At 48.0% G+C, this 57,671-nt stretch carries 39 protein-coding genes and 3 pseudogenes; 34 read left to right on the forward strand and 8 right to left on the reverse strand.

Translation table 11 applies throughout. The features are described from left to right. The 14 genes from RCO25_RS24905 to RCO25_RS24970 form a co-directional block, all read left to right on the forward strand. The coding region (locus RCO25_RS24905; protein ID WP_308998810.1) for a dynamin family protein at positions 1-1,967 on the forward strand (1,967 nt) is incomplete at its 5' end. A gap of 295 nt (positions 1,968-2,262) precedes the next feature. Beyond that, positions 2,263-4,050: an ABC transporter ATP-binding protein gene (locus tag RCO25_RS24910; protein ID WP_308998811.1), complete on the forward strand. Its 1,788-nt coding sequence runs from the start codon at positions 2,263-2,265 to the stop codon at positions 4,048-4,050. Then, a complete protein-coding gene (locus tag RCO25_RS24915) occupies positions 4,050-5,873 on the forward strand; it encodes an ABC transporter ATP-binding protein (RefSeq protein WP_308998812.1) in 1,824 nt (607 codons plus the stop codon). Before RCO25_RS24910 ends, RCO25_RS24915 begins: the two co-directional genes overlap by 1 nt. 123 nt (positions 5,874-5,996) lie before the next feature. Next, entirely contained in the window at positions 5,997-7,181 is a 1,185-nt protein-coding gene (gene purT / locus RCO25_RS24920; protein ID WP_308998813.1) for a phosphoribosylglycinamide formyltransferase 2, read from the forward strand. Between the two features lie 163 nt (positions 7,182-7,344). Next, positions 7,345-9,462, forward strand: a complete 2,118-nt coding sequence (locus RCO25_RS24925) for a methyl-accepting chemotaxis protein (RefSeq protein WP_308998814.1) — start codon at positions 7,345-7,347, stop codon at positions 9,460-9,462. Between the two features lie 97 nt (positions 9,463-9,559). Further along, complete coding sequence (locus RCO25_RS24930) at positions 9,560-9,835, forward strand: YqkE family protein (protein WP_308998815.1); 276 nt, start codon at positions 9,560-9,562, stop codon at positions 9,833-9,835. 379 nt (positions 9,836-10,214) lie between these two features. Beyond that, a complete protein-coding gene (locus RCO25_RS24935; protein WP_308998816.1) occupies positions 10,215-11,666 on the forward strand; it encodes an ABC transporter substrate-binding protein in 1,452 nt (483 codons plus the stop codon). Positions 11,667-11,744: 78 nt separating this feature from the next. Beyond that, on the forward strand, positions 11,745-12,698 hold the full coding sequence (locus RCO25_RS24940; protein WP_308998817.1) for a carbohydrate ABC transporter permease: 954 nt from the start codon (positions 11,745-11,747) through the stop codon (positions 12,696-12,698). Continuing rightward, positions 12,695-13,528, forward strand: a complete 834-nt coding sequence (locus RCO25_RS24945) for a carbohydrate ABC transporter permease (RefSeq protein ID WP_308998818.1) — start codon at positions 12,695-12,697, stop codon at positions 13,526-13,528. Before RCO25_RS24940 ends, RCO25_RS24945 begins: the two co-directional genes overlap by 4 nt. 133 nt (positions 13,529-13,661) lie before the next feature. Next, on the forward strand, positions 13,662-18,857 hold the full coding sequence (locus tag RCO25_RS24950) for an Ig-like domain-containing protein (RefSeq protein ID WP_308998819.1): 5,196 nt from the start codon (positions 13,662-13,664) through the stop codon (positions 18,855-18,857). An 81-nt stretch (positions 18,858-18,938) separates the two neighbouring features. Beyond that, a complete protein-coding gene (locus RCO25_RS24955) occupies positions 18,939-19,979 on the forward strand; it encodes an S-layer homology domain-containing protein (protein WP_308998820.1) in 1,041 nt (346 codons plus the stop codon). Between the two features lie 57 nt (positions 19,980-20,036). Continuing rightward, positions 20,037-25,289, forward strand: a complete 5,253-nt coding sequence (locus tag RCO25_RS24960; protein ID WP_308998821.1) for a LamG-like jellyroll fold domain-containing protein — start codon at positions 20,037-20,039, stop codon at positions 25,287-25,289. Between the two features lie 262 nt (positions 25,290-25,551). Continuing rightward, a complete protein-coding gene (locus tag RCO25_RS24965; RefSeq protein WP_308998822.1) occupies positions 25,552-27,150 on the forward strand; it encodes a response regulator transcription factor in 1,599 nt (532 codons plus the stop codon). A gap of 71 nt (positions 27,151-27,221) precedes the next feature. After that, entirely contained in the window at positions 27,222-29,024 is a 1,803-nt protein-coding gene (locus RCO25_RS24970) for a sensor histidine kinase (protein WP_308998823.1), read from the forward strand. Here RCO25_RS24970 and RCO25_RS24975 read toward each other — a convergent pair. Beyond that, positions 29,002-29,454, reverse strand: coding sequence for a hypothetical protein (locus tag RCO25_RS24975; protein ID WP_308998824.1), 453 nt, complete (start codon positions 29,452-29,454; stop codon positions 29,002-29,004). The genes RCO25_RS24970 and RCO25_RS24975 overlap by 23 nt on opposite strands. A 45-nt stretch (positions 29,455-29,499) precedes the next feature. Next, positions 29,500-30,411: a peptidylprolyl isomerase gene (locus RCO25_RS24980; RefSeq protein ID WP_308998825.1), complete on the reverse strand. Its 912-nt coding sequence runs from the start codon at positions 30,409-30,411 to the stop codon at positions 29,500-29,502. Between the two features lie 304 nt (positions 30,412-30,715). Here RCO25_RS24980 and RCO25_RS24985 point away from each other — a divergent pair, with 304 nt between their 5' ends. The 7 genes from RCO25_RS24985 to gyrA all read left to right on the forward strand — a co-directional run bounded on the left by RCO25_RS24985 (position 30,716) and on the right by gyrA (position 44,791). Then, positions 30,716-31,126 carry a LamG-like jellyroll fold domain-containing protein gene (locus tag RCO25_RS24985; RefSeq protein WP_308998826.1) on the forward strand — a complete coding sequence of 137 codons (411 nt, stop codon included), beginning with the start codon at positions 30,716-30,718 and terminating at the stop codon, positions 31,124-31,126. An 8-nt stretch (positions 31,127-31,134) separates the two neighbouring features. Beyond that, positions 31,135-34,551, forward strand: a complete 3,417-nt coding sequence (locus tag RCO25_RS24990; RefSeq protein ID WP_308998858.1) for a beta-L-arabinofuranosidase domain-containing protein — start codon at positions 31,135-31,137, stop codon at positions 34,549-34,551. A gap of 16 nt (positions 34,552-34,567) precedes the next feature. Continuing rightward, on the forward strand, positions 34,568-35,773 hold the full coding sequence (locus tag RCO25_RS24995) for a cohesin domain-containing protein (RefSeq protein WP_308998827.1): 1,206 nt from the start codon (positions 34,568-34,570) through the stop codon (positions 35,771-35,773). Between the two features lie 159 nt (positions 35,774-35,932). After that, positions 35,933-37,126, forward strand: coding sequence for a response regulator transcription factor (locus RCO25_RS25000; RefSeq protein ID WP_308998828.1), 1,194 nt, complete (start codon positions 35,933-35,935; stop codon positions 37,124-37,126). 82 nt (positions 37,127-37,208) lie between these two features. Beyond that, positions 37,209-39,119 carry a glycoside hydrolase family 127 protein gene (locus RCO25_RS25005; protein ID WP_308998829.1) on the forward strand — a complete coding sequence of 637 codons (1,911 nt, stop codon included), beginning with the start codon at positions 37,209-37,211 and terminating at the stop codon, positions 39,117-39,119. A gap of 1,226 nt (positions 39,120-40,345) precedes the next feature. After that, positions 40,346-42,316, forward strand: a complete 1,971-nt coding sequence (gene parE, locus RCO25_RS25010) for a DNA topoisomerase IV subunit B (RefSeq protein ID WP_308998830.1) — start codon at positions 40,346-40,348, stop codon at positions 42,314-42,316. A 12-nt stretch (positions 42,317-42,328) separates the two neighbouring features. Then, on the forward strand, positions 42,329-44,791 hold the full coding sequence (gene gyrA / locus RCO25_RS25015) for a DNA gyrase subunit A (protein WP_308998831.1): 2,463 nt from the start codon (positions 42,329-42,331) through the stop codon (positions 44,789-44,791). Here the strand turns inward: gyrA and RCO25_RS25020 are convergent. Continuing rightward, the gene (locus RCO25_RS25020; RefSeq protein WP_308998832.1) at positions 44,772-44,939 is read right to left on the reverse strand and encodes a hypothetical protein; all 168 of its coding nucleotides are present in this window, start codon (positions 44,937-44,939) and stop codon (positions 44,772-44,774) included. The genes gyrA and RCO25_RS25020 overlap by 20 nt on opposite strands. A 204-nt stretch (positions 44,940-45,143) precedes the next feature. On the opposite strand from RCO25_RS25020, the gene RCO25_RS25025 reads away from it, so the two are divergent. Further along, the gene (locus tag RCO25_RS25025) at positions 45,144-45,548 is read left to right on the forward strand and encodes a MarR family winged helix-turn-helix transcriptional regulator (protein ID WP_308998833.1); all 405 of its coding nucleotides are present in this window, start codon (positions 45,144-45,146) and stop codon (positions 45,546-45,548) included. Between the two features lie 21 nt (positions 45,549-45,569). Here RCO25_RS25025 and RCO25_RS25030 read toward each other — a convergent pair whose 3' ends face one another. Genes RCO25_RS25030 through RCO25_RS25040 form a run of 3 tightly spaced genes read right to left on the reverse strand, consistent with a single transcriptional unit; the run spans position 45,570 to position 48,426 of the window. Beyond that, positions 45,570-46,826, reverse strand: a complete 1,257-nt coding sequence (locus RCO25_RS25030; protein WP_308998834.1) for a CapA family protein — start codon at positions 46,824-46,826, stop codon at positions 45,570-45,572. Positions 46,827-46,846: 20 nt separating this feature from the next. Further along, entirely contained in the window at positions 46,847-47,560 is a 714-nt protein-coding gene (locus RCO25_RS25035; RefSeq protein ID WP_308998835.1) for an RluA family pseudouridine synthase, read from the reverse strand. Then, complete coding sequence (locus tag RCO25_RS25040) at positions 47,560-48,426, reverse strand: class I SAM-dependent methyltransferase (protein ID WP_308998836.1); 867 nt, start codon at positions 48,424-48,426, stop codon at positions 47,560-47,562. Before RCO25_RS25040 ends, RCO25_RS25035 begins: the two co-directional genes overlap by 1 nt. Before the next feature lie 154 nt (positions 48,427-48,580). Here RCO25_RS25040 and RCO25_RS25045 point away from each other — a divergent pair, with 154 nt between their 5' ends. From RCO25_RS25045 to araA, 3 genes are all read left to right on the forward strand, one after another. Beyond that, a complete protein-coding gene (locus RCO25_RS25045; RefSeq protein ID WP_308998837.1) occupies positions 48,581-49,183 on the forward strand; it encodes a phosphatase PAP2 family protein in 603 nt (200 codons plus the stop codon). Further along, on the forward strand, positions 49,180-49,365 hold the full coding sequence (locus RCO25_RS25050; protein WP_308998838.1) for a hypothetical protein: 186 nt from the start codon (positions 49,180-49,182) through the stop codon (positions 49,363-49,365). The genes RCO25_RS25045 and RCO25_RS25050 overlap by 4 nt, the downstream gene beginning before the upstream one ends. A gap of 314 nt (positions 49,366-49,679) precedes the next feature. Further along, on the forward strand, positions 49,680-51,170 hold the full coding sequence (gene araA, locus RCO25_RS25055; protein WP_308998839.1) for an L-arabinose isomerase: 1,491 nt from the start codon (positions 49,680-49,682) through the stop codon (positions 51,168-51,170). An 83-nt stretch (positions 51,171-51,253) separates the two neighbouring features. Here araA and RCO25_RS25060 read toward each other — a convergent pair whose 3' ends face one another. Continuing rightward, positions 51,254-52,045, reverse strand: coding sequence for a hypothetical protein (locus tag RCO25_RS25060; protein ID WP_308998840.1), 792 nt, complete (start codon positions 52,043-52,045; stop codon positions 51,254-51,256). Positions 52,046-52,133: 88 nt separating this feature from the next. Between RCO25_RS25060 and RCO25_RS25065 the strand changes: the two genes are divergently transcribed. Together RCO25_RS25065 and RCO25_RS25070 are read left to right on the forward strand one after the other, a co-directional pair. Further along, positions 52,134-52,646: a DUF6886 family protein gene (locus tag RCO25_RS25065; RefSeq protein ID WP_308998841.1), complete on the forward strand. Its 513-nt coding sequence runs from the start codon at positions 52,134-52,136 to the stop codon at positions 52,644-52,646. 129 nt (positions 52,647-52,775) lie between these two features. Beyond that, positions 52,776-53,267, forward strand: coding sequence for a hypothetical protein (locus RCO25_RS25070; protein ID WP_308998842.1), 492 nt, complete (start codon positions 52,776-52,778; stop codon positions 53,265-53,267). Between the two features lie 183 nt (positions 53,268-53,450). On the opposite strand, the gene RCO25_RS25075 is transcribed toward RCO25_RS25070, so the two are convergent. Continuing rightward, positions 53,451-53,807, reverse strand: coding sequence for a hypothetical protein (locus tag RCO25_RS25075; protein ID WP_308998843.1), 357 nt, complete (start codon positions 53,805-53,807; stop codon positions 53,451-53,453). Between the two features lie 154 nt (positions 53,808-53,961). Here RCO25_RS25075 and RCO25_RS25080 point away from each other — a divergent pair. The 7 genes and pseudogenes from RCO25_RS25080 to RCO25_RS25110 all read left to right on the forward strand — a co-directional run. After that, a pseudogene (locus tag RCO25_RS25080) lies at positions 53,962-54,114 on the forward strand (SPFH domain-containing protein); the annotation flags it as partial. A 12-nt stretch (positions 54,115-54,126) separates the two neighbouring features. Next, a complete protein-coding gene (locus RCO25_RS25085; protein ID WP_308998844.1) occupies positions 54,127-54,261 on the forward strand; it encodes a hypothetical protein in 135 nt (44 codons plus the stop codon). Then, a pseudogene (locus RCO25_RS25090) lies at positions 54,237-54,335 on the forward strand (sugar kinase); the annotation flags it as partial. The gene RCO25_RS25085 and the pseudogene RCO25_RS25090, both read left to right, overlap by 25 nt. Positions 54,336-54,507: 172 nt before the next feature. Then, a pseudogene (locus tag RCO25_RS25095) lies at positions 54,508-55,026 on the forward strand (TerD family protein); the annotation flags it as partial. A 63-nt stretch (positions 55,027-55,089) separates the two neighbouring features. Then, on the forward strand, positions 55,090-55,764 hold the full coding sequence (locus RCO25_RS25100; protein WP_308998859.1) for a vWA domain-containing protein: 675 nt from the start codon (positions 55,090-55,092) through the stop codon (positions 55,762-55,764). A gap of 197 nt (positions 55,765-55,961) precedes the next feature. Then, positions 55,962-56,711, forward strand: a complete 750-nt coding sequence (locus RCO25_RS25105) for a phytanoyl-CoA dioxygenase family protein (protein WP_308998845.1) — start codon at positions 55,962-55,964, stop codon at positions 56,709-56,711. A gap of 107 nt (positions 56,712-56,818) precedes the next feature. Then, complete coding sequence (locus RCO25_RS25110) at positions 56,819-57,634, forward strand: helix-turn-helix transcriptional regulator (RefSeq protein ID WP_308998846.1); 816 nt, start codon at positions 56,819-56,821, stop codon at positions 57,632-57,634. Positions 57,635-57,671: the final 37 nt, after the last annotated feature.

Consider the following 57,671-nt stretch of genomic DNA (forward strand, 5'->3'; position numbering starts at 1 on the left):
CCGACGGCGGACGCGGCGGCGCAGGAGCGCCGCGTGGCGCCGCGGCTGAGCGCAGCGCCTTAGCGGGCGGCGCAGCCCTAGCGCAGCAGCACAGCGCTGCTGCGCGCTTAGCGGGCGCCGCGGAGCTGCTTGCGCCGCATGCTGCGCTGGCGGCGGCCGCGCAAGCGATGCGCGAGAAGGCGAAGCGGCTGCAGGACAGCCGATTCACCATCGCGTTGTTCGGCGCCTTCAGCGCCGGCAAATCATCGCTCGCGAACGCGCTGATCGGCGAACCGGTGCTCCCGGTCTCGCCAAATCCGACGACTGCGGCGATCAACCGTCTCGTGCCCCCTACGGCGGAGCACGGACACGGCATGGCGCGCATCGTCATGAAATCGCGCGCCGCTATCGAAGACGACGTGCGCTACTCCTTGGCGCTGCTCGGTGAGAAAGCCGGCATCGACCAGCTGCCTGATGCCGCAGCGCTTATGCGGGCGATTGACCGTCTTACCCCCGATTCGATCGGGGCCGGCGGCCGCCCGCACTACAGCTTCCTGTGCGCAGCCCGCGCAGGCTGGGAAGAGCATGAGCAGCTGCTTGGGCAGCAGCTTTCCGTTGACCAGGCTGCTTACGAGCGCTACGTCGCTGAAGAATCGCGTTCTTGCTTCGTCAGCGAAATCGAGCTGCATTATGACTGCGAGCTCACCGCGCAGGGCATCGTGATGGTGGATACGCCAGGCGCGGACTCCGTTAACGCGAGACATACGGGTGTGGCCTTCAACTATATTAAAAACGCCGATGCTGTGCTGTTTGTGACCTATTATAACCATGCGTTCTCACAGGCCGACCGTCAGTTTCTCATGCAGCTCGGCCGGGTTAAAGATCAGTTTGAGCTCGACAAAATGTTTTTCCTCGTTAACGCAGCGGATTTGGCCGCAGACGAGGAGGAGCTGGCCGGCGTATTAAAGCATGTAGAGACGAACCTGCTTCAGCATGCGATTCGATCGCCTCGACTATTCCCTGTTTCCAGCCTGCAGGCGCTTGACGGCAAGCTTGACGGAAATGCGGAGCTGCTGAAGCGCTCGGGCATCGAAGCTTTTGAGCACTCATTTCTATCCTTTATTCAGAACGATCTTGGTCGCCTGGCGATCGAAGCGGCGGAGGAGGATCTCAAGCGCGCGGCAGCAACGGTTGCTGGCTGGCTGCAGAGCGCGGAGGGAGATGCCTCTGCGCGTGAGACGGAGCTCAAGGAGCTCCTGCTTGCCGTTAGCGACGCTAAGCGCGAGATCTCTGCACTGCTGCAAGGTGCTTCTATGCCGGAGCAGTTAAAACAAGAGCTGAGCGAGCTGCTGTACTATGTGGTACAGCGCATTCAATACCGTTTTGGCGAATTTTATAATTTGGCCTTTAATCCTGCCTCTTTGCAGGATGACGGACGTGACCTGCGTAAAGCGATATGGACCTCTTGGCTTGAGCTGCAGCGGCTTGTCCAGCTTGAGCTGTCACAGGAGATGCTGGCCACTTCTTTGCGGATGGAACGCGGCGTTCATACCCAGCTGCAAAAGCAATATGCCAGCGCAGCGCAGCGCCTGGAATCGTCTATCGCTTCTTACAGCGCAATCCCTTATTCGCCGGCATCACTGCCAACGCCGGATGAGCCTGCGGTCTGGGAAGCGGACTCCATTGACGCAAAGCTTCTTTGGAGCCGATTCAAATCACCGCGCCAATTTTTCGAGGGAGAGGGCAAAGGCTTGCTCCGCAAAGAGCTTGAAACCTTGCTTGCCCCATCGTTAAATGGTTGGATGGCAGAGCAAACCTCTCTGTGGACATCGCTTTATGAGCAGATTTGGCTCAATGCGGCCGAACATGCCGGAAGCCGGCTTGAGGAGGATATGCTTGCCTATGAAAGCGGCAAGCGGGTTTCATTAACTGGAAGCGCGGATATTGCGGAGCTGAAAAATCTTTACAAGCAATTAATTCATCTCTAATTGTCAATGGAACTTCATTGTTCTATCGCATTAACAGCTGAATGCTTTTGCGGACTTGCTTTAAGTCTGCAAAAGCTTTTTTTGTTTTTGTGTGTTTCTGTGCAAAAAGTGAGCAATTGGCACATATTTGTCATGATTTAGGACCATTTGGGAGCATTAACCGTTTCTAATTTACATATCGCGACTATAAGCGGACTCAATCTCCTATATGAATATTTATACTGTTTGCTCGCTTTTCACGATGCTGATAATATTCACTCATGCTTACAAAATAGATACGGGGAGATGGATTTACTTGGACGTTTTAAGGCAGTTGAAAGCATTCTATTGGGCGGAACGAAAGTTTTTGTTCTCTTCCATTTTATGCTTAATGTGCGCTACGGCGCTCGGACTTGTCTATCCGAATTTGCTGCGTTACCTTATTGATGATGTGATCACACCACAGAAATTCGAATTGGTACCTGCGCTTGCGTTTACGGTGGTTGGAGTCGTTTCATTTAAAGGTTGTATGCAGTTCTTACATGGATTTTTTGGCGGACGACTCGGAAACCAAGTGGCATTCCGCTTGCGGAACGCTTTGTATGACAAGCTGCAAACGCTGTCGTTTCAATATTATGACAAGGCGAAGACGGGTGACCTCATGTCACGTCTGACAGCGGATCTTGAAGCAATCCGGAACTTTATCGGCTTCGGCTTTGCTCAAATTTTGAACATGGTACTGATGATTGTTTTCGGCGGCGCCATGATGCTTTCGATCCATTGGCAGCTAACGCTGATTACGCTGGTAACCATCCCGCTGCTCGGATTCGCGGCCATTCGTTTCGAGCGCAATATTCATCCCGCATTCCGTGAAATGCGTCAGGCGATGAGTAATCTTACCACAGCGGTTCAAGAGAACATAACCGGCGTACGCACGGTCAAATCCTTTGCTAGAGAATCGCATGAGGTATCCAAATTTTCGGTGCGAAGCGAAGCGTATCAAACGAACCAAGTCGGCGCAGCAAAGATCTGGGCCAAATTTTTCCCGGTCATGGAGCTTGTCGCTAACTTAAGCGCTGTCATCCTGCTCGTTACCGGCGGTATTCTCGTTATTAACGGTTCGCTTAAGCTTGGCGAATTCGTCGCATTCTTCAGCTTGATTTGGTACATTATCGGGCCGATGTGGGGACTTGGGTTTCATATCAACAACTATACGCAGTTTAAAGCTTCAGGCGAGCGCGTGCTTGGACTGTTGAATGAACATGTCCACGTCAAAAACACGGATGATGCGATTGAAGTCAGCAATGATTCCGTGAAAGGGCATGTACGCTTTGATCATGTTACGTTCAGCTATCCGGATAAATCGCCGGCCGTGACGGATTTGGTCATCGATGCGCCAGCAGGCTCCGTTATCGGATTTCTGGGAGCGACCGGCTCTGGTAAATCGACGATCATTCAACTGCTGATGAGAGCCTACAATGTAAAAAACGGAACGATCACACTGGATGGCATTGACATCCGCAACCTGGATGTTGCCAGCCTTCGCCGTTTGATTGCACCGGTATTCCAAGAAACGTTCTTGTTCTCGGCATCGATTAAAGACAATATCGCATATGGCGTGCGCGACGTAACACCAGAACAAATCGAATACGCTGCAAAGCTCGCCAAGGCGCATGAATTTATCATGGAGCTGCCGCTTGGATACGATACGATCGTCGGCGAAAGAGGCATGGGCTTATCCGGCGGACAGAAGCAGCGGATCGCAATCGCGAGAGCACTCATTAAAAATCCGCGCATTCTCATCTTGGATGACGCGACCAGCGCCGTTGACATGGAAACCGAGCATGAAATTCAAGCGGGCTTTAAGGAACTGATGGCTGGGCGAACAACCTTTATTATTGCTCACCGGATTTCTTCGCTCCGACATGCCGATGAAATTATCGTCCTGGATAAAGGCCATATCGTGCAGCGGGGCACCCATGCGCAATTAATATCTCAGCAAGGCCCTTATCGGGATACTTACAACATTCAATATGCTGATTATCCGCTTGATGATACAACATTGACTGCGGGGGCGCATGATCGGAAAGGGAGTACCTTATAATGAGCACGAGTGCCAAAGCAAAGGTTAGCAACAAAAACGAACGCTTCATTTATCAAGACGATGAATTGATCGAAAAGCCCTTTAACTGGGGACAGCTGCGCAGATTGTTCATGTACATGAAGCCTTATACGAAGCAATTAATGCCGGTTATTTTTATGATGATCCTGGGTACCATGACGCGACTCGGCGTACCGGCGCTTGTCATTCTGGCGATCGATGAAGCGATTGCTCCGGCGAATGGAGCAACGAGCGTATCTAAGCTGCTTATCATCGCGGGCGTCATGCTTTTATTGTATATTATCCAATGGGCATCCAATACGTACCGAATCAAATATACGAATATTATCGGACAAAAGGTTATCTATGATTTAAGGAATCATTTATTCCAGCATATTCAAAAGCTCAGCTTCCGCTTCTACGATAAGCGGCCGGCGGGTTCCGTGCTTGTCCGCGTAACAAACGATGTTAACGCGCTGCAGGATTTATTTACGAATGGGGTCGTCAACCTTTTGATGGACTGCGTTCAGCTGTTCGGTATCGTAATCATCCTGCTCGTTTGGAACTTCAAACTCGGCATTGCCGTGATGATAACCGTTCCGCTTATGTTCCTCGTCTCAACGACCTTGCGCAAAAGAATTCGTTTCGCTTGGCAGGACGTCCGGATTAAGCAGTCGCGAATCAATTCCCATTTGAATGAAAGTATTCAAGGGATGAAGGTTACGCAGGCTTATGTGCAAGAAAAAGATAACATGAGTTTCTTTGACCATATGAATACGACCAACGTAAAATCATGGAACAAAGCGTCGGCGATGAACCAAGCGTTTGGACCCGTCATTGAGATTACCTCCGCAATCGGAACCTTTATTCTGTTCTGGTACGGCGCTCATCTCATTCAAGTCGGCGCGATTACTGTAGGTTTGCTGGTCGGATACGCCAACTATATCGGCAACTTTTGGGACCCGATCAACCGTCTCGGACAAATGTATTCCCAGCTCCTTATCGCAATGGCATCATCGGAACGAATCTTTGAATTTATTGACGAAGAGCCGACGGTTGCCGAATTAACACAGGCGAAGCCGCTGCCTAAAATTAAAGGAGCAGTTAAGTTTGACCACATTGTGTTCGAGTATGAGAAGGGAAGGCCGGCGCTTAAGAACGTGACGATTGATGTGAAAGAGGGTCAGTCTATCGCGCTCGTTGGCCACACCGGATCAGGAAAAAGTACGATCATCAACCTGCTCTGCCGCTTTTATGATCCCGTTGAAGGCCGCGTGCTGATCGATGGTATCGATATTCGCGACGTAACGATCGAGAGCCTTCGTTCGCAGGTAGGGATCGTTCTGCAGGATACGTTTATTTTTGCAGGCACGATTCGTGACAATATCCGCTATGGCCGTTTGAACGCAACGGACGATGAAGTGGTGAAAGCAGCTCAAGCCGTAAATGCGCATGATTTCATTATGGGGCTGCCTGACGGGTACGATACCCAGGTTGAAGAGCGCGGTAACGTACTTTCAATGGGACAGCGTCAGCTGCTCTCGTTTGCAAGGGCTTTGCTGGCTGACCCGCAAATCTTGATTTTGGATGAAGCGACGGCAAGCATCGATACAGAGACGGAGCTGAAAATCCAAGAGGCGCTTAAAGCGCTGCTTGCAGGACGCACGTCGTTTATGATTGCCCACCGCTTGTCGACGATCCGTCATGCGGATGAAATTATCGTGCTTGATCATGGTCGAATCGTTGAGCAAGGCAATCATGAAACGCTTATAAACAAACGCGGCGTTTATAATGGATTAATCGAGGCGCAGTATCGTTTTCTGTAAAAATGGTTGATTTTTCATCAAGGAACCTCCACAATGGAAGAAAAAACGAACCGAGGCGTTTGCCTAAGCCGATCATGGCTTGGGTAAACGATTCGATTTGCTTCCAGGAGGTTCTTTTTCTTTATGTATGGATCACCGTTAACAACGAATGCCCGTAAATTGCTGCTGCTAGGCTCAGGCGAGCTTGGGAAAGAGGTTGTAATAGAGGCACAGCGTCTAGGCATCGAGACGATTGCCGTTGACCGCTATGAGCATGCGCCTGCCATGCAGGCCGCGCATCGCAGCTATACAACCGATATGCTGAACGGCGCTGAGCTGCGCCGCATTATCGAGTTGGAGAAACCGGATTATATCGTTCCGGAGATCGAAGCGATTGCAACGGAAACGCTGCTGGAGCTTGAGAAGGAAGGACATCGCGTCATCCCGACGGCGAGAGCAGCTTGGCTCACGATGGACCGTGAAGGCATACGCCGTTTGGCTGCGGAAACGTTAGAGCTCCCGACGGCGCCTTATCGTTTTGCCGATACGCTTGACGAATTGCGGCTTGCCGCGGAAGCGCTTGGATTTCCATGCGTCATCAAGCCGATTATGAGTTCATCGGGCAAAGGGCAAAGCGTATGCCGTTCCGAAGCAGAGCTTGAAGCATGCTGGAGCTATGCAATGGAAGGTGGACGTGCGAAGAAGCAGCGAATTATCGTAGAAGGCTTCGTTACGTTCGAATCCGAAATTACATTGCTGACCGTTCGTTCGGTCTCAGGGACAAGCTATTGCCCGCCAATCGGCCATGTTCAGAAGGATGGCGATTATATTGAATCCTGGCAGCCTCATGAAATGACGGAGGAGCAAATCGCGCAAGCGGAGGCCATTGCACTGCGTATTACAGACGAGCTCGGAGGTTATGGCCTATACGGGGTTGAGCTGTTCATAACAAAGGATGGCGTGTTGTTCAGCGAAGTGTCGCCTCGTCCGCATGATACGGGAATGGTCACGATGGCGACACAGGATCTATCTGAATTTGCACTTCATGTGAGAGCAATACTAGGTTTTCCAATTCCAACGATTCGCTTGCTGACACCAGGTGCTTCACACACCTTAAAAGCAGACAGAGAGTCCACCGATTTCCGCATCGGCGGAATTGAAGAAGCGCTGTCTGTACCGAATACACAGGTTCGATTATTCGGAAAGCCAGAGACAAAGGTAGGAAGACGCATGGCCGTTGCGCTTAGCTCTGCATCTGACGTTGAGCAGGCTCGTGATCTGGCTCGTACGGCTGCCGAGGCGCTTTATATCGAATACGGCAAACAATAATTCGCAAAGATAAGATCGTTTTCAAGGGAATATTGCCTTGGAAACGATTTTTTTTATGTTTTTTTCGTATTATGTCATATAACCTGACATGAACATAAAAAGTCTCGTATCTCCGACCGATATAAGAAGTAGACCAGAGAATAAGGATAAGGTGGGGGAAATTATGTTTGTACACGTATTACGTCCGTTTTCAGCTTTTATGTCGAGGCTTCGTTATGGACAAAAGTTTGCTTTCGTTAGTTTGTTGATGGCTATTCCGATTGCAATGCTGCTTGTCATATGGCTGAGCGAGCAGCAGCAAGAGCTAGCCTTTATTGAAAAAGAGCGGATAGGCGCTTCGCAAATCAATGAAGTTATGCCGTTCATGCTGCTGGTTCAGCAGCACCGGGGATTGGCAAATGGTTATTTAAACGGTAATACGCAGTCCATTTCAGAATTAGATAAGAAAGAGCAAGAGATATCCGAGGTTATAGCTTTGATGGAGAAGTCGGAGCGCTTGCAAGCATTCCCGGATTCCTATCAAAAATGGACATCACTCAAATCGGATTGGAATCAGCTTGCGGGAAACTTCCGTACGTTGACTCCCAAGGAAAGCTTTGACATGCATTCTTCATTAATCGATCAAGTAGAAGAGCTGATCGTAAGCTATTCCGACGAATCAGGCTTGTCCCTCGATACAGAAATGGATTCTTTTTATTTAATGACTATGCTCGTTCAGCAGCTCCCCGTGTTAATGGAGAATACAGCGGTTATTCGCGGACAAGGCAACGGCGTACTCGTATCCAAGCAGCTGTCAGAGGAAATGAAAATTAATTTGCTGCTTGAAATGGCCAAAATGGATGCTGCCTTCAAAGATCTCAATAAATCACTTGCTATTGTCACAGCATTGGACACGGAACTTAACAAGGAAATACGGCTAACCGGAGAGCAATCGATAGAAGCAACCAACAAGTTTCAAACACTCGTAAACAAGGAAATTATTGAGGCTTCCGAGATTAAAAAGAGTGGTGAAGATTTTTTTGCTGAGGGGACGGCGACTATAGGCGTACTCAATCAAATGTTTACCCGCGTCAATGGTGAGCTGGAACGAATATTATCGGCACGCAGCGGGGAACTGAATCAAAGCCGAAATTTCATTCTTGCCGTGACGCTGTTGTCCTTGCTGCTTGCGGCCTTGTTTTATGCAGGTTTTTATCGAAATGTAATAGATACGGTCAATGCGCTAAAAAAACGCGCGCAGGAAATGTCGATGGGAGATTTATCGTATGAGCTTCAATTAAATACGAGAGATGAACTGCAGCAGGCGGGTCATGCTTTCAATGAAATGCTGCATTCGCTGAATGAGCTGCTGCGGCGCAATCAACGCATTTCAGAGAAAACGGCGGCATCCTCCGGTCAACTAATGGACATATCTCATGAGTCAACTTCTGCAATGAAGCTTATCGCAACCGCGATTCAAAGCGTCTCCAGCGGGACGGAGCTGCAAAGCCTTTCGACTAGCGAAACGGCAACCGCAATGAATGAGATGGCAATCGGGATTACGCGAATCGCAGAGGCAGCCTCTGAGGCAGCTGATGCCGCGGCAAAGGCAAACGAGAAACTGCGGCTTGGAGATGAGCAGTTGGAAGAGACTGCTCTGCAAATGAACAGCATTAAGAGCACGCAGGTGGAATCCGCGCAAATCGTCGCGAAGCTTAACGAGCATTCCGTCCAAATTGGTCAAATTGTTGCGACGGTTATGTCGATCGCTAAACAAACGCAGCTGCTTGCGCTTAATGCGAATATTGAAGCAGCAAGAGCCGGAGAGCATGGGCGCGGATTCAGCGTTGTAGCCTCTGAGGTAGGCAAGCTTGCGGAGCAAACGGCTCATTCGGTAGACTCTATATCCCATTTGCTGTCGTCTGTCCGGATGCAGGTTGATGAAACCGTGCTTGCGATGGATGCCATGCGCGAGGAAACGGACACGGGACTTCAAGTGATTGGGCGTACGCAGCAAACAATGAGCAGCATTTTGACAGACATTAGACAAATGAGTGATCAGGTTCAGGAGGTTTCGGCTGCCTCTGAACAGATCTCGGCTGGAATGGAGCAGGTTACGGCAGCTATCGGCGAGGTTGCAAGCGTGTCGCATAAAACATCAGATGATGCGGAAACCATGGCAGCGGCAACAGAACAGCAGCTGGCCTCTATGGAGGAAATTCAAACCTCCGCGGAAGCGCTGAGTATGATGTCCCGACAATTGCAGGAGGATTTAAGCCGTTTTGTACTTGCAAGTGAATGAAAAGCAAGCTATTATAATTAACGATCATTTTAATTGCTGGAAAGCATAATCATACGGTTGGAGTGCTCTCTGATCATTAAAGGCAGGTGTTTACTCGGTGGGTAAGAAACAAAAGAAAGTCTCTTCACCGATGCCGAAATCAGCTCCGAAAGCGGATTCGGATAACGGTTTGACGCTCAAGGATTTATTGAGCAGCGAAATGCTTAACAAGCTGAAAGCGCAAGCGGATGAGATGAAGCAGACAGAAGCCGCGCGGAAGGAAGATCTGCGCAAGCAGGAGGAAGAAAAGAAAAAGCAGGAACAAAAGCGCTTAGAAAATGATTTCTCGTATTTGCTTGAGAATAGTGATCCGAATTGGTCTAAGCATAAATAGCAAATACATGGGAGTTTTTTGATCCATGCATGCCAAAAAGCTCATGAAAAGCACCTTCGGGTGCTTTTTTATATATATAAGAATTTATATGTTTTCACATATAAATGTGCTTATATATCTCCGCGAAACGACTGCTTTTGCCACAGAGTACGGCGACAGCCGTTTACGCTTGTTTTTAGGTGTAAAAGCTCCTTTACGGGAGAAGATCTAATCCTCATAATAAGGCTTTAAATGGCATGTCCAGCAGCAGGATGAAGAAGGTTGTTTAGATAGTCCACTATTATAAAAAATTTCGAATATTAAACTGTAACCGTATTCATTAGTATTGAAATCAGGAACAAAACATTAAAGACGCTCGACATTACAAGGGAGGTATACCATGAAACAAAATCGTAATACGTTATCCGTCCTCATTCTGGCCATTTTTATGCTGGCAACTCTGCTTGCTGGCTGCTCGGGCGGCTCTAACAAGGAAAACGTGGCAGAGCCTTCACAAACCGAAAAAACGACAAGCCCGGAGAACAACAAGAATGAACCGGCAAATGCACAAGCGGATGATACGAAAGAACCGGTTAAACTGAAATTCACATTCTGGGGAAGCCCGCAAGAGAAAACGGCAATTGAACAGGCAACGAAAAAGTTTACAGAAAAATATCCTTGGATTACGGTTGACGCGATTCATATCCCGGAGGCAGATTACGATGCGAAAATAACCGCAATGGTAGCGGGGAATGATTCCCCGGACCTTGGCTATATGCATGGGGAGCTGGCGGATCCGTGGCAAAAGGAAGGCAAATTCGTTAATATGTTCGAGCTGCTGGACAAAGACGACGAATTAAAGCGAGAAGATTTCTTGGATTATATTTGGTTCAAGTCTTCCGAGGACTTCGCTTACGGGATCAGCACAGCCGGGGAGACTTTCGGACTGTTCTATAACAAAGACCTCTTCGAAACGGCAAAGCAAGCCTATCCGCCGTCCAAACCGGAGGAAGCTTGGGACTGGGATCAATTCGTCGAAGTGGCTAAAAAGCTGACGCTGGACAAAAACGGCAAGAACGCTTCAGAAGAGGGCTTTGATCCGAATAATATCAAGCAGTACGGCGTGTCGTTCGAAACATGGCATGGACCGATCCACGCAACCGTCATTAACAATGAGGGTGAATGGATAACGAAGGACGGCAAGTTTGGGTTCAGCGAGCCGCAAGCAACGGAAGCGATTCAAAGACTTGCTGATCTGATCAATGTTCATCATGTTGCGCCTTCGCCGGTGCAAATGAAATCGATTCCGTCGCAAGCGGTCGCGCTGCAATCCAAGCTAGTTGCCATGTCAATGCACGGACAATGGATCAACCTTGATCTTGGAGCAGCCAAAGTTAACTACGATATTGGCGTTCTTCCGAAAATGAGCCGTTCCGTGCCAATGGGCATCAGCGGAGCCTCCGTTATTTACAAATCGAGCAAGCATCTGGATGAAGCCTGGCTGTTAACGAAGTTTTTGGAAAACCCGGAAGGCTCGCTTGACCTTTACAGCGGCGGATTATGGATGCCGACCATGACGAAATGGTATACCGAGCCGGAGCTTATTGCCAAATGGGCAGAGAATAACCCGGCGCATCCAGCCGGCTTCAAGGATGCGATGATGAACAATTTGCTGAACAACGGCGTGCCTAACGGATCCTACTATATTAAAAACTTCTCCAAGGTGAACGCCATTACGTTCTCCGGTATGGATGAAGTATGGCTTGGCAGGAAAACGGCCGCAGAAGCCATGAAAGAAATCGAAGCGAAGGTGCAGCCCGAAATTCAAGGCAGATACGATGTAAGCCCATAAGTTAGAGGAGGAGAATTCTATCCGGGCGACCGGCAATGCCGGTTGCCCTAACCTAACAATAGTTTGGAGAGAGCAACTATGAAATCAATAGCGGGCTTCCGGGAACGCTCGATCGTGCAGGAGCGTGCCGGCAGAAAAAAGCGTTCATCCAAGGAGTTCGGCTACGGCATACTTTTCGCGTCACCTGTATTGCTGGGCTATCTTATTTTCGTCATCGTACCGATTGTGGCAACGCTGTATCTTAGCTTCACTTCGTACAGCGTTGGAACGACGCCGATATGGCTGGGGTTCGATAATTACGTCCATTTATTCGAGGGAGCCGATCCTTTTTTCTATCCGGCAGTAAAGGCAACCCTTTACTATGTGGGGCTGAGCGTACCCCTTGGCATTATTCTTTCTTTCTTTGTAGCGATCTTGCTTAACCAGAAAATCGTGGCTAGAGGATTTTTCCGCAGCGTATTTTATTTGCCGGTCATCATTCCGCTCGCTGCCTCGTCGATGGTTTGGATGTGGCTGCTCCAGCCGGATTTCGGTATCGTCAATTATGCGCTGGAATCGGTTCATTTGCCATCCTCGAAATGGCTGGGCGATACGACATCCGTAGTGCCGACGCTTATTTTGTTCAGCTTCTGGACACTGGGGAATACGATTGTTATTTTTTTGGCAGGCTTACAAGGCATTCCCTCTCATCTCTATGAAGCCATCGACATTGATGGCGGAAACGCATTTCATAAGCTCATATACATCACGATCCCGATGAGTTCTCCCATTATTTTCTTCAATACGGTCATTGCCTTTATTAACGGCTTTCAGACCTTTGTCCAGCCAGCTGTCATGACGCAGGGGGGACCGAATAATTCAAGCTTGTTTTATGTGCTTTACTTGTTTAATGAAGGCTTCAAATCTTCCCGAATGGGGAGCGCAAGCGCAATTTCGGTTCTGCTGTTTATCGTTATCGTATTATTTACCGCGATCATTTTCTTCTTCTCCAAATCATTTGTCTATTACGAAGGAAAGGGGGGGAAGAGATGAGTAAGCTTCCTGTTCTGCAGCGCTGCGTCATTTACGCATTGCTGCTCGCGGGTACCGTGTTTTGTTTATTTCCGATATTTTGGATGCTTCGTACTTCGTTGATCGGAATGGGTGATCTTTATCAGATGCCGCCGACTATTTTTCCAGAATCACTCAGCTGGGGAAATTACAAAACGGCTCTCGAAGCTTATCCATTCGAGCGGTTTTTCGTAAACAGCACGATTGTAACCGGATCCGCTGTCGTAGGCGTGCTGCTTTCAAGCTCGATTTGCGCATACAGCTTCTCTCGGATCGATTGGAAGGGCAGAGATAAGGTGTTCGGTTTTATTCTGTCTGGTTTAATGATTCCGTTCTTCGTGGTCATGATTCCGCAGTTTGTTTTCTGGAATGCGCTGCATTTGACGGACACGTTCGTTCCGCTGATTGCACCATCATGGTTCGGAGGCGGCGTGTTTAATATCTTTTTGCTTCGTCAGTTTTTTCTCAGCATTCCGAGAGACTTGGATGAAGCGGCTAAGGTTGACGGTGCCGGACATTTCCGTATTTATTGGCAGATCATTTTGCCGGTAGCGAAGCAAGCCATGATTGTCGTAGGTTTGTTGACGTTTCTAGCCAATTGGAATGACTATCTCGGGCCGTTAGCTTTTATCACCTCGGAGAAAAATTATACGCTCATGCAAGGACTTACACTGTTCCAAGGCTCTTATTCGGCACAGTGGCATCTCATGATGGCAGCCACCGCCGTCATTGTCATCCCATCGCTAATCATCTTCTTCATCGCGCAGCGGCATTTCATTGAAGGAATTGCGATGACCGGCATTAAAGGATAATGACAGCAAAAAACACATAACGCTCACGCTTGTCATGCTGCTTGCTGCAAGCAGATAGAAATCGAAGTGTAAAGTAAGCGCTTTCATTTATGTGCTTTTGGAAATTATTAAAACTATTGGAGGAGATTCTATCATGTCACGATCGAAAAAAAGGATAAAGCGAACCGTTTCCCTCGCCTTGGGACTTGCGCTTGTCTTCGGTAGCATTCCGCCGCTCGCATCGGCGGCCAATAATCCCGGAATGCCCGTCTTTAAAAGCTCGGGCACCGTTATTCCGCAGGAGCCGGCATCCTATTTACCTGAACAAAGCATGATGCAAGCCATCTACGACAAGGAGAAAAACGGTACTGATTTCTGGATGGATCGGTTGTTGGCGCGTCCCGGCAACGATCCTGCCAGAGAGGCCCGCGGGGTAGATTTAATGACCCGGGGCAGAGCTTTGTATATGAAGGAGCACACGCCGGGCACGATCGGCTTTGCGGGAAGGACAGCTTACCAGGATGTGCTAGGCGGCAATGCCTATACGGTTACGTTCAGTGGCTTGCCTTTAACGGAGGATGTCAGCAAACGGCTGCAAATGCCGAGCCATTGGAGAAGCGAGCATAATGCGCAAGGATTAAACGTCGTGCAGCGCAAATTTATAACGGATAATAACGCTGCGATAACGCTGCTTGACCTCAAAAATACAAGTGCGGAAGCCAAATCGGTAACGATGACAGTTAATCCTTCGTTCGTATCCAAGGCAGAAGGCGATGAGCTAACGGGTGTGGTCAATTCCGCCCGAAATCTAACGAAAATTATGACGCGTTTATCCGGCAGCGGGATGTCTGCTGCGGATAACAAGCTTACTCGGACGATTAGCATTCCGGCCGGAGCAACGCTGCAGGCTAATGTGGTTATGGGCTTCACCACGACTGAAATTCCGGAATCGCTGACGGAGTATAACGTCTACAAAGGTCTAAATAACGATGATGCGCTTGCGAAGCAGACGCAGGATTATAACAAATGGTGGGCGGATAATGTACCGTATATCGATGTCCCTGATGAAAATATTAAGAAAATCGCGTATTACCGGTGGTGGCTGAACCGTTTCAACTATCTTGATGCCAATATCCCCGGAAATGACTTTCAATTTCCTACCTCAATAGAAGGCGTACTGGGCTACAATAATGCGATCGTATTGACGCAGCCCATGCACATTCAGGATCTTCAATATTTGCGTAATCCCATGTATTCGTATGGGAACTGGGTATCGGTGGGCGAAACCTCCAACGGCGGCGCTTTTACCGATAACCCGGGCATGCCGGACAATTGGAACAATTACTACACCCAATACTTATCGGAAGCGGCATGGAACAGCTACAAAATTCATGGCGGGCAGCCCGAGATAATCGGAAACTTAGCTCATTATGCGGAGAAAGACGTTGCTGGTCAGCTTTATCGCTTCGATAATAACAACAACGGCGTCATCGCATACGACTGGGGTGCATTAACAGGCAATGATGCGGATGCCGTCTCTTTTCACTGGAAATCGGGCAACCAAGAGCGGGCAGAGGGCGCTTACGTTTATGGAGGTGCGAAAGCGGCAGCCGAAATGTATGGGTTCCTAGGCAATGAGGAGAAGGAAGCCGAGCTTGGCGCACTTGCTGCAGATATTCAAGAAGGCATTATGGAAGAGCTTTGGGATGAAGAAGATCAAGTATTCAAGCACCGCCATATCAGCTCGGACGAACTTAATCCGTGGAAAGAAATTAACAATTATTATCCGTTTACCGAAGGCGTACCGCCAAACGAGGATACGTACAAAGAAGCTTTCCGCTTATGGCAGGATGCAGCCGAATATCCGATCTTCCCGTTTTTCACGGCGAATCAGAAGGATAAAGCAGCAGCAGCAGCCCAAGGGGAAGCGGGCTCCAACAATTTTTCGACCATCAACTCCACGGTAACGTTCCGTTTGTTCGCGAAAGCGCTGCGGGATTATCCATCGGAATACATTACGGCAGATATGTATAAGCAGCTGCTTTATTGGGTGGCTTGGGCGCAATATTACGATGGGGATACGCGCTACCCGGATGCCAATGAATTCTGGGCGAACTGGAATCCTGCTACTCAAAAAATCGATTACCGCTCTTGGATCCATCACAATATTCTTGGGAATTACAATTATACCTTAATCGAGGACGTGGCAGGCTTGCGTCCAAGGCTGGACAAAAAAATCGAGCTTTGGCCGCTAGATATCGGCTGGGATCATTTTACGGTTAACAATCTGAACTACCATGATCAGGATTTGACGATTGTATGGGATAAGCCAGGGGACGGCACGACGCATTACGGTACTGCTCCTGAGGGTTATTCCGTATTTATCGACGGCGAGCGTGCTTTCACGGCGGATAAACTCGTTCAACTGGTCTGGGACCCGGATACAGGCAAGGTTGAATTCCCGGACGAGGACGGTACGGTAATTTTTGAAAGTACAATGGACCAAATGAAGGAAGCAAAGGATGTTGCGCTTAAAGACGACAGAATGGTAGACATGTTCCAGAAGGCGGGCATCGACCTAGACCCAGAAACGGCTGGCTTCCCGAATCTAGTCGCAGCAGAAGGAGTAAAGCAATCCGCTTCGTTTGTGGCAGCGGGTACGAAAGTTAGCGACGCGGTGGACGGATTCACGATATCCGGAACATCCAAGCCGCGTGAAGCTGCCTTCACACCGCCGATCTGGGGGAGCAAGGGCTCGCCAAATGCGACGGATTGGTATGAAATTGATTTCGGGCAGCAGACGGCATTTGATAATGTGAAGCTTTACTTTTACAACGATCGTTTGGCTTCCGGCGGTTACAGTGAGCCATCCATGTACAAGATCGAATATTTCGACGGTGCGCAGTGGCTGCCTGCCCAGAAGCCGTATAAGCTTCCGAAGATCCCTCAGGCGAATTTGAACGAAGTACAGTTCCCGGCTGTTAATGCCAGCAAAATGCGGGTAACGATGACGCACAAGGGAGCGAACAAAACGGCGCTAAAAGAAATTCAAGTGTATCATACTGGCATTATTCCTCCTGTTCCGGTTAATGAGAAGCCGGAGGTCGCGGCTGCGCAAGATAGCGGACCGAAGCTGCCGCTGCAAGCAAAGCTAATCGGAAGCGCAGTGGATGACGGATTGCCAGACGGCAGCGTCTCGGTGAACTGGAGTAAGCTAAGTGGTCCGGGGAACGTCGTTTTCGCCAATCCGAAGGAAGGAAGCACAACCGCAACCTTTACGGTCGCTGGAACCTACACGTTAAAATTTGAAGCAACCGACGGCGAGCTCTCGTCAGATACTGAGCTGACGGTCGTTGTTGATCCTTTGCCATCGGAAATTAACGTGGCGACCTTCGCGACGCCGACAACCTCCTTCGTATCAAGCTGGGAGTCATTGGCTGCGGTCAATGACGGCTTGGATTGGCCAAATTCGAATCCACCTAACGGCGTTTCAGCAGGTGGAATTCCGAGATATGGAAACTGGAGCCAGCAAGGGACGCAATGGGTGGAATATACATGGAGCAACCCGGTGAAAATCGGAAAAGCTTCTGTCTCGTGGATGGATGACGGCGGGGGCGTGAAGCTGCCAGCCTCTTGGAAGCTGCAATATTGGGACGGCACTAAACTTGTGGATGTGGCTGAGCCTACGGCATACGGCATAACCAAAAACGGTTACAACAACGTCCAGTTCAAACCCGTGATGACGACTAAGCTGCGTATCGTCATGGTCAGCAATAATGCATCGACAGGAATTTTGGAATGGAAAGTGTTAGCTGAACCGCCTGTAAGCGTGAAAGCTGTCAAAGTACCGACGCTGGTTGGCGAGCAGCCTCTATTGCCTGCCAAAATCGAGCAAACGTACGCTGATGGTTCAATACAAGAGGGTAAGGTGACTTGGTTCCCTATAGATCCGGAGCTTTTGCAAAATCCAGGCTCTTCGTTCAAGGTGACGGGAATCATCGAAGGGTCGACGCTGCAAGCGGAAGCTACCGTATATGTCAGGGTCACAAACGCTGTGCAGGTAACCAATATTAGCGATATTAACGCGGTTACTTCCGTTGGTAAGGCTCCGGTACTGCCTTCGGCAGCCGATGTTTTATACAACGACGGTTCATGGGATAACGTAAGCAGCATCATTACCTGGGATGCCATTGCACCAGAGTCGTATGCTCAGATCGGCCAGTTTATCGTAGAGGGCTCTATCTCAGCCTCGACGACGAAGGTGAAGGCATACGTTTCGGTCACCGGAGGCACGGTGACAGCAATCGGGGCCGTACAGGTTACGACTTCAGCCGGAGTGGCACCGACGCTGCCAGCCAAAGTAGGCGTGACCTATGAAGGCGGAGCAAGCGCAGAGTTGTCTGTCACATGGGACGCGATCGCTCCAGCAGCTTACGCGCAGCCGGGCTCTTTTAAAGTAAATGGAACCGTTACAGGAACAACTAAGAAGGCGGAGGCAACAGTCACCGTTACGGAAGCACAGAACGCGGCAGCCGCGACTCTCAGCGGACCGGAGAAAATAGAAGGCGGAGAAGCCTTTGATGTCGTTCTCGGTATTAGCGGTGCGGATCAATCGGTTTTCGCCGAAGATATTGTAATCGCGTTTGATGCCGATAAGCTTGAATGGATTGGCGCAGAGGATGAGCTGTTGAACGAACATTTCGCTCTCGTCGGTGAAAGTCAGAAGGATGGAGAAATTCGTCTCATCACCGCAAAAATCAACGCCGCAGGCTCAGAGGTAAACGGCCCGCTCGTTAAGCTTTTGTTCAAAGCTAAGGATACGGATAGCGGAGCAATGGCAAATATCACGATAATGAAAGCGACTGCCGCTGATGCAGCGGGGCTGGAGACGGAGCTTGCTGGAGCCGGGTATAGCATTCAAATTAACGGTGTGAATAAAGCAGTGCTCCGCTCCCTTATCGCGGAAGCGCAGCAGGCGCATGATGCAGCAGTCGAAGGTACGAAGGTTGGCCAGTATCCTGTCGGTTCCAAAGCTGCGCTTCAAGCGGCTATTCAAGCAGCGCAAGCCATTGTTGCTAAGAGCGGCGTAACTTCTGCTCAAATCGAGCAGGCCGTCCAGCAATTGAACGACGCGCTGCAATTGTTCAAAGCTTCGATCATCAAAGCGCTGCCAGGCGATGTGAGCGGCGATGACAAGGTGAGCGTTGGCGATCTTGCAATCGTAGCGGTATCCTATGGCAAAACATCAGCACATCCGCAATGGGAGCAAATCAAAAAAGCGGATATGAATAAGGATGGAAAAATCGATATCGAGGATCTTGCGGCACTTGCCAGACTTATTCTAGGTTAGTCGTTGATACGAAAGCATAAGCAACCAAGGGGAAGGCGAATCTGCCTTCCCCACCTACTTACGGAGAGGAAGAAACGTCCTATGAAATTGAGATGGCTGTCCGCAATGCTAACGCTGCTGCTTTGCTTCTCCCTATTCCCGGCTGCTGCCGGTGCTGCGAGCTCTCCAGAATTTACGATGAGCTTAGCAAAAGAGAAGCAGCCGGTCGGACAAATGATCACGGTGACTGTCGATGGGGCTGGCTTGACGGATATGTACGCATACGAATTGACGTTTAACTACGATTCGAAACGATTGAAGCTGCTCGGAGCGAAGTCCGATATTAAAGGCTTCTCGATCAAGCCGATTATCGAAAACAATAAAATCGTATTTGCTCACACGAAAACCGGCGCAATCGCTGGCGAGAATGGGAAATTGACTTTATGTACGCTTACCTTTGAAGCTTTGGCCGAAGGTAAGGCCAGCATAGAGCTGACTGCTGCCAAGCTTGTGGACAGCAAGCTTAAGGCGACCCAGCCTGCGGCTGCGTTCCAATTAATAAGCAGCATCAGCGGTAAAGCGGAAAGTGCTCATTTTGACGACATGGAGAATCACTGGGCAAGGACGAATGTGGAAAGAGCAGTCGGCTTAGGCATCGTGAACGGCTACGGCGACGGAACGTTCAAGCCCGGCCGCAGCATTACGCGCGCGGAGTTTACAGCGATGCTGGTCAGAGCATTAGAAATTCAAACAGCAGATACGGTTGCGACAGCTTTTTCGGATACCGCGAATATACCATCATGGGCAAGGCCGTATGCCCTAGCAGCAGCTGACAAAGGTTTTATTAAAGGTTACGAAGACGGCTCGTTCAGAGCAAATCTTCCGATCACGCGCGCCGAAATGACTGTGATCCTAACGAGAGTATTAGGCTTGACGATCGATATAGACAAACGCACCGCATTCGCGGATCGTGATCAAATTCCTGCATGGGCTGAGCCATCTATTGCAGCCGGGGTAGAGATTTCGCTCGTTCAAGGCCGTGGAGGCAATCGATTCGCGCCGAACGCATCCGCAACGCGGGCAGAGGCGATCACCTTAATGCTGAACATGTTGGATAAGCGGGTTGTTGAGGCAGAGGAGTAGTCTTCTGATAGGAGTGGATGGTCAAGTCATGGATGATAAGAGAAGGAAGGTAATCTCATGAAACGACGATTCGGAAAAATGGTTTCCAGTGCGCTAATCGTATTGCTTGCCGGAACATTAGGTTTCTCACCGATAGCGGCGTGGGCCTCCGAAGGTACTCTAAGCGATCTCGTTCCGAGTGTGCAGGAGGAACCAGAAACAAAGCTGTCGGAAACGGGAACCTATGATTATCAGCTGAACATAAATGGAGCCCAGGAAGGTGCAGCCATTAGCCCGACATTAAACGGCATTTTTCTGGAGGACATCAATTACGCGGGGGACGGCGGGCTTTATGCGGAGCTTATCCAAAATCGATCCTTCGAATTTGAAGATTCGCTCAGAGCGTGGTCGAAAGTAACGGAAGGCGGAGGAACTGCGAATTTGACCGTCGAATCATCGCAGCCGTTAAACGCCAAAAACCTGCACTATGCTAGACTGACGGTACAATCGCCGGGCGCAGACGCCGGGCTTGCAAATGCAGGCTTTGGCGGCATGGCTGTCGAGCGGGGACTCCGCTATGACTTCTCCGTCTATGCGCGCAGCATTGGTGCTTTCCAGTCGCCGCTGCGTATCTGTCTGCAAAACGCAAGCAGCGAAACCATAGGTGAAGCGACGATAGAGGGGATAACGAATGAATGGCAGAAGCTGACGGCGACGCTTACGGCATCCGAGACAGCGACCGCTGCCAAGCTAAGCGTGACCACGACCGGCGCAGGCTCTGTCGATTTAGACATGGTTTCGCTCTTCCCTCAAAATACGTGGAAGAATCGTCCGGGCGGTCTTCGCGCCGATCTTGTTCAGGCGATGGCGGATATGAAGCCTAAATTTATTCGTTTTCCCGGCGGATCCATTGTGGGAGGACGCAGCGTTGATAATTTTTACCGCTGGAAAAACACGATTGGCGACGTTGCGGAGCGCCCGATAAACAAAAATTTCTGGTCCGACCCTGCCCGCGGCAATGATCCTTATTACTATCAAACGGGCGGACTTGGATTTTATGAGTATTTCCTGCTTTCGGAGGATTTGGGAGCGGAGCCGCTCCCGGTTATCAACGTTGGCATGGCAGAGCAGTTTCTCGCGCCAGGTGTCGTCGTTCCGCTCGCCGAGCTGCAGCCGTATATTCAGGACGCGCTTGATTTAATTGAATATGCGAACGGGCCGGTAACGAGCGAATGGGGTGCAAAACGGGCAGCAGCAGGCCATCCCGAGCCTTTCAATTTAAAATACTTAAGCTTAGGCAACGAGCATTGGACATCTGCTTACTTTGATCGATATCAACGTTTCTATGATGCGATTAAAGCGGTATACCCGTCGATTAATTTAATGCTTTCTTCCGGTGCGTATGCTTCCGGAGCAGAATTCAGCACGGCTTGGAGCTGGGCTCGCCAGACGGGTAAAGCGCAAGTAGTCGATGAGCATATGTATCAGCCGTCAGCTTGGTTCCTAAGCAATACGAAGCGGTACGACAGCTATAACCGCAACGATCCGCCCGTATTCGTTGGCGAATATGCCGCGCATATCGGATCGGGGGATAAGGGCCGGCTTAGCAATTTGCAGGGCGCGATCTCGGAAGCGGCCTTCATGACGGGACTTGAACGCAACGGCGATGTGGTTCGGTTTGCTTCTTACGCGCCGACGTTTGCAAAAGACAAGTTCGTGCAGTGGACGCCGGACTTGATCTGGTTCAATAATACTGACGTATTTTGCGCACCAAGCTACTATGTGCAGCAGATGTTCAGCGCGAACGTAGGCGATCATGTGGTGGACAGCGAGCTGCTGCAAAACGAAGAACAGGAGCAGAAGCCGGTTACGGGCAAAGTCATGCTCGCCTCCTGGAGCACCGCGGTGGATTACGATGACTTATTGGTTACCGCAGCTAACGGCGAAACGCTGCTCAGCGATGATTTCAGCGGCACGAACAGCAATTGGAACCCGAGCGGCGGGACATGGCAGGTGACAGACGGGGTCATGCGGCAGTCAAGCACAGCGACACCCGCACGCAACTCGGCAGGCGACGTCAGCTGGAACAACTATACGATTACCTTGAAAGCAACGAAAAAGTCGGGGAATGAAGGCATGCTGATCGGCTTCGGCGTAAAGGACACGGATAATTATTATTGGTGGAATATTGGCGGCTGGGGCAACACCCGGACTCTGGTGGAGAAGGCGGTAGGCGGCAGCAAAACCGAAGCCAGCTTAGTGAATACGACGTTCCGTGTGGAGACGAACAAAACCTATCAGCTGAAAATTGAACTTTCAGGCTCAAAGGTTCGATGCTTCATTGACGGTGAGCTAATCCATGAATTTACCGATTCAAACGGAGCGACGTCTCCTTTATATTCCGTCGTGAGCAAGGACAATGAAAGCGGCGACATGATAGTGAAGCTTGTTAATAACTCTCCTGACACGCAGACGGTTAATGTAAACCTTGAGGATGTTCCAGGAATTGAAACGCGCGGAACGGCGATCGTGCTGGCTTCCGATAACATCAGCTCGCAAAATACTTTTGCTGACCCTTACAAAGTAGCGCCTGTTACCAACGTGCTTCCTGACGTTTCAGACTCCTTCTTGTATGACAGCGCGCCGAATTCCGTTTCTATTCTACGGCTTAAGACGAGAACAGGAATCGTAGCGGCAGCCACTGCGGCGGTGTCAACGGAAGCGGGTCAGGCGCCGCAGCTTCCTGAGACCATCGAGGTTACGGGCAGCGACGGAACGATCTCGCAAGCGAACGTGGAATGGCATCCCGTACGAGCGTTTAAATACGAGCAGCCCGGATCCTTTACGGTTCAAGGCACTATTGCGGATGCAGCTTTTAACGTATACGGACACGTCACCGTGAAGCAAGGGGAGGAGCCGCCGCAAGCAGCTATACCTGCCCTTATCGTAAAGTACGGCTTCGATGAAGCGTCAGGTACTACGGTGTCCGACTCCACTTATCAGGGACATAACGGTACGCTGGAAGGAACGGTGAAGAGAGAGCCGGACGGCAAGAAAGGTGCGGCGTTGACCTTCGCCGGCTCGGGCGGGAATTATATCAATGCCGGAACAAGCGAAGCCTTGCAGCCTGACAGCTTGACGTTATCCTATTGGATTAAACGAACGAGTGACATGAACAGCGCGGAAAATGTCTTGCTCTGGTTCAAGCCGACGAACGGCTACAACCAAAATGGATTGTTCATTACGTATAACGGTACGAATGCGGCAGATCCAATCTCGAGCTTCGTCGTTGTTGACGGCTTCAACGGATTTTATGTGAAGCAGCCGCCAAACGATTTTCTGCCTCTGAACGAATGGAAGAATGTTGTCATCACATTCGACTCAGATACGAATGATTCAGCGATTTACAAAAACGGCATCAAGCAAGAGATTGCCGTTACGGGTACTCCGGACTCAATCACAGCTACAGCTGATGTCAAAAAAATCGGCGTATCCGGCTACAATAACGGCGCTCAGCTTCAAGCAACTTTGGATGATTTCCGTATTTACGGCGGTGCAATGAGCGATAGTCAAGTAAAGGCGCTTTATGACGGCAAGCTTATTGAAGCCGTTCAACCGGCTGCTGCAACAACGATTGCAGGATCTGCGCCTAAGCTTCCTAAGGCTGTTACCGTGACGTATGAGAATGGCAGTACTGCTGCGGCATCCGTTGCGTGGGACGCGGTAGCTCCTTCGGAATATGCCGAGCCTGGCAGTTTTTCCGTTAACGGAACGGTGGAAGGTACGGCCCTGAAAGCAGTTGTTATCGTAACCGTAACCGCTCCTCCCGCCCCAATCCCGCATCTGGTAGCGCACTATACTTTCGACGAGCAAACAGGAACAGAGGTAGGGGATACATCAGGGAAAGGGCATCATGGCTTGGCGGAAGGCGATGACAGCGAGTGGATTAATGACGGTCATGAGGGCGGTGCAATGAAATTCAACGGGACTAACCAATATGTAGATTTGGGCGACAGCGGGCAGTTGCAGCCAAAGGATATTACAGTTTCATACTGGATTAAACGTACCGTGACGATGAATGGGCGCAACAATAATATTTTGTGGTTCAAGGATGGCTGGAACGGCAATGGTTTTTACATTACCTATGACGGCTCGAATCTGGATGATGTCAGCTCCAGCTATTTGATCGTGGACGGTTTTAACGGTTTTTATGTTAATGAAAGTCCGGATGAATTTCTCCCGCTCGGCGAATGGACTCATATCGCAGTTACATTTGATTCGACGACGAAGCAGGGGGCAATCTACAAAAACGGCATAAGCCAGACTCTTACGGTGAATGGAACGCCTGCCTCAATCACGCCATCATCTACCAAGAGTAAAATGATTGGCATGTCGGAATATGCGAACTCCCATCTTAACGCGGCATTAGATGATTTGCGGATCTATGATGTTGCGATGACTGAAGCTGACATAAAGGCTCTATACGAGGGGGAGCCGGATTCACAAGGGTCGGCACTGATATCGGGACCTAGCGCCATTGCTTCTTCAGCGGAGTTCGACGTCACGGTTTCTTTGCAAGGGGTGGAGCAGTCCGTGCTTGCCCAAGATATGGTCATTACCTACGATGCAGATAAGCTGGAATGGATCGGTGTCAAGGAGCTTCTTCTCAACAGTAATTTTGTTAAAGTAGGCGAGGATCTTCAGCCGGGAACGGCGCGCATCATGCTCGTCAATATCGGGGAAACGGATGCGAGCGTGAATGGAGAACTTCTAATGCTGAGATTGAGAGCAAAGAGCATGGACGGTCAGGCAGCTGCAAGCATCAACGTAGCAAAGCTGGAGGTCGCGAACGGCGAAGGCGTCGAATCCGTCCTAACGGGAGCTTCAATGAGCATTATGATTAATGCAATCGATAAAGAAGCTTTAATCGCAATGATCAACGAGGCTCAGGACATACACAATGCAGCCGTGGAAGGTACGAAAGCCGGACAATATCCGGCGGGGGCAAAAGCTCTATTGCAGGCAGCTATCGGTCTTGCAAACACCGTCGCAGAAAACAGCGATTCTACTGCGCAGTTAATCGAGCAGGCGACAGCGGAGCTGCAGTCGGCGCTCAGCACCTTTAAGGCAACCGTCATCAAAGGGCTTCCTGGAGATGTGAACGGGGATGAGCGCATCAGCATCGGCGATTTGGGCATTGTATCGGCGAGCTATGGCAAAACCTCCAATGATCCGCAGTGGAGCATCATACAGAAAGGCGATCTCAACAAGGACGGCAAGATCGACATCGAGGATCTCGCTGCATTGGCAAGGCAAATGATTAACGGATAACGAGACTCAGCGATGGGAGCAGGGAAAGGGATGCCGAAGAGGCATCCCTTTTACTAGAAATATAAGAAAGTATAAAATTCAACCTTATACGTTGCTTATATTTCACCGCGAAACGAGCTTTTGCCGCCAAGGACGGCGTCAGCCGTTTACGCTAGATGGCAGTGAATCGGCAGAATTCCCCATTATTCAACAAAACCTCCGATTGCAAACCGATTTTACGTAGAATAGGATGAAGATACGACAAGGGAAAGGGGCGATCTACATGTACAATATTTTACTTGTGGACGATGAACCTGGGCATTTGGCAGGCTTGTCCAAAATATTGCGCCGGCTCCGTCCGGAATACGCCGTACATACGGCAAAAAATGGGGAAGAGGCTTTAAACATTTGCGATTCGGAAAATTTCGAAATCATTATAACGGACATTCAAATGCCCATTATGGACGGGCTTGATTTTTACGAAAGGCTGCCAAGCAGCCGGAAGCCGCAAAAGGTAATTTTTTTAAGCGGCTATGATTATTTCGAGTACGCCCAAAAGGCGATCGGGCTAGGCTCCTTTGAGTATGTATTGAAACCCGTCGATATCGACAAATTCACCCATGTTCTTGAAAAGGCTGAACGAAGCTTAGAAGAAGAGCTTACCAGTCTCCATGAGCAGGAGCGCTTGTCGGCAAAGCTGCAAACCATTATCCCCTTGTATCATAACCGTATTTTGAGCGATTGGATTTATGGACTGCCTCTATCAAGCGATGAGGAAAGGGAGCTCAGTGACTCCTTGCTGTTCCATGGCGGGGGCAGCATCCTTGTAACCATGATTCAGGGTAAGGACATGTCTGATGAGAAGGCTCTGGATTTATGCAGAGAACAGATCAAAGCAAGGATGCAATCGCTGTTAAGCGAAAACGGCGCTTCGATTAGTTTTTTCTCGGAGCAGGATGGGGGCCTGCTTATCTCAGCAACGAATTCACGTTTGGAGGAACCGCTGCTTGCACGGGTTGAAGAGCAAATTAGGCTCGCCGAATTTGAAAGCGTTCGCATTTCCGTCGGAATAAGCCGCAGTACAGATGCCATTTCCATAGCTGCGCCCCAATTGTTCAAAGAGGCTTCCATTGCCGCAATGGAAGGATTTTATTTGGAAGAGAGAATGATATTTGATTGTGCAGGATCGAATATTGATTCTCGCTTATTTCTCAAACCGAACGCGAGGCTTGAGGCCATGTTGAGCGAGGCCATACATGCATCGCATACTGAAAAAGCGATTCATGAGGCGTCTAGGGCAATCATTGCTAAACTCGTAGAGGGTGAACGTCTGCCTGCGCCTGCCGAGCTGATCGGTTACTGCAAGAAACTGCTTATGAAGCTTACGGAAGCAACGGAATACCTAAAGCCCGAAATTCGAGAACACTTAGCTGTTAGCATCGCGGAATCTCTTGCTGCAGTCCATGCGCTGGGGCAGCTTCAAACGATCATCGCGGGCCGGCTTTCCGATATTTCTGCTGCGATCACGGAAGCGAGGCGGGACAGTAAAGAAATGGTCATTTTTAAATGCTTGGCATATATGGAAGAGCATTACATGGAGGACCTCTCGCTCGAGTCGGTGTCAGCTGTCTTTCATTTCAACAGCAGCTACTTCTGCCATTATTTCAAGAGCAAGCTGAACATCAATTTCAGTCAATATTTGACCCAAATTAGGCTGACGAAGGCCAAGGAGCTGCTCGAGCAGAGCAACGATAAGGTCTATCAGGTTGCGAGCCAGCTAGGGTATCAGGATGTTAAATATTTCAACCGCGTATTCAAAAAGGAGTTCGGGTTGACGCCTGAAGAATACAGGTCGATTGCCCGCAGCATGAAACGGGGATAATCCGATAACAGCAGACATCCATACGGGAGGGAACCGTTACGATTCCACTAGTGAAGGACCGATTATTAAACATGAAATTCAGGACGAAGCTGATCCTGTTTTTTGTGCTGCTCATTTCTCTTCCTTCGGTTATTAACGGTTATATCAATTATAATGCGAGCTCGGATATCATCGTCCGAAATGCGAGGGACAGCATTCAGGAAATTGTCAAAAAAAATAACGAGATCGGCGATATCGTCTACAAAAATATCGAAGAAAGAACGGTTGCGCTCATCTCCGATCCGGATTTATTTCGCCTATTTGACAGGCCGCAGCCTGCAAACGACTATGAGCTTGTGAAGATGGATCGGCAGGCGACTGCCATTTTGTATAAGTATTTTGGGCATAGTCAAGATTTCTACACCGTGCAGCTCATGACCAGCTACTACAGCTTTGGATCCGGAACGCATACGTATACGACGAATTCTCCGTTCGTATCCGTTTCGCCGGAGGGCTTTCAAAAATCTTATATTTACGAACAAGTCAAGGAACGCCAAGGGAGCATAGTATGGGTGCCTACTTACGATTTGACGAGAGTGTATAATCAGGAGCAGCTTTTTGGGATGGATCAGAAGTTTAAAATGGTGTTCTCCAGCGCTCGCATGATCAATAGCTCGCCAATTATTGACGGTGTCAGCCATTCTTGGCCGGAATCGGTGGAGCGTCCTGTGCTGCTCATAAATTTTAATGAAGAATTTTACCGCAATACGGTTGAGCAGAGATTGCCTGTGCCAGATTCCTATTTCTATATCGTGTCTCGAGACGGCCAAATCGTTACGCATCCGGATATCTCGAAGCTTGGCACAATTGATGAGAATGAGTGGTATCTTCATGAGTTTAAGGCTTCCTCAGGTACTTCGCTTGTCAAGGAGGACGGCGAGGATGTGCTTATTGCTTATGACACTTCGAAAGTAACGGATTGGATAACCGTATCCGTCATTCCTTACAACCAATTGCTTCGGAATTTGCCTACCGTAAGGTATATGGATCTCTTGATCGCGCTTGCCCTTATCGTCATGGCGATCGTTATTGCTTCCTTTATCGCGGGACGGCTGACTAATCCGATCAAGAAAATGCTGGTTGCGATCCAGTTAACCGGTTCCGGTGATTTCTCTACCAAAATTCCGGATCAATCTCAGCTTGAGTTTCGCATCCTTATCAAGAAGTTCAATCATATGAACGAGAAAATCCAAGAGCTGATTAAGGAAAACTATGAGAGCACGCTGCGCGAGAAGGAAGCGGAAATCATGGCGCTCAACCTGCAGCTGAATCCTCATTTTTTGTACAATACGCTGAATATTATCAATTGGATGGCGATCGACCGTGACGACAGAGCAATCAGCAAAATGATCGTAAGTCTTTCCACGATGCTGCAATATACGGTAAACAACAAGCAGGAGATCGTGAAGCTAAAGGATGATCTCGAGTGGCTGAGAAGCTATACGCATATTATGGAGAACCGATTTGAAGGCGTCTTTAAGGTTGAATATGAGCTGGATCAATTGCCGGGCGATTGTAAGGTTCCGAAGCTGTTCTTGCAGCCAATTGTGGAAAATGCGATTATCCATGGTTTTGAAGCATTGGAGAAGGGAGGCGTGATCCGGATTAGCGGACAAGTGCGCGGCGAGATGCTGTTTTTCGAAGTAAGTGACAACGGAAAGGGGATGTCGGCGCAGCATGTCCAGACTTTGCTGAATCCGGAGGCGAAGGGGATCGGGGTGAAAAATATTGCTCAGCGTATCTCACTCATTTACGGAGAGCGTTCTCAGCTGCACATTCATTCGGAAATAGGAAAGGGGACCGTTGTTGCGGTTACGATCCCGCTTCAGAAATAAGCTTGCTCCGTTTGGGGGGAGAAAGGGCGGTCGCCGGATCGATTCTAAGGACGGCTCCTGCGATTATTCTTGGAACGCTTAGCTTGTTTCCAAACGTATTTTCTCCCGTAAAAGCATCTTTGACTTTCCCGGTTACGTAGACATAATCCCCGTTTTGCACGTCAAGCCCAGGCTCCTCGAAAGCGACAATAACGCTTTGCTCACGGTTGATCGGATCAGCGTATAGTTGAATATAGACCATTTTTTCAAGTCTTTGGGGCGTCGCGAATACCTCGCCGTAGATTTCGACGCTCCTCCCTTTAAACGCATTTGCATTTTCGTACATGGCCCGAAATTGTTCTTTCGTCAACGGCTCTGATGTTACTTTCACGCAGCCCATGATTGAAGCAGCTAAGATAAAAGTTAACAGCAGCATGATACCTCGTTTCATAACGTGCCTCCTTTCCTCGGATAATGCGTATTCCAGCCTATAGAACTATTGAAGCTGCAGCAGTTCAATGGATGCCCCAGCCCGCAATTCCTCCAGCCAAGGACCAATCAAATCATAGATTTCAGAATCGATCAGCTCATTTCGTATTTGCTCTTCGCGTTCGCGTAAAGTTGCTGCGGCGCTTTCTTGTCGTTTCGTTACGACTAGAATGTGAAATCCTTGGCTTGATTCGGTGATTTCCGCTGGCTCGCCAGGCTGCAGAGCAAAGGCGTCATCCTCGAAGCTTTGCTCCAAATAACCTCGTTCAATTAAGCCCAAATCCCCGCCGTTGCTTTTTGCTCCCGGATCAAGCGAGAACTGGCCGGCGAGCTTGGCGAAATCTTCGCCGGATTTTAACTTTACCGCAATCACGTCCGCCTGCTCCTTCGATTGAACCAGAATATGAGAGACCCGAACCGCATCCTGCTTGGCCCAACGCGCTTTATTTTGGTCATAGTAATTTTGTATGTCTGCATCGGTAACGCGGGTTTTGTCCAAAAGCAGCTGCATGCTTATCTGCGCACGCATGGAACGATCCATGAAGCCGTCCTCGGCCAGCTTGCTGCGGTATTCCTCAGGAGAATCGTATTCCCTCTTTAAGATATCAAGCTCAAGGTCGATGTCTTCATCCGTGACAGCTATGTTTTTCTTGCTTGCTTCTTGATTAATTAGCTCCTCCACGATTTGCTTTTCCAATGCTTTCTTGCCGCCTGTATCAATAAGCATTTCGTAGAGACGGCTTTTTACGATCTCTTTGCCATTCACCATCGCTATTGTTTCTTGAACAGGCGCTTTAATATTTGCACGTCCGTTCACGAAACCGGTCAATAAAAGCAGCAGCAGTAAAAAGAATAAGATAAAGCAGCTAAACATCCATAAGCGTAAGCTTCGATCTATTCGGTGACCAGTTCGTTTCATTGTTTATTACCCCTTCCCTGTTCGTATGGCATTCGAGAGATAGTTGCCGCAAGGTCACTATAGCAAATGGAAATAAGCAAAGAAAGGTGAAATATATTCGGTCGGTTACACAAAAGAAAGGAAGAAAACACCCTTCGAAAATATTGAACTTTTTTCGAAAGAATTCGCATTGTCTTCGTTCCCGCGTCCTTCTATAGTCAGGATGTGCCTAGCAGACTGAAGATGTAGAGGAGGAGGAGGAATTGAATTCGTGTTAGCGCTTAATAGGGATTTGAAAATGAAGTGTAATGAGGAGGTTTAAGAGATGCGGATAAAAAAGTGGATGTCGCTCTTTCTGATCACAGCTATGCTTGGAGGAATCATTCAGTCCGTTAATGTATTCGCGGATGCATCTACAGCAAATCTAATTGCTTGGTATCGTTTCGATCAAGCGGAAGCAAGCAAAATAAAGGATCAATCGGGAAAAGGAAATGATGCAACGCTCGTGGGAAGCACCGCAATAACCGATGGCAAAAACGGCAAGGCCATTCAATTAACAGGCGGGTATGTTCAACTGCCCAATAACATTTTAAACGGAGTGACCGATATTACCGTTTCTACTTGGGTGTATATGGACAGTTCGCAGGACTATGCCAGATTATTTGATTTTGGAAGCGGGACGACACGATACATGTTCGTAACGGCAACAGGGAGAAACGAGGGGGCGAAGGCTTAGCTGCTGCGATTACAACCAATGGCTGGGGAAGTGAGCAGCATGTGACAAAGGGAGCGGATTTAAGCACAGGCGTATGGAAGCATGTCACTTTAGTCATCGAAGGGAAAAAGGGGATTTTGTACGAAGACGGCGTTAAAGTGGCGGAAAATAACGATTTAACTTTGAATCCAGCCAGCCTAGGAAGCACGACTTCAAATTTTATAGGGAAATCGCAATTTAACGGCGATCCTGCATTTCGGGGGAAATTCGAGGATTTCCGCATTTACAACAAAGCGCTTAGCGCAGCCGAAATATCATCGCTCCTTGATTTGTCTGACGAATTTATCGTGCAGTCGGATCGGGATGCGATTAATTTAGGAAATTTATTTACGGTGGAGGCGGATATTGCGCTGCCGTCTCTCGGTCAAATGGGCTCGATGATTACATGGACTTCAAGCAATGAGAAAGTCATAGCAGCTGATGGGAAAGTAATTCGGCCTGAACCTGGTAAGGGAAACGAGAATGTGCTCCTTACGGCGACAATTGCTAAGGGCGGCGTTAGTGTAATAAGGGAATTTCAAGCCACAGTGTTGGCTAAACTCTCCGATCAAGAAATCGTAGCTTTGGACAAGGAACAGCTGCAGCTAGGAGATATAGACGCGATTATTACCGATATGGAACTGCCGGAGACTGGGCAAAACGGTTCGACCATTGTATGGCAATCAAGCAACAGCGATGTCATTGGTACGGACGGAAAGGTGAATAGGCCCGAGCCGCGCACGGGCGATGCGATGGTAACGTTAACGGCGAGGATTACAAAAGGAGCGGCAAGCCTTACGAAGGTTTTCGAAATTCGAGTAATAGAGCAGCCCTTCCAGCTGTCCATACAGCGATTCAGGCAAACCTATGCAGAGACTGCAATCGGAACAAAGCCTGCTCTTCCGAACATCGTGATTGCCGATTATAACGACGGTGAAACAAGCAGGCAAATGGAAGTTTCATGGGCAGAGATTGACCCGTCGAGCTATGAGGAACCAGGTACAATCCAAGTAGAGGGCGAGGTGCCGGGCACGTCGATCAAGGCGATAGCAGAGGTGAAGGTCAAGGAAATGCTGTTTCAAACGAGCTTTAGCCTTGATCGGCTTCTGCCTGGCGAGAATCTCCTAACGACCGTAACAGCTATCAATAAAAGCGACATTGCAATTCCTGTGCTCGTAACGGCTGCCAGATTCGATGAAACGGGACGGATGAAAGACGCCGTACATGCCAATAAGCAGGTAGCACCCGGAATGACAGAGGAGCTAGCCGCATCAATGCTTCTTCCAAATGACATTGCTGGACATTCGGTGAAGGTATTCGTATGGGAAGGCGATGAGATCAAATCATCGAAGCAAAAGCCTCTCTCAACCGTTACTCAGCTCGCGGATGTATCAAGCGCCCCTTTGACTCCGTCCAGCCTGTCTGCAAAGGCAGAGGAAGGGAAAAGTCAAATAAACGTGACGTGGGATTCTGCTCCAGGGGCTGTCAGCTACGATCTTGAGGTAGACGGGATAGTCATGACCGATGTCAGCAGTCCGTACGAGCATAAGGGCCTGATCTACAATTCCACGCATACCTATGCTGTTCGTGCCAAAAGCGCGGAGCATACGACAGCTTGGAGTTTAAGTGAAAACGCCACCGTGCAAGGCGTTCCGGGCAATGCAAGCTGGTCGGTCCAGCCGTTTCAACTCAGTCAAGTATCGCTGGAAGCCAGCCCGTTTACCGAAAATCGGGACAGTACTTACTCGTACCTGCTCTTCGTAGATAATGATCGGATGCTGTATACGTTCCGCGATGCCGCAGGTCTGGATACCAAGGGTGCACAACCGCTCGGTGGCTGGGATGCGCCAAATTCTAATCTTCGCGGCCACTCGACCGGACATTATTTGTCAGCACTCGCGATGGCCTACGCCAGCAGCAGCGACGATCGCTTCAAGCAGAAGCTGGATGAAATGATCACCGAGCTGGGCAAGGTCCAAGATGCCATGCCTGCCAAAGGGTACAGCGATGGATTTCTGAGTGGGTATTCGGAGGATCAGTTCATCAAACTGGAGCAATTTACGACCTATCCGACAATTTGGGCTCCTTATTACACGCTGCATAAAATTATGGCCGGTCTTGTTGATGCTTACAAGTATGCGGGAAATGATCAGGCTCTCGAAATTGTAGAGGCGATGGGAGAATGGACGCATGGACGGTTAAGTATGCTGCCGAAGGAGCAGTTGAAGCGAATGTGGTCCATCTATATTGCTGGGGAATACGGCGGAATGAACGAAGTGCTCGCGGAAATGTTCGCAATTACCGGCAACGATACGTTTCTGGAAACCGCGAAGTTGTTCGATAACGAAACCTTATTTAAACCGACGGCTGACAATACGGATACATTGACCGGCAAGCATGCGAATCAGCATATCCCGCAAATAACAGGAGCTTTGCGTATTTTTGATCAAACAAATGATTCTTATTATTACAAAGTCGCAGATAACTTCTGGCATATGGTCGTCGATAAACGAACCTTTAATATCGGGGGGACCGGCCAGGGCGAGATGTTTAAGGGAGCGGACGTCATTGCCTCTATTCTTGACGACAAAACGGCAGAAACCTGTGCCACGTACAACATGCTGAAGCTGACCCGCAATCTGTTCTTCCATAATCCTGATCCTGCCTATATGGATTATTACGAAAAAGCGCTCTACAACCACATACTCGCATCACAACAGCACGGGGATCATGGACATACGACTTACTTTGTTCCGCTAGGACCGGGCAATCAAAAATCGTATACGAATGACTATAACTCCTTTACCTGCTGCATGGGAACGGGACTAGAAAATCATGTGAAATATCAAGAATCTATTTATTTCCATTCCGCGGACTTATCGACGCTCTATGTCAATCTCTATATCCCGTCCACTTTGAATTGGCAGGCAAAAGGATTTACGATCACACAAACGACAAGCTATCCGGAGGAAGGAGCGACCTCCATTACAGTGGACGGAAACGGACCGCTCGCCATTAAGCTCCGCGTGCCTTCTTGGGTAGAGAATGGCTTTAACGTATCCATTAACGGTGTTGAACAGAACATCGAGGCTGCATCAGGATCTTACGTTACGCTGAGCAGGACTTGGACGGCGGGCGATAAAATCGATATTAATATGCCGTTCAGCCTGCGGCTTGAGAAAACGCCTGATGACGCAAAAACAGGCAGCATTTATTACGGTCCCCTTGTCATGGTCGGCAAAAGCAACAGCACGACATGGTTGAATTTATTGTTGAATGAAAATCAATTGTCCCAGTCGATTACTTCTACTGGGCCTCTAAGCTTTATGACGAACGGCGTGCCGCTCGTACCGATGTATGAAGCCCATAATTTCAGGTATCACGCTTATTTCAAAATCAACTCGTAAAAGGAGGAACGAGGATATGACAAGATGGTTGCCAGCACACTTATTGAGCTTTAAGCTTATGCTCGCCGTTGCAATAAGCTTGTTTATGACCGCTAACATCGTTAGCGCATCAGAACAGCAGGAAGAAGTGATCGTACAAACCGTGAACGCGGATGAAGCCTCCGGCTTCGTAACTGTTCAAGGGAAAATCGCATCGGGCAGCGGGAAGCAAGTAACGCTGACCTTTACCGACCCGAGCGGCAAGTTGGATTATTTGAATCAAACGACAAGCGGAGCGGATGGCTTCTTCGCTTTCACCTATTTGCCTTCCGCAGTTAGTTCCGGTGACTATCTTTTGCGAGCCGGCGGGGAAGAAGTAAATACGCCTTATCAACGAACCATTCAATTAAACGGTACCCTTGCCGGTGCAGTGCTTAAAGGACCTGATACTGTTCAGGCTGGGCAAAATGTTGAACTCGTGTTTGGCTTAAAGGGAGTCGAAGAAGATGTTATGGCTCAAGATATGACGCTAGTTTTTGATGAAACCAAGCTTGAGTTCATATCCGTACAGTCCATGGACGAAGTGAATTTCATAATTGCAGATTATAAACAGACAGAAGGGAAAATCCGTTTTTTAAGCGTCCATCTCAATGAAGCGCCTGCAAGCCGAAATATCGATCACATGAAATTGACGTTTAAGGCTAAGGAGAACGCAGCGGACGGCATCGCGAATGTTGCGATTACCGAATTGATCACGGCAGACAGCAGTGGTGTTGAAACGATGCTGCAAGGCGCATCTCACGGCATTCAGATCGGACACGTTGACAAAGCCGCATTGAATGCTTTATTGGCTGATGCACAGCAAACCCATCATGCAGCGATTGAAGGCAACCGAATCGGCCAATATCCTGCCGGTTCGAAGGATGCACTGCAGAAAGCGATTGATAAAGCTGTGCTCATCGCCAGCGACGCGAGCGCAACGCAAATTGCGGTGACGAAGGCAGCCGAAGATTTGAATGCTGCGCTCGAAGCCTTCAAAGCGGCTGTCATAACAAAGGTTATCGGTGACAATAACAACGATGACCGCGTAAGCATTGGCGATTTGGCGGTTATGGCAAAAGCATACGGCATGACATCGCAAAAACCAGGCTGGGATGCCGTGAAGGGAAGCGATCTTAATCATGACGGAAAAATCGACATCGAGGATCTCGCTGCTTTGGCAAGATTGATTTTTAACTGGTAGCTGGAAATCGTGGTGAAAATATTCGGGCGTCGGACCTGTTTAGGGTCTGACGCCCGATTTTTTATTCTCATTTCTTTGTAATCGTAGAAATAATTTGGTAATGTTCCCGTTTGTATAGTGGCATCCGGCAATAGTTGCTAAGATGTAGGAGAAATGAAAATGCTTACATTCAGCAAAGATGCGGAGGTGAACGGAAGATACTCCTACTTCATCATAAAGGAGGCGACCTCGGTGAAAAGAGTGTTTTTGGTCGATGATGAACCGGATATAAGGGAAGCGATCCGCGACCGAATCGATTGGGAGTCCATTGGCTGCATATTTTGCGGCGAGGCGTCAGACGGCGAGCTGGCGCTTCCATTAATTAATCAGCTAAATCCGGATATCATCGTCACCGATATTAAAATGCCTTTTATGGACGGATTGGAACTCAGCCGATATGTTAAGCGCAATATGCCTTCCGTGAAAATTATTTTGCTTAGCGGATATGAAGAGTTCAATTATGTTCTTGAGGCATTACGTATAGGGGTAAGTGAGTACTGCGTGAAACCGATCAGTTCGTTAGAGCTCAGCGAAGTCGTTCGTTTGGCCGCCAAGCAGATCGATGTCCAAAAAAAGCAGGACTTAATACAAAAGGAGCAAGAATGCGTCAATGGCAAACGAGAAACGTTTTCCATGCAGAAGCTGATTGCTATCGACCGGGCGGAAATAAGCGACTTCATGAAGTTTGGCCAAGCCGAGGACGCATTGGACTTTACGGCTAAATATATGAGCTGTCTTGAAGGAATAGATTGGAAGAACTCCTTTATCGGCAGCTATGTTTGTATGGAGCTCGCATTAATTGCACTTCAATTTTGCAAGGAAGCTGTTAGCAGCGCGGGGCTCTCCGATGATGAGATCACCGTTATCGAGCAAAACATAAAAAACGTAAGCAGTTATGAGGAAGCCGTCGATTTTATAGCCGTTCTGCTGGCGACGGTTACGAGATTCCGTGAGCAGTCTAACAATAAATATGCGGGAAAAATCATTAAAGCAAAGGACTTTATCCGCGCGCAATCAATGAGGTACGAATTATCGCTTCATACCGTTGCACAGCATGTCGGCATGAGCCCCAGTTATTTCAGCACGATCTTCAGTCAGGAAACCGGTCAAACTTTTGTCGAGTTCCTTACCTGCGTGCGAATGAGCCATGCGATTGATTTAATGCAGACGACGGATTTCAAAACCTATGAGATCGCCTATAAAGTGGGCTATAACGACGCCCATTATTTTAGTTTCTTATTCAAAAAATTCACAGGAACGACAACAAGGGAATTTCGGAAGAAGGACAAAGCGGCTTCTGTCCTTAGAGGATGAATGATCGCGAACAATGGGAGGGTTTTAGTTGATGAATCATTTAGCCAAGTAGCAACAAATCACAACGCCGGCACTTAAGGACATGCGGATAGATAGCCCGTTTTGGTCGAGATATATTCGGTTGGTGAAAAACACGGTCATCCCATATCAGTATGAAGCTATCCATGATCGGATTCCTGAGGCGGAAAAGAGCTTTGCCATTCAAAACTTCCGAATTGCAGCAGGACATGAATCAGGGGAGTTCCAAGGCATGGTGTTTCAAGACAGCGATGTTGCAAAATGGTTGGAAGCAGTCGGATATAGCCTGCAGGTTATGCCTGATCCAGATTTAGAGAGGCTGGCAGACGAGGTCATTGATTTGGTTGCTGCGGCGCAGCAGCCTGACGGTTACTTGAACACGTATTTCACGATTAAAGAGCCGGATAAGCGATGGACCAACTTGGCTGAGTGCCATGAGCTATATTGCGCAGGCCATATGATGGAGGCGGCTGTCGCTTATTTTGATGCTACAGGCAAGCGCAGGCTGCTCGATGTCATGTGCAAATTTGCTGATTATATTGATTCGGTTTTTGGCAAAGGAGAGGGGCAGCTTCAAGGCTACGACGGACATCAAGAAATTGAGCTGGCGTTAATCAAGCTGTACCGGACTACTGTAAATGATCGTTACCTGAAGTTAAGCAAATACTTCATCGATGTGAGAGGACAATCGCCTAACTATTTAACAGAGGAGTGGGAGCGAAGGGGACGAAAAACCTTTTTCCCTGAGATGAAGGATTTCGGCGGGGATTACGCACAGGCGCATGAGCCGGTGAGGCAGCAGCAGCAAGCGACTGGTCATGCCGTAAGAGCAGTCTATATGTACACCGCCATGGCGGATATCGCTGCGGAAACCGGAGATGTTAGTCTCTATGAAGCATGCAAGCGCTTGTGGGATAATCTAACAGGCAAAAGAATGTATATTACGGGGGCAATCGGTTCACAAGCCTTCGGCGAACGTTTCTCCTACGATTATGATTTACCGAACGATCTCGCATATGCGGAGACCTGTGCTTCGATCGGACTTATTTTCTTCGCGGAACGGATGCTTCGGCTGGAGCCGAACAGCCAATATGCGGATGTGCTCGAGAGAGCTCTTTACAATACCGTGCTCGCCGGCATGTCGTTGGACGGTAAAAAATTCTTTTATGTTAATCCGCTTGAGGTTGTGCCAGAGGCATGCCATCACCATAATAAACAGCATGTGAAGGCTGAGCGGCAGGGCTGGTTCGGTTGTGCCTGTTGTCCGCCGAATGTGGCACGGCTTTTGTCATCCCTTGGTAATTATGTCTATTCCACGAGCGAGAAAACCGCATTTGTCCATCTTTATGTAGGCGGCGAGGCAAAATTGAAGCTTGGTACATATAACGTTCGGCTCGTTCAAGAGACCGATTTTCCGAACGATAACAAAGTCGCCGTTAAGGTGTTTCCTGGCGGGGAGGCCGTCTTTTCTCTAGCATTTCGGCAGCCGAACTGGTGTCCGACAATGCGAATATCGGTCAACGGCGAGCCGCTTTTGACTGACGGCCGCCTGATGAACGGCTATATCATGGTTGATCGGCTATGGAAGGATGGAGATGTGGTCGAATTAGAGCTGGAGATGCCGATCATCCGCATGAATGCGAATCCGCTCGTTCGCGAAACGATTGGTAAGGTTGCCCTGCAGAGAGGGCCTTTTGTCTACTGCTTGGAAGAAGCCGATAACGGGAATTTGCTGCATGAGCTATTGCTTCCGAAAGAAGCGGAATTACAAGCTATCTATCAAAGCGATCTTCTTGGAGGCGTTACGATTATTCGCGGACTAGCGGAACGAACCTCGGCCTCCGAATGGAACGGCGAACTCTACAAGCCGGCCTCGTCAGAAACCAGCGTCGAGGCAGCGCTAACGTTCATTCCTTATTACGCCTGGGCTAATCGAGCATGCGGCGAAATGACAGTTTGGATGAGAGAGGAATAGGGCCGAACTCAAGTTCGATCTCCGAAAACAAATAATGTTAAAAGAATAGATGTATAGGCACATTTGCGGAAGGGGCTGTCCCGGAAGGTCTTAATTGACCTACAAGGACAGCCCCTTCTGTTTGCTGGCGGTTATCATTCCTAAACGTTTTTCAGCTAAGCTTTAGCCTTTTGTTTAGCCTCGAATTGCAGGCAAGGCTTCCCGGAGGAAGACAAGACCGTGAGACTTGGCATCGTCTTTGTTTTAAATCCAAAGGCTTTGCATCCTCTAGGACCAACTGGATCCCATGTAATATAAAAATATTTGCATTTCATACAGTCAATGCGTGGATTCTCCGTCATTTTTGACCTCGCAAAAAAGATATTGTTGATTAAGTATAACTTATATCAGGGGGAGTTACAGTCTCTATTCCGTACCCACTTCGAATCATTGGGCCATAATATTTATTCAAACCATACATAAATCCCAATAATTTGTAAAACATGCTAACATCAGTTATTTTAACAGCTGCCAGATCTGCTCTATATCAGATTGTCATACCCATAGTGAATTATGGAGGGAATACAGTTGATTATTATGTGTAGACTTATCCAAACCAAGAGGCTGAAAATAGGAAAGAAAAAAAGTTTTTTCGCATTCAATTTAATTTTGCTTGCGCTTATTCCGATTTTTACTTACGCTGAGCTGAAGGTTTCGTATAAACAAACGGATCGGAAATGGTATCAAGTGATCGAACGACGGGCACGATTTATATTCAAGCGACACTCTGGATTGTTTGAGAAGCGGAAGATGATGTTTAATAAGCGAAATATGTTATCCTTATACGTACCCCTAACGGATGTCTTAACATTTTTATTACGTCATATGATTTTTGGCCATTTTTTGTGGAGAAGCGGGCTGGACAATTCTTATGGTTACAGGGATCCAAATGCGGGGGATGTCTTATTGATTCGTCTCATTCGCATCACATGTCCCAATGATTCTATATATTGTTGCAAGCGGGTCAGCTTGTTGACTATCCCGTTCGGATCCTTTTTAATACTGTATTGTCTATGGGATGATTCATCGCTGCCGAATTGAGGAATGACTTCCATTTTCCCTTATCGTGCTTGCGATTTGGCGGATTATGGCACAGATCCACTGCTTTGGTGTCTTTACGAAACAGGACAACTTGAATTAAAATAGCTTGAAGATACGGAAACGTGACTACAGATTGGGGGACGCTCATGTCAGAGCAAACAGATCTCTTTGCAAATACAGCGGCCGCAGACCGAAATTACGAGGCCGATGATATACAGGTGCTTGAAGGTTTAACTGCTGTCCGAAAAAGACCGGGTATGTACATAGGTAGTACAAGCAGCTCGGGTTTACATCACTTGGTTTGGGAAATTGTCGACAATGCGGTCGACGAACACTTAGCCAAGTTTTGTTCGGCTATCGAAGTTACCCTGCATAAGAACGGAGCAGTAACCGTTCATGATAACGGACGAGGTATACCTACCGGCATGCATAAGACCGGCATACCCACGCCTCAGGTTGTTTTTACGATTTTGCATGCAGGCGGAAAGTTTGGCGGCGGGGGATACAAGAAGTCCGGCGGCCTGCACGGCGTTGGTGCTTCGGTTACGAATGCCCTATCGGAGTGGTTAGAGGTCGACATCTTTCGTGATGGCAAAATTCATCGTCAAAGGTTCGAATATTGGATCGACGAAACGGGCCGGGAGCATGTAGGTGAGCCTGTTCGAGGCTTAGAGATTATCGGGACAACAAACCGGACAGGCACTAAAGTTACATTCAAGCCGGACGGCCGCGTATTTCAGAACGGGACGACGCTAAGCTATGATACGCTTGCTGAAAGGCTTCAAGAAATCGCTTTTCTTAACTCGGGCCTTAAGGTGTCAATTAAAGATGACCGAAGCGGCAAGCAGGATGTATTTCATTACGAGGGCGGGGCGCGTCAATTCGTTCAGTTTTTGAATGAAAACAAAACGGTGCTGCATGACGTCATTCACTTTGCAAGCGAGCGGGATGAAATTGAAGTTGAGGTTGCTCTCCAGTATAACGATGGCTATACCGAAACCATCGCTTCTTTCGTTAACTCCATTCCGACTCGCGGCGGCGGCACGCATGAAACCGGTTTTAAAACGGCGTATACGCGAGTAATGAATGATTATGCGCGTAAAGCGGCAATGCTGAAGGATAAAGATAAAAATCTTGAAGGCAATGACCTGCGCGAAGGCATGATGGTCGTCATTAATATCAAGATGTCCGAAGTGGAATTTGTCGGCCAAACCAAAGATCAGCTCGGCAGCTCCTCCGCCCGAAGCGCGGTCGATGCGATCGTATCTGAGAAGATGCAGGTTTTTCTGGAGGAAAATCCTCAGATCGCGCAAATGCTGTTGAAAAAATCACTACAAGCCTCGAAAGCGCGCGAAGCCGCACGCAAGGCGCGCGAAGAAATCCGCAGCGGCAAGAAGCGTAGCGAGAGCTCCAACCTTAACGGCAAGCTAACCCCTGCGCAATCTAAAGATTATACTCGTACGGAGCTATTTATCGTAGAAGGGGATTCCGCCGGCGGCTCGGCCAAGCAAGGCCGCGATTCGAAATACCAAGCGCTATTGCCGCTCAAAGGCAAACCAATGAACCCTGAGAAAGCGAAGCTTATCGATATCTTGAAAAACGATGAGTACAAAGCGATCATATCGGCCATCGGCGCGGGCGTAGGTTCTGAATTTGTAGCGGAAGAATGCAACTATAACAAAATAATTATTATGACGGATGCGGATACGGACGGCGCTCATATTCAAGTATTGCTTCTTACTTTTTTCTATCGTTATATGAAGCCGCTTATCGATTTGGGCCGTGTGTATATCGCGCAGCCGCCTTTGTACAAAATTACCCGTAAATCAGGAAAGCTGGAAACGATTCGATATGCATGGACGGATGAACAGCTGCAAAATTATTTAAAGGAATACGGCAAAAATTACGAGCTTCAGCGCTATAAAGGACTTGGAGAGATGAATCCTGATCAGCTCTGGGAAACAACGATGGATCCAGAGAAACGGACGCTGCTCCAAGTGCAGATCGAGGATGCTGCCAAAGCAGAGCGCAGAGTTTCGACGCTGATGGGCGATAAGGTAGATCCGCGGAAGCGATGGATCGTAGAAAATGTCGACTTTATGGAATATGAGGAGTAGGGGGATTTCTGCATGAGTATGCTGGAACAATTTTTACCGGCGTTTTTGGAAGAGGTTGTGGGTGACCGCTTTGGACGCTATTCAAAGTATATTATTCAGGACCGCGCCATTCCTGACGTTCGCGACGGCTTGAAGCCGGTGCAGCGTCGTATTCTATATGCGATGTATGATTCGGGCAATACGCCGGACAAGCAATACCGCAAATCGGCTAAAACAGTCGGCGACGTAATGGGTAACTATCATCCGCATGGTGATTCGTCCATTTATGAAGGTATGGTAAGGATGGCACAGCCATGGAAGATGGGGCATCCGCTCGTTGACGGACACGGAAACTGGGGCTCGCAGGATGATGATCCCGCGGCAGCTATGCGTTATACAGAAGCGCGTTTGTCCGCTATTGCGATGGAGCTGCTTCGTGATATAGAGAAAAGAACGGTTCAGTTTAAAGATAATTTCGATAATACAACGAAGGAGCCGGTAGTGCTGCCGTCGCGGTACCCTAATTTGCTCGTAAACGGGACCAGCGGCATCTCTGCCGGCTTTGCCACGGAGATTCCGCCTCATAACCTGCGCGAGATCATCGATGCTTGTATCGCGCTTATGGGCAGTCCTGAGCTTTCACTGGAAGAGCTCATGACTTATGTCAAAGGCCCGGATTTTCCGACCGGAGGCATCATTATGGGCGAAGAAGGTATTCGCGATGCTTACGCAACTGGCAAGGGACGTATTTACATACGCGCCAAAACAGCGATCGAAGACATGCGCGGCGGCAAGCAGCAGCTAGTCATTACTGAAATCCCTTACCAAGTCGTTAAATCCCGCCTGGTTACCGCAATGGAAAACATCCGGATCGAGAAAAAGGTCGAGGGCATTGCAGAGGTGCGCGACGAGAGCGGACGGAACGGTCTCCGAATTGTCGTCGAGTTTAAGAAAGACGCCGATGCACAGGGGATACTAGCCTATTTGTTTAAGAAAACCGATCTTCAAGTGGCATACAGCTTCAATATGGTCGCAATCGTCAATAAAACGCCGATGCAGCTTGGTTTAAAGCAAATCTTGTCGGCCTACATTGAGCATCAGAAGGAAGTCGTCACCTACCGGACGAAATACGATCTCGAAAAGGCTGAGGATCGGGCACATGTGGTTGAAGGTCTCGTAAAGGCGCTCAATATTTTGGATGAAGTTATCGCAACGATCAAAGCCTCCAAAAACCGTGCGGACGCGCAAGATAATCTGATCGCGAAGTTCGGTTTCACCGCTCGTCAAGCAGATGCTATTCTCACCTTGCAGCTATACCGCTTAACCAACCTCGAGATTACGACGCTTGAGAAAGAGCTAAAAGAAGCAATGAAGAAGATTGCTTACTTAAAATCAATCTTGGCTAGTGAGAAAAAGCTTATCGGCGTCATCAAGGATGAGCTTCTTGAGATTCAGACGAAATACGGGATTGATCGCCGTTCAGATTTGCGCGGCGAAATTGAGGAGCTGAAGGTAAACCTTGAAGTTCTGGTAACGCCTGAGGATGTTCTTGTAACGCTCAGCCAAGACGGTTACGTGAAACGGACAAGCATGCTTTCATTTACGAGGTCAGGCGGCGAGCTGCAAAATGCCGGCGTCAAGGAAGGCGACTTTGTAAAAGAGCTGCTTGAGGTAAATACGATAGATAATTTGCTGCTATTCACACGCAAAGGTCAATATTATTTATTGCCGGTCCATCAGATTCCGGAATTCAAATGGAAGGAAACGGGGACTGCTATCGTTAACGTTGTGCCGATGCCAAAGGATGACTCGATCGTTAGCGTGATCCCGATTAAAGACATTCAATCTTCCACCGCATCGCTTGTTTTCGTAACTAAGAAAGGTCAGGTCAAGCGGACGGAGCTTAAGGAATACGCCACAACGAGATCAACCGCGGTAGCCGCATGCAAGGTATCGGACGGGGACGAAGTCATAAGAGTTATCCTCAGCGACAGCTCGAAGCAAATTATGCTCGTAACGAAGCAGGGAATGAGCATACGTTTTGCTGAGACTGAGGTTAATCCGATGGGCAGAGTGGCAACTGGCGTTAGAGGAATCCAGTTGAAGGATGGAGACGAGCTTATCGCTGCGGAATGGGTTGCTGAAGATGAAGGCGAAGTACTCGTCATTTCCGATATCGGATACGCTAAGCGAACGCTGCTTCTGGATTATCCAATACAGGGCAGAGGAGGCAAAGGCGTACAAACCTTCGAATTTAAAGAAGGCAAGCGAGTACGTCCGAACGGAGCCTCACTCGTCGGAGCCTATTATTGCAAAGCAGCGAAAGAAATTGTTGCGTTTACCTCATCGGGTGCAAAGTTAATTGCTACTTCGGAGAAGGCTCCGATTGAAGAGCGTAAAGCGATTGGTAAGCTGGTGTTCCCGGTTGAGAAAACGGATGTAATAACGAATACGCTCGCACGCTCTAGCTCAGATTCTAATCAAAAGGCCGATTAGGCGGATCAAACCGTTCAATCACTTCTAATATGGCTTCAAGCATGACCCACAATGGTACCAGCTCATCCGGGCGGTCCAGCCATTGTGGGTCTTTTATGATGCCGTAACTTTTGATTTTTTCCATGATCATCGCTTTTCTTTCTTCCACTCGGTACACGCTCCTTACTTTATAAGCATAAATAGACATGGCGCTGGGCCTTCGCCACATTGTATGTCTAACGCTGTCATAATGTTCGACTTCGTATCGATTAATAGCGCAAATTATTAATTGGGTTAATCTTTAATTCGACATTAAAGACTGCTATAATTAAAAACAAATAGTTGGAAATTGACAGAGAGTTGGTGTGAGAGTATGGTGTCTGGAGAATTTACTCGATTATGGACGAGGCTATCACGGGATTGGAAAACTAACTTGGAACAATCGCTAGCTCCATTAACGGAAGGCCAGCTTAACGTGCTAGAGCTGCTGCTTCAGCATCAGCCGATGAAACCTTCGGATCTACTGCAATACTTGGCTACTACGCCTGCTGCGATTACGACGCTGCTTGACAGGATGGAACGAAATGAGTTGATTGAACGAACGCGTGATGATAATGACCGAAGAATCGTGTGGGTTTCTGTATCGGAGAAGGGAAAAGCTGAAGCGGATCGCGGTACAACGATTCGGACCGAATTGATCGAACAATCGTTGGACCGCATTTCCTCTCATAATCAACAGCTGTTGGTTTACCTGCTGGGCAAAGTTGCTAATTTGTAAGCAAACTAGCGGTGGAAGAGCTTATTTCATAGAATCGAGCCGATTGCGCAGCATATCGTAATTTTTTTTTAGCACAATGTAGTCGGCTTCTGTTAGCAAGGTATCGGTAGTCGCAGTAATCGTTTCTTCAATCGGCAATACGCGGTAGCGGTAAGAATGATCGGGTTTATAACGATGGACCCATGTCGGAATCGATTCGATATCCGTAAAGTCCACGGTGCCGTCCGTCATATTTTTACGAACATTTACTTTGAAAATAACCCCGTAATCCTTCGAGTCGCCCCGCTGGTTAGAAATGAAATTACCCATAGAATAAATAATAAGACCTTTTTTTACATGGCCGTTCTCACCGGTCGTTTCAACGACTTCATATGGCTGCACGACATGTGGATGCGAACCGGCGATAATATCCGCTCCCGCAGCGACTAAGCTTCTAGCTAGACGTTTTTGTTCATCATTTGGCGTAATTTGATACTCTGTCCCGAAGTGCAGGGAGACAGTAATGAAATCTGCGCCGGCATCTCGGAGCTTTTTAATATCTGCTTTTATTTTTTCTTCGTCTATCAGGGAGACAAGGTATGGCTTACCTTCCGGAATCGGAATTCCGTTCGTTCCATATGTGTAAGCCAGCACTCCCATTACAATGCCGTTTTTCTCGGATAACACGGCGCTGTCGGCTTCCTCTTGTGACGCAGCGGTTCCTTTAAACGGAATATCAAGTGCTTTGAGGTTCTCAATTGTACGCAGTATGCCGGCTTCCCCTTGATCCAGAGAGTGATTGTTGGCATTCGTAATGAAGTTAAAGCCAGCAGCATTGAGCGCTTCGCCAAGCTCCACGGGCGCATTGAATTGCGGATAACCGGAATAACCGAACTCTGCGCCGCCCATCGGGGTCTCAAGATTTGCAATGACCCAGTCGCCCTGCTCCAAGATAGGCTTAACCTCCGCAAAAAAAGGATTGAAATTATATCGGTTTGCCTTTTTGTCAAAAGCGCCTGGAAGCTGCGGGGTATGCATCATCACATCGCCTACAGCCATCCATACTGCGTCTGCATATACAGGCTCAGGTGTTGGCGTTGGCTCAATCACAACGGGGGATGGCGAAGGCGTAACGGTTGCTTGCTCATCAGGTTCAGGCACTGCAGCTGCTGACGGATTTGGGTCAGACGGTTCAGGTGCGCGATCCGTAAGGAAGGGCACTAAAAAAATGATCAGTAATCCAATGAAACAAAGTACTAATAAAAGGGCTTGAAATTTTCGGTGCCGTTTGCGGCGCATTTAATATTCGTCCTTCCTTGTTACGCGTTGCTTAACATGCCGGAGGCCTCTTCAAGCTGCGCATCCATCCACCATGTCCAGGCATCTGAGCCGCTTGGGACGGAGCGGAAGCTCATCCGTTCCTTTGAAACGGGATGAGGGACGGAGACCGAGGTCGACCATAATGCGATTTCAGCGATACCGGCGGTTGGTTTGGCGCCATATTTAAGATCGCCGACCAGCGGACAGCCTATGTGTGCAAACTGCGCGCGAATTTGATGAGGTCGACCCGTATGCAATTTAACGGCGATAAGCGAATAACGGCCGGAAACGGCTGCCACCTCGTAATCTAATATGGCTTCTTTTGCATCGCTGGTCGGTTTATTATAGACCGTGACTTGATTTTGCTTGTTATCCTTGCGGATAAAATTCGTTAGGCGGGCCTGGGGCTTGTTCGGTACTCCTTGTACGACGCAGACATAAGTTTTTCCAAAATCGCGGCTGCGAACCGATTCGGATAATCTGGAGGCGGCTTTCGATGTTTTGGCAAAAATCATGACTCCGCCAACCATACGGTCAAGCCGGTGAACGAGGCCGAGAAATACATTTCCCGGCTTGTTATATCTTTCCTTTATGTCCTGCTTAAGCAGTGTCAGCATGTCGGGATCGCCCGTGTCGTCCTCTTGGGAGAGAACGCCGGGCGGTTTCACAACAGCAATAATATGATTGTCCTCAAATAATACCTTGATCGACATTACTTAGACTCCCAGCGTCCCAAAATACCGCATGGCAAATTAAGGCCGGATTTCGTAATCGGCAATCCGATTTCCCCGCAGTTGATCTCGCCGCCGTATTTTGCATTCATCGTCATATGCAGCAGGTTGTGAAGCACAGAAGGAGAGAGCCCTGTCGTATAAGAGTTGATAAGCAAAAACAAAGGATTATCGGACAGAATAGATGTGCAGGACTGCAAAAACGGAAATAGATTTTCTTCGAGCTTCCAAGTTTCTCCATTCGGTCCCCGTCCATAAGATGGCGGATCCATAATGATTGCATCATATTGCTTGCCGCGGCGCTGCTCGCGCTGCACGAATTTGAATACATCATCCGTAATATAACGAATTGGCGCAGATTCCAGTCCTGAAAGCTGTGCGTTATCTTTCGCCCATTGGACCATGCCCTTAGCTGCGTCCACATGGCATACCTCAGCGCCTGCAGCGGCAGCAGCAACGGTAGCGCCACCCGAGTAGGCAAATAGATTCAGCACGCGTACAGGCCTGCCTGCGGAGCGGATTTTGTCCATCATCCAGCTCCAGTTAACCGCTTGCTCCGGAAATAAGCCGGTATGCTTAAAATTTGTTGGTTTAATGTGAAAATTAAGCTCGCCATATGAAATGGTCCAGCGCTCGGGAAGCGTGTCGCTCATCGACCATTGGCCGCCGCCGGAGTTGCTGCGATGGTAATGCCCGTCTGCTTTTTTCCATAAGCCCGTTTCGTTTGTAATCGGCCAAATGATTTGCGGATCGGGACGACGAAGCGTATAATTGCCCCAACGCTCCAGCTTATCCCCGTCTCCCGTATCTATAACCTCGTAGTCTACCCATTTATCTGCTATGTACATGTTTTTCGTAACCCTTCCTTGACGTTGTTTTTGTAATATAATAAATGTCATCGATAATTATATCGAAGCTAACACAATGAAGCAATGAAACCTATGGAAATGGAGGCTGGTATTTATTCGAAAGCAGCAGAAAGGGTGGCTTATTTCGTTATTCGTGAGCGCAGTGCTGGTTGCCATTCTAGCAGCAGCTATCCCCGAGAAGGATGGCAATGCATTAGATCAATCAGCGGAAGCGTTGATGGGAAGTATAAGGAGTGACGGTTTAACTTCTGTTTTTAAGGTGTTTTCCTATTTGGGTTCAACCATAGCTATCGTAGTGATAACACTTTCAGCTAGCCTTATTGCAGGCTGGAAAAATGGGTGGAGGCGAGGCGCTTACATTCTGATAGGCGTGGCATCGGCTTTCGGACTTAATTTATTGATCAAAATGTGGATCGATCGAGCGCGGCCATCGACTTCTTGGGGGATCGAGGCAGACGGGGCGAGCTTTCCGAGCGGAAATGCGATGCTGGCCATGGCAATGTTCGGACTAATCGCATGGAACATAATTGAAGCAAGAGGATTGTCGCGCGGTGCGAAGGCATGGAGTGCCGCAATTGTTATTTCTCTCATAGCAATGATGGGTCTGTGCCGTGTTTATTTTCATGTTCACTACATAACGGATATTTTGGGCGGCTATGCAGCGGGGGTGGCTGTCATCAGTCTTATTATGATTATCCATACTACTTACAAAAAAAGAGGAGCGGTTCATTTATGATGAGTTTTGAGTGTGAGTGCGGAAATAAAACGGTAATGTTTGCGACAGGAGACCGGGATGAGCAGGGCAGAGAATTTATTGAAATCGAAGATGATGAGAGACTGACCTTCACGATCGGTGATAAAAGTGTTCTGTTTCGTTGTTCGTTTTGCCGCTATACGTACCGTTTGGAACAAATTTAATGATCAATTTTAATATTTAAGAGAATGATATTGAAAAGATTTAACGTTCGGAGTATGATAAACGTAAGTTAAGTTGTATGTACAAGTGCGGCGTCATACCCATAATAACTTGCGCTAATGTCCGTACAAGTTAAAAAGCTAGAATAGTTAATTCCATTGCATGAAAGCTTATTGACTCGCAAAAAGTAGTGAATGCTGTTTTGCATTCGCAAAACTAAAGTGAATGCTTACGAAGTTGTTTTGCATTCGCAAAACTAAAGTGAATGCTTACGAAGTTGTTTTGCATTCGCAAAACTAAAGGAGGAAACATTTCAATGTTACAAGTTAGGCCTTATCAATTTTGGTTTGTTACCGGCAGTCAGCACTTGTACGGTCCAGAAACTCTAGAGGAAGTTGCACAGCATTCGCGCATCATTACGGCTGCATTGAATGAGGACTCTGTTTTTACGTCTGAGATCGTATTCAAACCTGTAGTAACAACTCCCGAAGATATTTATAAGCTTTGTATCGAAGCGAAAGCGGACGAGAGCTGCGCCGGCATTATCACTTGGATGCACACTTTCTCGCCAGCAAAAATGTGGATCCACGGCTTGTCAGAGCTGCGCAAACCTTTGCTGCATCTTCATACCCAATTTAACCGGGATATCCCTTGGGAATCCATTGATATGGACTTTATGAATACGAACCAATCGGCACACGGTGACCGTGAATTCGGTCATATCTTCTCCCGCCTTGGCCTTGAGCGTAAAGTCGTTACTGGTCATTGGGAGGATGGGGTTACCCGTTCGCGTATTGCCAGCTGGATGGGGACTGCGATCGCGGTTAACGAGGGACGCCACTTAAAAGTCGCTCGTTTCGGTGACAATATGCGTCAAGTGTCCGTTACTGAGGGCGACAAAGTAGAAGCACAAATCAAATTCGGCTGGTCAATCAATGGCTACGGCATTGGCGATTTAGTTGCCCGCATGAATGAGGTTTCTGATTCAGAAGTGAAGCAATTGCTGGAAGAGTATGGCGATCAATATGATATTTCGTCCGAAACACGCAACAATGCCGCTTCATGGGCTTCGATTGGCGAGCAAGCCCGCATCGAGCTGGGCCTCAAAAGCTTCCTGCAGGAAGGCGGATTCTCCGCATTCACGACTTCTTTTGAAGATCTGCATGGCATGAAACAGCTTCCTGGACTAGCCGTTCAACGTTTGATGGAGCAAGGCTACGGATTCGGCGGCGAAGGCGACTGGAAAACTTCGGCGCTTACGCGTCTCATGAAGCTGATTGCAAACAACAAAGGTACTTCGTTCATGGAGGATTACACTTATCATCTTGAAGAGGGCAATGAGCTTGTACTCGGTTCTCACATGCTTGAGGTTTGTCCTACGATTGCGGACAGCCGTCCGAAAATCGAAGTTCATCCGCTTGGCATAGGGGGCAAGGCTGATCCAGCGCGTATTGTATTTGACGGACGCTCTGGCGCTGCCCTTAATGCATCACTCATTGATCTAGGCAACCGTTTCCGGTTGATTATTAACCAAGTAGACGCTGTCAAACCGACTCATGAGATGCCGAAGCTTCCTGTTGCCCGCGTGCTATGGAAGCCGGAGCCATCGCTTCGCGACGCAGCCGAGAGCTGGATCTATGCCGGCGGCGCTCACCATACCGTATTCTCATACGTTGTTACTACGGAGCAGCTGGTGGATTGGGCGGATCAGGTTGGCATTGAAACGGTTGTTATCGATAAAAACTCGAGCGTTCGCAGCGTTCGTAACGAGCTGCGCTGGAATGATCTAAGCTACCGTATTCGTTAATCAATCCAATATTTCAGCATTTATAACATAAGAGGCTGCAGATTAAACCTTTCTCGGTTTAAAGCTGCAGCCTCTTTCCATCGTTATTCCGGTTTTTCTTTTTGAATTTTCGCAGGGTTATTGATTTTGTAAGGAATGGGGTGCTTCGTCAGCTTTTTCGCGACGATCTTGCCTTCGAAATGAAGGATATCGCCAATTTCCAACTCAAACTTCTTTAGCGTTGCGCTATGGCTGGACCATGCATCGCCTACGGTGATCGCGGGATCCTCGATGGCAACCGCTTCATAAATAACGACTTCATCCTCCGTGTCTGAAAAATTGTTAGGCACTGTCGTAAATTCTTTTACGGTTGCTGTTATTTTGACCTTTTCTTCAGGGAGCTGCAGCTTTGGCTGCTTTTCTTTTTTTGTTTTTTCTTTCGGAGGGTTCTTTGCCGCCGGTTTTTGCTCAGTTGTTTCCTCATTTGTTTCTTCATTTGGCAATACTGCCTTCAAACTCGAATCTTGCTCGGCGCTCATCGCTGTTTCATAGGCGGCGTCATTGCTGCTGGTTTCCGTAATTTCAGGCGCCGGGGTTTCGGGTTCTTCAGAAGCGACGGCTGTTCTCTGTCCGTAATTCGCAGCTTGCATTTCCTTTAGATAGGAAGGATGAATGCAGTGCTTCTGCTCATTGTCGAATGAAATAACCGCAGTCATTTTATCCACAAAACCAATGATGCTGCAGGTCAGATGATGTCCGTGTCCTTTATAGAAGAAAGCCTTTGTTTTGACGGCCTTCTCGGAAAGCAAGCCCCATTCCTTGCATTTTTCTATTTGCTCTGCTTCGCTCTCGAAGGGCATGTACGTTATGGGTTCAATAATAAAAGTATGCTGCATCGTTTCTCCGCCTTTCAATTTGTTCTCGTTTATTTTATCATTTTTTTGGAAGGAAAGTCGGCTATATTCTCAAAAGGAGGAATATGCAATGAAGTTGTTTCATTTCAGCGAAGAAAGCGGCATCGATATTTTCGTGCCTAGAGTGAAAGAAAATCGCAGGGATATGCCCCCGGTCGTATGGGCGATTGATGATGCCCATAAATTTACCTTTTATTTTCCCAGAAATTGTCCGAGGATCGTGTATACGAGAACGAACGATTTGACCGATGACGACAACGACAAGTTTTTTGGATTGACTGCCTCAAACATTGTCGTTACGGTTGAAACGGCTTGGTACGAGCGAATAATGAGCACGACCGTTTTCAAATATACGATGCCTGCAGGTTCTTTTCGATTATTCGATGAATTCGCCGGTTACTATATATCCACTCAAACCGTTAAACCCCTCGAGGTCGAACCGGTAAATAATCTTTTAGAAAGATTAATAGAGCTTAATATAGAGGTAAGATTTACTCCGAACCTGCACCCGTTAAAAGAGGCGATTCTAAACTCGTCGGTAACCGATTTCGGCATACACAGATTCGCGAATGCCAAGCGCTAACCGGATAGTCCGAAAATTGATTATGTTAAAATCTCAGCCTTGAGACGGAGAAAGAATTCGGGCCTTGGCGCGAGTTTAAGTCCGGTGAATGATGTCAAAATGGAAGTACTGAAGTAAGGGGGGACAGCTGTGAAACCATTGATTTCATTTACCGGCGTAATCGAAAAGCCGTATGAAGAGGTCGTCCAATATCTTGCGACTATGCCTACTGGGAGAATAACAGCAAGCCATTTGCCCCTGCTGTTAACGGGAGCATCGGGCAGCGAGGGAGTTTTGCATATCAAAGGCGGACCGCAATTATTTACGGTCTATACGGGCAGCGAGTCGGAGGCCATACGTGTTGCCTATATGGATATTGATGCCGCAAACGGTCACTTCACCGTATTTGGCGGCTGGTGGTACCGCAATGATTATGAGCTTAAGCCGCATGCCAAAGGCTGCGAGGTGCGATACTCGATAGGAAATGCGGCTTCTCCGCTGAGCAGCTGGCTTGTTCCTTTGCTTCAGGATTACAGGAGCTTGAAACGTGAAAATAAAACAGGGCGAATGATGCGTGCTTTCGATGACTGGGTAGCAGTTATTGCAGTTAAGCTGGAATGCAAAGCTTACCGACTGGGCTAGTAAACTTATTAATAGAGAAAACGACATGTCTTTGTAGGGCAATATCGCTTTTTTTCGCAAAAATTTATGATCTGTTAAACATCATCATTGCATAAATTCGACAAAAAGCGAGTTTTTCCTCTATGCGCATGAAATCGAAAAAAACCGCAGGCTTTTGCTTGCGGTTCTCCTCTGATTTTACCATTAGTAACAATAATAACGCTCCCAAATTTTGAAGGAATCATATTTGTTTTTATCCCACCAATTGATTTCATCCCACCAATCATCATCGTCCAACCAATCAAACCAGCCTTTTGAATCCCAATCCTTATTGACCTTATAATTGTTGGACGAGTTTGAATTGGAATGATTGTTACTGTTGTTTTGCTGATTGTTATTGCTGTTGTTACTTTTCGTTACTGTAAATACGGAAAATATGCTGGATAAAAAGCTTTTTTTGTTATTGGATGTATCTTTACTTGATGCAGCAAAAGCGGAAGCGGGGAACATAGATACACTTATGAGCAGCGTAAGACATAAGATTTTCTTGAATTTGGACATGACGTCAACACCTCCCCCAACAAAGCATTCATTGCGAACTTTACGTTCGTTATAAAGAATTTTATATTAAATGTGCATTTTTGTAAACGAAACTTTCATAAAAAATGGATAGTTTGGAGGGGGGGCTAAGGTCATGAAAATGGAAAAATTAGGTATTTATTTACCGACATCCTCAATTGATGTTCCCTTCATGTTCGAAGAAATGACGCATGACTATCAGACGGTCACGGTTCAGGGACAATTGACTTATCGCATCGTCGATTTTAAGAAAATGATTCAACTTTTGAACTATACGTACAATTTGAAGTAGAGAGCCTATATGTCGGATGACCCCAATAAGCTTGCGCAGCGAAAGCCTTATGTGCTGCAGTCGATGGCGAACATGAGCATGGAGCCGAATAAGCTTATCGCAATCGCATTCCAGGATATTTCGACGAGCAGGATACCGTCGTAGTCATCGGGCAAGACGGGCTTGTTGCCAACACATTAAAATATGCAAGAGAACGGCCGTTAATCGGCGTGAATCCAATCGGGATAGCCGAGAGCAAAGGGCAGTTGGTGGTTTAATGGGCTTCGGCTTGACATAGGATCTACCGACTTGTTGTAGATCGGTTATAATAATAGAAGCCAATTCTAAGTCATTCAGGATTGGAATGTTAATTTGGGGCGATAGAATAGCCTATGAAACGGAGCTGTTTGCATGCTGCTGGCAAAAGGTCAAAAGGTAGATGTCACGAAGGGACGTAAACTCACAACGATAAAGCTGCTTTTCGGATGGACAATTAAAGACTCTTCAATCAGCATTGATGCTGCTGCGTTCCTTCTATCGGAAAGGAATCGCTGTGAAAGAGATGAGGACTTTATTTTTTACGGAAATCCAGTCGCTCGCAGCGGGGCTGCATCTCATACGGGGTTATTACATGGCGCTGAGCTAGAAGCGATTTCCATAAACCTGCAGCGCGTGCCGGACTCTACCGCGAAAATAGCATTTACGGTAACCATACATGAAGGCGAACGACAAGGACATTTTATGCAGGATGTGTCCAGCTTATATGTTCGGCTCATAGAAGAAAGCAATGGTGAAGAGCTGCTCCGTTACGAATATGGCGCTGAATTTACGATGGAAACAGCAGTAGTTGTCGGTGAATTGTACAGACATAGCGGCGAGTGGAAATTCAACGCGGTCAGCGGTGGATTTTATGGCGGGCTTGAAGCGTTATGCACAAGCTTTGGGCTTGAGATTGAACAAGAGGCTTCGGAAGTTGCAGCAGCTGTAGAAGAGATGGTTCAAACGCCAATTGATTTGCGAAAAAAGCTCGTTCATATTACGTTGGAGAAAAAAAAGCTGACCCATGTCGTTGCTAAGGTAGGCATTGTTCTCGACATAACGGGATCGATGCAAACCTTATACAAAAATGGAACCGTGCAGGAAGTCGTGGAGCGGATATTGGCCGTTGCAAGTAAATTCGATGATAACGGCACACTTGATGTATGGGTATACGACACGCACTTTAGCCGCTTACCCTCGGTAACAGAACGGGATTTTGGCCATTATGTGCAAAATAAGATATTAAATAATAATGAAATTCATAAGTTTGGACGCAATAACGAACCGCCGGTCATGGAAGACGTTATTCGGAAATATACGGTCGAAGAAGATGACGGAATTCCAGTATTTATAATTTTTATTAATGATGGCGGCGTAGTGAAGCCGATTAAGAAGGTAATCACCGCCGCTTCCGTCCATCCGATCTTCTGGCAGTTCGTTGGCATTGGCCAATCTGACTTCGAAGTGCTGAAGCAATTGGATACGATGGAAGGGAGAATCGTGGATAACGCTAACTTTATTCATTTGGATGACATTGCCGCCGTTTCGGACGAGGTGCTTTATGATCTTCTATTAAATGAGTTTCCAAGCTGGCTTAAGGCAGCTAAGGATAAGCGCATTATTAGGTAGTCATGATTATTAAGAGTGTAAGCAAGGAAGCCCAATAGATATTGCGGCTTTCTTTTTTTGCGGTGAATATCAATCACAGACACAATGTTGATAATTAGAGCCATTGTTGAACAGCGCGTGCGGCAGTATGATACAAGTATAACGGCGCACCAAAACGGCGTCGAGCATATTCGCTAATTGGAGAGGGGATTATAACTATGATTTCTACGCAATCCGAACTTTTGAAGCCGCTTTCAAATGAACAGCTGGAGCAATACAAAAGAGACGGTTATATTATTATCAAAAAAGGCTGCAGTGCTGATTTAATCGATGCTTTTAACAGACACATCTTTGAGCTTCGTTCAGCTCCGCTGGACGAAACGCCGGACTGGGCGCGCACTTCAGAGAAAGCCCGCTATTCTACGCGTTTGTTTAATCCGCATCAGCATGACAGTTTTTCCCGACAGGTGATGAAGCTTCCGGTCGTACGGGGCGCTTTGGCTCAACTAATGGAAAAGGAAGCGGTTTGCGTACAAAGCATGTTCTTCTATAAAGAGCCTGGCTCTCCTGGCCAAGCGGCGCATCAGGATTATTATTATATTAAAAATGATCCCATGACGATGGTTGCAGCTTGGATTGCGATGGAAGAGCAGGTGGACGTTGAAAACGGCTGTTTGTGGATCATTCCGGGTACGCATAAGCTTGGACTCCTGCCGCATGGCAAGGTGAAAAACCTGGAGGAGCATGAGGAGTGGACGGACGAAACCGAAGGCATAGATTTATCGCAGCAAATTCCGGTCATTATGGAAAAAGGAGATATTTTATTTTTTCATGAGCTGTTGATTCATTCCTCGAACCGCAACCGGAGCATAGATCGCTGGCGCCGTTCGTACGTCTGCCATTATATTCGCGAAGATTCGGCTGTGACGCTTCGCGAGGACCTTCGCGAGAAATACACATTGGTTTAATGGCTGTCGTCCCCGAAGTCAGAGCTATGGTAAAAAACGATGAAGGAAGAGTAAAATAATAATGCATGAACGATGAAGAGACCAAGGGGATGAGGAAGGTATAAAGAATGAACAGCTCACGAAGTATGCTATCCTACAACAACATAAAAATGGCTTGGGCGGGGACCATCCTCTATCCTTCTGGCGGACGCTACGGTCCTCGGGTGCAGGATGATATCCAACTGGTGCTGTTGCATTCGGGCGAGATGAAGATCGAAATTGACGGAACAGCGCATGTCATAATGCCTGGCTCTGTCGTATTGCTTAAGCCCGGACATCATGAGCATTTTACTTTTTCTAATCGAGGCGAGACATGGCATCGCTGGATATCGATTCATCTTAGCCCTTTATCGATAGAGGAGAGCGCTTATTTCGAGGCGCTGCCTCTGTTTCAACCGATCTCCGAGGAGTTAAATCGATTAACAGATGTAATGCTTTCCTTACAATCCGATCATCCATCGAATAGTGATGTTTTGCGCAGCTTAGGAATGTCGGCGCTTCTGCTGTATATTTCAGAAATGACACGGAAGCGAGAGCTTGAGGAGGTACATCCATCGATTTTAATGGCAAAAAGCTTGATTCACAGCACCTATCATAATGAACTAACTTTAACTATGCTGGCAGATCATGGCGGTGTGTCGCCTGAGCATCTAGTTCGTTTATTTCGAATGAATGAGAAGACGACACCGATCAAATACTTATGGCGTTATCGGGTGTTGAGAGCGCTCGAGTTTTTGACGCATACCGGTCTTTCGATTACTGAAATTACGCTGAGATGCGGATTTAAATCTACGTTTCATTTTGCGAGAATGGTCAAACAGCATACGGGCAAAACGCCAACGGAAGTTAGGCGTTTTTCATGGAAAGGAAACCTATCCGAATAAAAGAGCCAACTTCCTCTGCACTCATTTGTGTTTTGAC

Source organism: Paenibacillus sp. LHD-38 (genome assembly GCF_031157315.1).
Classification (GTDB): domain Bacteria; phylum Bacillota; class Bacilli; order Paenibacillales; family Paenibacillaceae; genus Pristimantibacillus.

Bases quoted from the DNA above. Each gene is read 5' to 3' on its own strand.
- araA (WP_308998839.1), top strand. From the start codon at position 49,680: ATGTTACAAGTTAGGCCTTATCAATTTTGGTTTGTTACCGGCAGTCAG.
- RCO25_RS24980 (WP_308998825.1), bottom strand. From the start codon at position 30,411: ATGAAACGAACTGGTCACCGAATAGATCGAAGCTTACGCTTATGGATG.
- RCO25_RS25005 (WP_308998829.1), top strand. From the start codon at position 37,209: ATGCGGATAGATAGCCCGTTTTGGTCGAGATATATTCGGTTGGTGAAA.
- RCO25_RS25085 (WP_308998844.1), top strand. From the start codon at position 54,127: ATGTCGGATGACCCCAATAAGCTTGCGCAGCGAAAGCCTTATGTGCTG.
- RCO25_RS24935 (WP_308998816.1), top strand. From the start codon at position 10,215: ATGAAACAAAATCGTAATACGTTATCCGTCCTCATTCTGGCCATTTTT.
- RCO25_RS24970 (WP_308998823.1), top strand. From the start codon at position 27,222: ATGAAATTCAGGACGAAGCTGATCCTGTTTTTTGTGCTGCTCATTTCT.
- RCO25_RS24985 (WP_308998826.1), top strand. From the start codon at position 30,716: ATGCGGATAAAAAAGTGGATGTCGCTCTTTCTGATCACAGCTATGCTT.
- RCO25_RS25105 (WP_308998845.1), top strand. From the start codon at position 55,962: ATGATTTCTACGCAATCCGAACTTTTGAAGCCGCTTTCAAATGAACAG.
- RCO25_RS25110 (WP_308998846.1), top strand. From the start codon at position 56,819: ATGAACAGCTCACGAAGTATGCTATCCTACAACAACATAAAAATGGCT.
- RCO25_RS25060 (WP_308998840.1), bottom strand. From the start codon at position 52,045: ATGCAGCATACTTTTATTATTGAACCCATAACGTACATGCCCTTCGAG.
- RCO25_RS25035 (WP_308998835.1), bottom strand. From the start codon at position 47,560: ATGTCGATCAAGGTATTATTTGAGGACAATCATATTATTGCTGTTGTG.
- RCO25_RS24940 (WP_308998817.1), top strand. From the start codon at position 11,745: ATGAAATCAATAGCGGGCTTCCGGGAACGCTCGATCGTGCAGGAGCGT.
- RCO25_RS25075 (WP_308998843.1), bottom strand. From the start codon at position 53,807: ATGTCCAAATTCAAGAAAATCTTATGTCTTACGCTGCTCATAAGTGTA.
- RCO25_RS25065 (WP_308998841.1), top strand. From the start codon at position 52,134: ATGAAGTTGTTTCATTTCAGCGAAGAAAGCGGCATCGATATTTTCGTG.
- RCO25_RS25050 (WP_308998838.1), top strand. From the start codon at position 49,180: ATGATGAGTTTTGAGTGTGAGTGCGGAAATAAAACGGTAATGTTTGCG.
- RCO25_RS24925 (WP_308998814.1), top strand. From the start codon at position 7,345: ATGTTTGTACACGTATTACGTCCGTTTTCAGCTTTTATGTCGAGGCTT.
- RCO25_RS24955 (WP_308998820.1), top strand. From the start codon at position 18,939: ATGAAATTGAGATGGCTGTCCGCAATGCTAACGCTGCTGCTTTGCTTC.
- RCO25_RS25025 (WP_308998833.1), top strand. From the start codon at position 45,144: ATGGTGTCTGGAGAATTTACTCGATTATGGACGAGGCTATCACGGGAT.
- parE (WP_308998830.1), top strand. From the start codon at position 40,346: ATGTCAGAGCAAACAGATCTCTTTGCAAATACAGCGGCCGCAGACCGA.
- purT (WP_308998813.1), top strand. From the start codon at position 5,997: ATGTATGGATCACCGTTAACAACGAATGCCCGTAAATTGCTGCTGCTA.
- gyrA (WP_308998831.1), top strand. From the start codon at position 42,329: ATGAGTATGCTGGAACAATTTTTACCGGCGTTTTTGGAAGAGGTTGTG.
- RCO25_RS24960 (WP_308998821.1), top strand. From the start codon at position 20,037: ATGAAACGACGATTCGGAAAAATGGTTTCCAGTGCGCTAATCGTATTG.
- RCO25_RS24965 (WP_308998822.1), top strand. From the start codon at position 25,552: ATGTACAATATTTTACTTGTGGACGATGAACCTGGGCATTTGGCAGGC.
- RCO25_RS25000 (WP_308998828.1), top strand. From the start codon at position 35,933: ATGCTTACATTCAGCAAAGATGCGGAGGTGAACGGAAGATACTCCTAC.
- RCO25_RS25040 (WP_308998836.1), bottom strand. From the start codon at position 48,426: ATGTACATAGCAGATAAATGGGTAGACTACGAGGTTATAGATACGGGA.
- RCO25_RS24995 (WP_308998827.1), top strand. From the start codon at position 34,568: ATGACAAGATGGTTGCCAGCACACTTATTGAGCTTTAAGCTTATGCTC.
- RCO25_RS24915 (WP_308998812.1), top strand. From the start codon at position 4,050: ATGAGCACGAGTGCCAAAGCAAAGGTTAGCAACAAAAACGAACGCTTC.
- RCO25_RS24945 (WP_308998818.1), top strand. From the start codon at position 12,695: ATGAGTAAGCTTCCTGTTCTGCAGCGCTGCGTCATTTACGCATTGCTG.
- RCO25_RS25030 (WP_308998834.1), bottom strand. From the start codon at position 46,826: ATGCGCCGCAAACGGCACCGAAAATTTCAAGCCCTTTTATTAGTACTT.
- RCO25_RS24975 (WP_308998824.1), bottom strand. From the start codon at position 29,454: ATGAAACGAGGTATCATGCTGCTGTTAACTTTTATCTTAGCTGCTTCA.
- RCO25_RS24950 (WP_308998819.1), top strand. From the start codon at position 13,662: ATGTCACGATCGAAAAAAAGGATAAAGCGAACCGTTTCCCTCGCCTTG.
- RCO25_RS25100 (WP_308998859.1), top strand. From the start codon at position 55,090: ATGGTTCAAACGCCAATTGATTTGCGAAAAAAGCTCGTTCATATTACG.